This window comes from Rhodoferax sp. BLA1 (assembly GCF_013416775.1).
Taxonomy (GTDB): domain Bacteria; phylum Pseudomonadota; class Gammaproteobacteria; order Burkholderiales; family Burkholderiaceae_C; genus Rhodoferax.
In genome coordinates, this window is record NZ_SZVI01000001.1 from 230,687 (window position 1) to 287,292 (window position 56,606).

Here is a 56,606-nt window from a genome sequence, read left to right on the forward strand (position 1 = left end):
TAAGCCATGGCCAGCGCGCGTGCCGAATTTTCGCGAATGTCGGCCTGCCATTTTTCGGCCAGATCCAGCAACTGGGTCTCCGACTCCATACGCTCTGTTGCCAGAGACACTTGGTGTATCCGCCATGCAGCAAACGCAGACAACACCAAAAAAGCGAGTGTGATGACCGCGAAGCCTAGGGACAGCCGCGTGGAGATTTTCAGCTTGTTCATGGGATATCTCTCGAAAGGCGCTGACGCCATCAGGCGTTCAGGCCAATTGAAGCCGAGCTTGTCGGCGAACTGATCAGAAAGCCAAGCTGCAGCGCTGCTGTGCAGCGAACAGACTTGGCAGCCAGGGTCTCCCTTTGCCCATCTTGGGTATGGACAAAACCTTGATGCAGATGCTCAGGGCAAAAAGCACCGTTCAGCGCACCAGGCTCGGGCGTTTGTTGTCAAACTTCCAGCCGGGAATCAGGTACTGCATGGCAATGGCATCATCCCGCGCCCCCAGGCCATGCTGCAGGTACAGCTGGTGCGCTTTTTCAACCTCCACCATGTCCAGCTCAATGCCCAGCCCCGGCTTGACCGGCACGGTGATGTTGCCGTCCACAATCTGCAGCGGCGCCTTGGTCAGGCGCTGGCCGTCCTGCCAGATCCAGTGGGTGTCGATCGCGGTGACCTTGCCGGGCGCTGCGGCAGCCACATGGGTGAACATCGCCAGCGAGATGTCAAAGTGGTTGTTGGAATGTGAGCCCCAGGTCAACCCGTTCATCTGGCACAACTGCGCCACCCGTACCGAGCCCTGCATGGTCCAGAAGTGGGGATCGGCCAGCGGGATGTCCACGCTGTGCAAGGCCACCGAGTGCGCCATTTCGCGCCAGTCGGTGGCGATCATGTTGGTGGCGGTCAACAGACCGGTTTCGCGCCGGAACTCGGCCATCACTTCACGTCCCGAGAACACACCCTCGGCACCACATGGGTCTTCGGCATAGGCCAATGCATCGCGGTGGTCACGGCACAGGCGGATCGCGTCTTTGAGCAGCCAGCCACCGTTCGGGTCAAGTGTGATGCGCGCGTCAGGAAAACGTGCATGCAGCGCCTCGACCGCTTCCATTTCCTCCTCACCGCGCAGCACGCCGCCTTTGAGCTTGAAATCCTTGAAGCCATAACGGGCATAAGCCGCTTCGGCCAGCCGGACCACCGCTTGGGCATCCAGGGCTTTTTCGTGGCGCAGGCGCAGCCAGTCGTCGGCCTGGTCGGGCTCACTGCGGTAGGGCAAATCGGTTTGCTGGCGGTCAGCCACATAAAACAGATAGCCGAGTACGGCCACGCTGGTCCGTTGCTGCCCCTCACCCAGCAAGGCAGCCACCGGCACCCCCAGGTGTTGGCCCAGCAGATCCAATAAGGCACTTTCGACTGCGGTGACCGCATGGATGGCGATACGCAAGTCAAAGGTCTGTTGCCCACGGCCACCACTGTCGCGGTCAGCAAAAGCGACACGCAGGCTGTTGAGCACCTGGTTCCAGTGGCCAATCGACTGGCCAACAATCATGTCTTGCGCCGCTTCCAGCGTCTGACGGATTTTTTCACCACCAGGCACCTCGCCCACGCCGGTGTGGCCCGAGCTGTCGGTCAGGATGACCAGGTTGCGGGTGAAAAATGGCCCGTGTGCCCCGCTCAGGTTGAGCAGCATGCCGTCATGTCCGGCAACCGGGACAACACGCATGTGGGTAACAACGGGGGTGTGATGGGGGGCAACTGCTGGCATGACGACGCTCTTTCTCAATGGATGAAGGTTGATGGAAGGATCTACTTAGCAGACATCGTACAACTAAAGAGCTGTAATTGACAAGAGGACCAACCCTCACCCACGCGCCGCAGCCGCCAGCATGCACTCAGGCTCAAGCGCCCCTGGACCCAACACCATCACAGCTTGTGGACAAGCCGTTCACATATGAAAAAGGGGAAATTGGGTCGCGCCACCCCCATGGGCCACCATTCAGAAAAGTGGCTGTTTTTTGCCCGCAGCCCTTACACCAAAAGGGAAACATGCTATGGATACGATGGCAATCACTGCACTTGGCTGAGTTGCGCCCGGCGCAGGCGTTCGCGGCTGTTGCTCAGATGCGTGCGCATCGCGGCGCGCGCGCCATCCGAATCACGGTTGCGGATCGCGTTAAAAATGTTTTCGTGGTCACCATGTGCCTGCTGCAAATACTTCAGCCGCCCTTCTGGCGCACTGTTCGAGGTGTTGATCCGGGTGCGCGGGATGATCATGGTGCCCAGATAGGTCATCAGGTCGGCAAAGTGGCGGTTGCCCGTGGCGCGCGAAACCTCCATATGGAACGCAAAGTCTGAGGGCACAGCCTCGGAGTCGTGCTCAATGGCATCCGAAAACGCCTTGAGGGCCAGCTCCATGGCGGCCAGATTGGCATCGGTGCGGCGCTGAGCAGCCAGGCCAGCGGCCTCGGTCTCCAGGCTGATGCGCAGCTCCAGCAAGGCAATCACATCGGCCAGCGTCGAAAAATCGCAGCCGGTGATTCTGAAGTTACTGGTATCGGGCAGCGCCAGAGCAAAAGTGCCAATGCCGTGGCGGGTTTCCACCAAACCCGAGGCCTGCAAATTGGACAAGGCTTCACGCACCACCGTGCGGCTGACCTCAAACCGGGCCATGATTTCCGACTCCGTGGGCAGTTTGTCGCCCGGTTTGATGGCACCTTCGCGGATGCTGGCAGCCAGGCTGTTGACGATTTCTTGCACCAGCCCACGCGGCCGCCGTTGACGGCTCGCCGGGGTACTAGGGGTTTTCCATGATTCCATAAAAAAACGATTGACTCCCTGATTTCTGCGGATCACAATTTAACTCGTCAGACAACATACAACTGACAAGTTAAGCCGATATCGAACTGTAAAGCGTTAAACCATTTCCGTCCAGTGACCTGATGAATAACCTGCCACAAGAGGGCGATAGCCCCACACAGAGCAACACACCAGCGTCCATCTTCCAACCGAGCCATGCCAGGAGACAACCCATGCAAGAGACCTCGATCAACCCGCGCCGCCGCTTTTTGAAGCTGGCCGCCAGCACCAGTCTGGCAGCTGCCAGCACAAGCGCTTTGGCGCAAGCCTTCAGCTTCAGCCCCAACCAGCGCTACCCAGACCCCTCGGTGTTGATCCTGGACCCCAGCTTTGCCAAATACCGGCTCTACAGCAGCACGGTGGAGCAGGTTGGCACCGGCATGCGTTGGGCCGAAGGTCCTGCCTACTTCCCCAATGTGGTGGCGGGCCAACCAGGCTACTTGCTGTGCAGTGACATTCCCAACAACCGGCTGATGAAGTTTGATGAAGCCACCGGCAAATTTTCCGTGTACCAGCAAAACGTCAACTATGCCAATGGCAACACGCGGGACCGCCAAGGCCGTCTGATCACGTGTGAACACTCCGTCACACGGCGCGTGGTTCGTACCGAGAAAAACGGCAAGAAAACAGTGCTGGCCGACCGTTTTGAAGGCAAACGCCTCAACGCGCCCAACGATGTGGTGGTCAAGTCAGACGACAGCGTCTGGTTCACCGACCCACTGTTTGGCATCAACGGTGAATGGGAAGGCTCACGTGCCAAACCGGAGCAGGCGACCACCAATGTCTACCGCATCGCCAAAGGCGGCCAGATCACGGCGGTGATCACCGACCTGGTCAACCCCAATGGTCTGGCCTTCTCACCCGACGAGAGCAAGCTGTATGTGGTCGAGTGGAAAGGCACCCCCAACCGCAGCATCTGGAGCTTTGATGTCAATGCGGATGGCACGGTGAGCAACAAAACCAAACTGATCGACGCCAACGGCACCGGTTCCCTGGACGGCTTCCGGGTAGACCGCGACGGCAATCTGTGGTGTGGCTGGGGCCACAGCGGCGCGTTTGCTGCCGAAGCCACCGATGTCGGTGGTGGCCTGAAAGCCCATTTGCCCACCGGCAACTCCGAAGAAATGGATGGCGTGAAAGTCTTCAGCGCCCAAGGCAAAGCCATCGGCTTCATCAAGCTGCCCGAACGCTGTGCCAACCTCGAATTTGGCGGCCCCGAGCGCAACCGCTTGTACATGGCCAGCAGCCATTCTCTGTATGCGTTGTATGTGGAAACACACGGCGCTGTTTAGTCCAGTCACTTTCTTTTTTCTCACCTACCAACCGGAGATCATGATGACGTTTCGTAGAACTTTTCTGGCTGCAGCCGTGGCGGCTGTCGGCATCACAACCGCGCTCAGCAGCGCCTTTGCCGCTGACGCGACCAAATGGCCGACCCGCCCCGTGCAGGTGATCGTGCCCGCTGGCGCGGGTGGTGACACCGACTTCAACGCCCGCCAGATGGCGCGTTTTTTCGAGAAGATCACAGGCAAACCGATGGTCGTCACCAACGTCAACGGCGGTGGTGGCACGATTGGCATGTCCCAAGTGGAAAGCGCTGCACCCGATGGCAACACGCTGTTTTTTGCCCACACCGGCATGATGATCATCAACGAGGTGTCGGGCATGAGTGACCACAAGTTTGACACCAAGCTTGATGTGGCCTGCATTCCCGCCATCGACAAAGGGGTGGTTTTGATCGGCAGCAAAAAGTCCGGTTTGAAGACCGTGAAGGATGTGGTGGACAAAGCCAAGGCTGCGCCGGGCACGGTGATTTATGGCACAGAAATGGGCGGTTACTCACACCTACAAGGCCTGATCTTCCAGAAAAAGGCGGGGATTCAGTTGAAATTTGTCGATGTCGGTTCAGCTTCCGACAAGATCACCTCCCTGCTCGGCGGGCGCATTGATCTGTCCTCGATCTCTTTTGGTCCGGTCAAAGACTACGCAACCACCGGCGACATGACCATGCTTGCGCAATACAACGATGCGCCCAACCCGCTGTTGGGCAACATCAAAACCTTCAAAGACCAGGGTACGCCTTTGGATATGAGCAAGCCTTACATCATTGCCTTTCCGAAGGGAACCGACCCGGCCATCATCAAAAAAATGGCTGACGTGATGCAACAGATCACCAAAGACCCGGCCTACGCCAAGGCACTGGAAGATGGGTTCAAACAACCGGTGTCTTTCCTGCACACCAAGGAAGCCAACGACATGCTCAACAGGGTGCGTGACGACTTCCTGCAGTACAAAGACGTGCTGCGTCAGAAGAAGTAAGCCACGCAGACTCACTATCAGGGTGCAAGCGCGCAACAGCGCGCTTCACGCACCTGTCCTTTCTTCTCTCAAGGCTTCACCATGGACAACATCAAAAAACGGGAAATCGCCGTTGGGGCGATATTCCTCCTGGTTGGTATCGGTTATCTGTATCTGACAAGCGCCATTCCGCGCAAACAATTCATCGACGCAGCCTTCGTTCCCTATGTGCTGGCCATCACGATGTGCCTGCTGGGCGTTCTGCAAATCAGGGAAGCCTACAAGCTGGCGGGTGCCAAGCAGTCCGGCAAACAGGACGTGGCGGACTACCGCACGGTCTGGAAAACCCTGGGGCTGATCGTGGCCTACGCCGCTCTGCTGGAGTCTGTTGGTTTCCCCCTCATGACGGTGGTTTACCTGTTCGCGCAGTTCATTGTGCTGACCCCGGGTGACAAAAAGGTCAGCTACCCCCTGTACGGGGCCATCGCGGTGACAACGTCCATCGTTGTGTACCTGACCTTTCGCCATGCCTTCGACATGCTCTTGCCTGTCGGGCTGCTGAGCGCGTTCATCGAGTAACAGGAGCCATTGCATGTTTGACTTATTCCTTCAGGGTGCAGAAGCAGTCTTCACCTTCCAGATGCTCGGCCTGCTGTTCTTCGGCACCGTCGTGGGCATCATCTTCGGCGCCATTCCGGGCCTGACGGCCACCATGGCGGTGGCGCTGTTTCTGCCCATCACCTATTCCTTGAGCGCCAGCGCCGGCATTGCGCTGCTGGTCGGGCTGTACATCGGCGGCGTTTCGGGTGGTCTCATTTCAGCCATTTTGCTCAAAATTCCGGGGACACCGGCCTCTGTGGCCACGGTGTTTGACGGTGGCCCCATGATGGAACGGGGCGAAGGCGCCAAGGCGCTGGGTGTCGGCATCTTCTACTCGTTCATCGGCACACTGCTGAGCATTTTTGCGTTGATGTTCATTGCGCCATCGCTGGCCAAGATTGCCCTGGCGTTTGGACCGCATGAGTATTTTGCGATTGCAGTCTTCTCCCTCACGCTGATCGTCACCCTGTCCACCGGTTCGATGGTCAAGGGCCTGTTCTCCGGCTTGCTGGGTTTTGCGTTCTCGACCGTTGGTATTGCACCGGTGGACGCCACCACACGCTTCACCCTGGGTCTGACCGAACTCAATGGTGGCTTTGACATTCTGCCGGTGCTGATTGGTCTGTTTGCGATCTCCGAAATCATCAAGGTCGCAGAAGACGTCAAAACCGAGACCCATGCCAGCGTCACCGTCGTCAAGCTCAAGGGCTTCGGGTTTTCGGTGAAGGAGTTTTTTGAGCAGGGCTGGAACATGATCCGCTCCACCCTGATCGGCACCGGCATCGGCATCTTGCCCGGCATCGGCTCAGGCACCTCCAACATCGTGTCTTACATGGTGGCCAAGAAGCAGTCGAAATACCCCGAAAAATTCGGTACAGGTGTGATCGACGGCATTGTGGCCTCCGAGACAGCGGCCTGTTCTGCAGTGGGCGGTGCCATGATTCCGCTGCTGACCCTGGGCATCCCGGGTGACACCGTGACGGCCATGCTGCTGGGTGGCTTCATGATCCACGGTATCCAGCCTGGGCCGCTGCTGTTCGTCTCGCAAGGACCGCTGGTGTACACCATCTTTATCGCCATGATGGTGTCGGCCGTGATGATGTTATTTGCCGAGTTGTTTGGTGTACGCGTTTTTGTCAAGCTGCTGGCGATTCCAAAACACATCCTGCTGCCGATCATTCTGGTGCTGTGTTTTGTGGGCGCCTTCGGTCTGGGCAACCGGATCTTTGACGTAGGTGTCATCGTGTTCTTTGGCCTGATCGGTTATGGCTTTGTGAAGTTTGGCATCCCACAGACGCCCTTCATCATCGGCCTGATCCTCGGCCCCATGGCCGAGACCAACCTGCGCCGTGGCCTGATGCTGTCAGACAACAACTTCATGGACTTCCTGACCTCACCGATCTCAGGCAGTTTCATCGGCCTGGCGGCAGCCTCTGTGGTCTGGCATGTCTACAAGACACACAGCAGCAAAGCCACAAAAACCGTTGCAAGCACCTGAGTCGGCAACACACCGCCCCCAGTCCTCGAGCGGGGGCGGCCTGCACAAGCCCTGTTTCTCCCTTATTTTTATCTGAGTCATCGTCATGAAAATCACCGCCGTCCGTGTGACCCCGATTGCCATCAAAGACCCCGCCCTGCTCAATGCGGCGGGTGTACACGAGCCCTTTGGCCTGCGCTCCATCATCGAGGTGGTGGGTGCCAACGGTCTAGTGGGCCTGGGCGAAACCTATGGCGATGCGCCGGTGCTCGACCTGCTGACACGCAGCGCGCCCACCCTGGTCGGCCTGTCGGCCTTTGACCTCAATGGCATGCTGGCCCGTGTGGCCGCACTCGCGCCCAAAACCAACACCGGCCATGTCGAGATGGAACTGGCCCCGGGCTCGCTCGCCAGCAACCTGGTCACCAGCGCGTTCTCGGCGTTTGAGGTGGCCTTCATGGACCTGCAGGCGCGCACCATCGGTATCCCGCTGGTGGAGCTGCTGGGCGGTGCGGTGCGCGACAAGGTGTCGTACTCGGCCTACCTGTTCTACAAATGGGATGCGTCGGTCGACTCCGAATACGCACCCGACGTGTATGGCGAGGCGGTCAACGCCGAGCAGATCGTCAAACAGGCCAAACAGATGATCGACCAATACGGTTTTGAGAGCATCAAACTCAAGGCCGGTGTGTTCGAGCCTGATGAAGAAGCCGATGCCATCCTGGCCTTGCGCGCGGCTTTCCCGAAGCACCAGTTACGCATCGACCCCAACAGCAACTGGTCGATGGCGGCCAGCCTGCGGGTGGCCAAAAAGCTCGATGGTGTGCTGGAATATTACGAAGACCCAACCCCCACATTGGAGGGCATGGCCGAGCTGCACAAGCTGACCAATCTGCCCCTGGCCACCAACATGGTGGTGACCAACTGGGCTGAGTTGAAGCGTGCGATTGAGCTCAATTCGGTACAGATTCTGTTGTCTGACCACCATTTCTGGGGCGGTCTGCGCGCCACGCAAGCGCTGGCGCGCACCTGCCAGACCTTTGGTTTGGGGCTGTCGATGCACTCCAACTCGCATCTGGGCATCAGCCTGATGGCGATGACCCATCTGGCCGCCTCGGTGCACCACCTGAGTTACGCCTGCGACACCCATTACCCGTGGCAGCAGGACGAGGTGCTGGTCGGTGGCCGCGTGCCGATCGTCGGCGGCTGTGTGCACCTGAGCGACAAACCCGGCCTGGGTGTCGAGCTGGACCAGGACAAGCTGGCCGAGTTGCATGAAGCCTTCAAGGTCTGCCGCATTCGCACCCGCAACGACGTGGTGCAGATGCAGCGTTTCCGGCCCGACTGGACACAGATCAAACCACGCTTTTAAGTGCCAAATCACCTTCTAGCCCTTGAATACTATGCTTAAGCCGCTCTACATTTTGATGCACCCAAGCGACAATGTGGCCATCGTTGTGAATGACGGTGGCCTGCCTGCCGGTGCCACATTCGACAACGGCCTGCGCCTGGTGCAAGCCGTGCCACAAGGCCACAAGGTGGCGCTGGTTGACTTGCCCCAGGGCAGCACGGTGCGGCGTTACAACGTGAGCATTGGTCAGACGCTCAAAGACCTGCCCGCAGGCAGCTGGGTCAACGAGTCGGTGTTGCTGATGCCCGATGCACGTTCGCTCGACAACTTGCCGCTGGCCACCCAAGCCGCGCCAAACTTGCCGCTGCTAGAGGGTTATACCTTTGAGGGTTATCGCAATGCCGACGGCTCGGTCGGCACGCGCAACATTCTGGCCATCACCACCACCGTGCAATGTGTCTCGGGCGTGGTTGCGATGGCGGTGAAACGCATCAAGGCCGAGCTGTTGCCCAAGTACCCCAATGTGGACGATGTCGTGGGGCTGGAACATACCTACGGTTGTGGGGTGGCGATTGACGCGCCCGACGCCATCATCCCGATCCGCACGCTGCGCAACATTTCGCTCAACCCCAACTTTGGGGGTGAGCTGATGGTGGTCAGCCTGGGCTGCGAAAAACTGCAGCCCGAACGGCTGTTGCCAGCGGATGCCATTGCTATCAATAACGTATCTGTCAGCCCTTTGGAAACAAGGGCTAACGGTAGTTTTGATGCAAAAGCGAGCGAACCTGAGTCGCTGGATGTGGTCTGCCTGCAATCCGAGCAGCATGTGGGTTTGATGTCGATGATCGACGCGATCCTGCAAAGTGCCGACAAACACCTGGCCCGCCTGAACGTCCGCCAGCGCGAAACCGTGCCCGCCAGTGAACTGGTGGTGGGTGTGCAGTGTGGCGGCAGCGACGCCTTCTCGGGTGTCACCGCCAACCCCGCCGTTGGCTTTTGTGCCGACCTGCTGGTGCGCGCCGGAGCCACCGTGATGTTTTCCGAGGTGACCGAGGTGCGTGACGGCATCGACCAGCTCACCGCCCGCGCCAGCACGCCAGAGGTGGCGCAAGCCATGGTCCGCGAGATGGCCTGGTACGACGCCTACCTGGCCAAAGGCAGCGCCGACCGCAGTGCCAACACCACACCGGGCAATAAAAAAGGCGGCCTATCCAACATCGTGGAGAAAGCCATGGGCTCAATCATCAAGAGTGGCAGCGCGGCCATCAGTGGTGTGTTGTCACCGGGTGAGAGCCTGCGAAACAACGGCATCACCAGCGGCCTGGTGTATGCCGCCACCCCGGCCAGCGACTTTGTCTGCGGCACCTTACAACTGGCTGCGGGCATGAACATGCATGTGTTCACCACCGGGCGCGGCACGCCGTATGGCCTGGCCGAATGCCCGGTGATCAAGGTCGCCACCCGCTCCGACCTGGCGCGGCGCTGGCACGACCTGATGGACGTGAACGCCGGTCGTATTGCCGAGGGCAGCGCCAGCATCGAAGACGTGGGCTGGGAGCTGTTCCACCTGATGCTCGATGTGGCCAGCGGTCGCAAACAGACCTGGGCCGAGCAGTGGCAGCTGCACAACGCTTTGACCTTGTTCAACCCGGCCCCCATCACCTGAGCCTCGACCCTCGAGCGCTCAGCCCCCATTCAACCAACCAAGTATTGCCATGACCCAAGCCACCCCCTACCAACCGTTTCCCAACAGTTTCAAACGCGACCTGCTGGCCGGCAAAAAACTCATCGGCTGCTGGTCGGCGCTGGCCAGTGCTATCACCACCGAGGCACTCGGCGTTGCCGGATTTGACTGGATCCTGCTCGACGGCGAACACGCGCCCAACGACATGGGCACCCTCATCCCGCAGCTGATGGCGCTCAAGGACAGCCCCAGTGCGCCGGTGGTACGCCCCTCCTGGAACAACCCGGTGGAGATCAAACGCCTGCTCGACGCCGGGTTTTACAACTTCCTGATCCCGTTTGTGGAGAACATCGACGAAGCCCGCAAAGCGGTGGCCGCCACCCGTTACCCACCCCAAGGCATGCGTGGTGTGTCGGTGTCCCAACGCAGCAACCGCTACGGCACCGTGCCCGACTACTTCAAAGGCGCCAACGAGCAGATGTGTGTGATGGTGCAGATTGAAGGCCCGGCCGGTGTCGCCGCCGCACCCGAGATTGCCGCGTTGGACGGTATCGACTGTCTGTTTGTTGGCCCGTCCGACCTGGCCGCAGGCATGGGCCATTTGGGCAACGCCAACCATCCAGAGGTGCAAGCGGCCATCACCAGTGTGTTTGCCGCCGCCAAGGCAGCGGGCAAACCCTGCGGCATCCTGGCCCCGGTGGAGGCGGACGCCCGCCGCTACATGGCCATGGGCGCCACTTTTGTCGCCGTGGGCAGTGACCTGGGCGTGTTCCGTGCCGCCACCCAGGCGCTGCGCGACAAATACCGGGACTGAGCCGCCCCCTGGCTCACCCCTTTTTTAATTCGTCAATCTGTATTGGAGTTTCACAATGAGCAAATTAGGATTTATCGGCTTGGGCATCATGGGCACCCCCATGGCAGCGCACCTGATCAAGGCTGGCCACACGTTATTTGTCACCACGCTGGGCCCGGTGCCCGCCGAGCTGACTGCTGCCGGAGCCACCGCATGCGCCAGCGCGCAGGAAGTCACCCAACACGCCGACATCATCTTCCTGATGTTGCCCGACACCCCCGATGTCAACAAGGTGCTGTTTGGTGAGAACGGCGTGGCCTCTGGCCTGACTGCTGGCAAAACCGTGGTCGACATGAGCAGCATCTCGCCGATGGAAACCAAGGTGTTTGCACAAAAGATCAACGCCCTGGGCTGTGAGTACCTCGACGCACCGGTGTCCGGTGGTGAAGTCGGCGCCAAAGCCGCCAGCTTGACGATCATGGTCGGGGGTTCACAAGCCGCGTTTGACCTGGTCAAACCATTGTTTGAGCTGATGGGCAAAAACATCACCCTGGTCGGTGGCAACGGCGACGGCCAGACCACCAAGGTGGCCAACCAGATCATCGTGGCGCTCAACATCGCTGCGGTCGGTGAAGCCCTGCTGTTTGCCAGCAAGGCCGGTGCCGACCCGGCCAAGGTGCGCGCCGCACTGATGGGTGGGTTTGCCTCCAGCCGGATTCTCGAAGTGCATGGTGAACGCATGATCAACCGCACCTTCAACCCCGGCTTTCGCATCAAGCTGCACCAGAAGGACTTGGGCCTGGCGATGCAAGGCGCCCGTGAACTCGGCTTGGCCTTGCCCCAAACCGCCGGTGCGGTACAGCTGATGCAAGTGTGTGCCGCCAACGGCATGGCTGACCTGGACCACTCGGCACTCGTGAAGGCCCTCGAACTCATGGGCAACCATGAGGTCGCCAGCGCCAAATAAACCAAAGAGCCGGGCCACACAGCTGTTGGCCCGGCCTTTTTGCACTACTATTTCAATAGCTTTCTACCCTTGATGAATAAGGGTCACAAGCCATTTTGACGTATAAACGCAGTTTTTCTGCCAAAGCCCACCCCAACCGCCCATGACGCCAAGCCCAGTCACCCAGCAGCGCGCCCTGCTGCGCCAGATGTTCGATGCAGCCGTTGCCGCCGCGCAGCCCGCGTTGTGCCTGCCACCGCATCTGCCGCCGCCACCCAAGGGCCGCACCATCGTGATCGGTGCGGGCAAGGCCTCGGCTGCCATGGCGCGTGCGCTGGAGGACCATTGGCCTGGCCCCCTCGAGGGCCTGGTCATCACTCGCTACGGCTATGAGGTGCCCTGCCAGCGCATCGAGATTGTGCAGGCCGCCCACCCGGTGCCCGACGCTGCCGGACTGCAAGCCACACAACGTCTGCGCGGCCTCGTCACCGGCCTGAGCGCCGACGATCTGGTCATTGCCTTGATCTCGGGCGGTGGCTCGTCCCTGCTGGTGGCACCAGGCGCTGACCTCACGCTGCAGGACAAACAGGCGGTCAATGCCGCCCTGTTGGCCAGCGGCGCCAGCATTTCAGAGATGAACTGTGTGCGCCGCCACCTCTCAGACATCAAGGGTGGCCGCCTGGGCGCAGCCTGCCACCCGGCGCAGCTGCTCACGCTGCTGATCTCTGATGTGCCGGGCGACAACCCGATGGACATCGCCTCTGGCCCCACCGTGGGCGACACCACCAGCTGTGCCGACGCGCTGGCCATCATCACGCGTTACCAGATCAAGCTCCCCCCGGCCGCACGTGCATTGCTCGAGAGTGGCGCGGGTGAAACCGTCAAGCCGGGTGACCCGCGTCTGGCCCACAGTGTGGTCAAGCTGATCACTGCACCGCAGATCGCCCTGCAGTCGGCAGCCCAGGTGGCCCAGGCCGCCGGGTTCAGACCCCACATCCTGAGCGACAGCCTGGAGGGCGAGTCGCGCGATGTGGCCAAGGTGCTGGCGGGCATGACCCACCAAGTGGTCCGCCAGGGCCAGCCGTTCCCCGCGCCCTGTGTGTTGCTCAGCGGCGGCGAGACCACGGTGACCCTGCGCGGCACCGGACGGGGCGGGCGCAATGTGGAGTTTTTGCTGGCGCTGGGCATCGCACTGGCAGGCACCCCGGGGGTCTACGCGCTTGCGGCAGACACCGATGGCGTCGACGGTGCCGAGGAGATTGCCGGTGCCCTGCTCACCCCCGACACCCTGGCGCGTGCTTGGGCGCTGGGCATGAACCCGCGCAGCTATCTGGACAACAACGACGCCCACAGCTTTTTCCAGGCGCTGGGCGACTCGGTGGTCTGCGGGCCGACACTGACCAATGTGAACGATTTCCGCGCGATTCTGATCAACCCGCCCACGGCCTGAGCCGCTACAGGCCACGGTTTGCCGGGCACAATGGCACCTCCCTTTGATGCCACTTTGCCCCACATGAATCCTTCCGTCCCCGAGCACCAAGCCACTTGGCAAACCGTCGCCCCCCACCGCTGCCAATTGGGTGAATCCCCCTTCTGGCACCCGCAAGAGCAGATGTTGTATTGGCTCGACATCCCGGGCCGCCAGGTGTTACGCGCAAACACCTACATGGGTACGGTCGAGACCTGGGACTTGCCGAGTGATCCCGGCTGTATCGCCCCGGCAAGCAGCGGCGGGCTGGTGATCGCCCTGCGCCACGGCGTGTTCCGCGCCCGCGAGTGGGGCGGTGAGTTACAACTGCTGGCCACGCTGGACTACGACCCCACCCAGATGCGCGCCAACGACGGCAAATGTGACGCCCAGGGGCGCCTCTGGATCGGCACGCTTGACGAGACGCGCCAGCTCAAAAACGTGGGCCTTTACTGCCTGGACACCCAGCACCCCGAGCACCCGGGCCAGGTCCATATCAGTTGCAAGATCGCCCCCAACGGCAGCTTTACCACCGCCAACGCCCTGGCGTGGAGCCCCGACAACCGCACCCTGTACTGGGCCAACTCCCCCAGCCACACGGTCTGGGCCTGGGACTTTGAGACCAGCAGCGGCGCCATGTCAGCACAGCGGGTGTTTGCCAGCTTTGAGCCCAAACCCGAGGGCTGGCCAGGCACAGCCGCCGCACCCCTGGTCTACGGTGGCCGCCCGGATGGCGCCGCCGTCGACGTGGCGGGCAACTACTGGGTCGCCATGTATGAAGGCCAGCGCGTCTGCCAGTTTGCCCCGGACGGCCGCCTGCTGGCCGACATCCCGACCCCGCTGGTCTGCCCCACCATGCCCTGTTTTGGTGGCGAAGACCTCAAAACCCTGTACCTCACCAGCGCCAGCAAAAACCGCCCGGCCGACGAACTGGCCACCTACCCGCTCTCGGGCCAGGTGCTGTCGATGCGGGTGGACGTGGCCGGGCTGCCGGTGCAGTTTTTCCGCGACTGAGTCGGCTCGCCCGCACCAGCGGGCGGGGTGCCGGGCCGACAATTTTTCGAACACAGACGTTTCAAAAAATTCAAGCCTGCCGTCAGGACTTGGCCCTAACATGGGCCACCTTTTCCTGCCCGCACTGCCATGACCGACACCCTGCCCGCCCTGATCGACACCATCCGCGCCGCCGCCGCAGCCCACACACGACTGCGCATCCGGGGCCACGGCAGCAAGGACTTTTATGGCGAACTGCTGCAGGGTGAGTTGCTTGACACCAGCCTGCACACCGGCATCGTCAGTTACGAACCCACCGAACTGGTGGTCACCGCCCGCGCAGGCACCCCGCTGACAGAGCTGGAGGCCACGCTGGCACAGCAGGGCCAGAGCCTGGCGTTTGAGCCACCACGTTTTGGCGGGCGTGGCACTGTCGGTGGCATGGTGGCAACCGGGCTGAGTGGCCCGTCGCGCGCCAGCGTAGGCGGTGTGCGCGACTATGTGCTGGGTCTGCAAATGGTCAACGGCCGGGCTGAACACCTGATTTTTGGTGGCCAGGTCATGAAAAACGTGGCCGGTTACGACCTGAGCCGCCTGATGGTGGGCAGCCTGGGCATCCTGGGCCTGCTGACCGAGGTGTCGCTCAAGGTGATGCCGCTGCCTGCGGCCGAAGCCACCCTGGTGTTCGAGGTTGACCAGGCCCGTGCGCTGGAACAGCTGCACCGCTGGGGCGCGCAGCCGCTGCCACTCAACGCCAGCCGCTGGGAACAAGGTGATCACGAACCCGGCGAGGTCGGCCAACTCTTTGTGCGCCTGCGCGGCGCGGGCGCGGCGGTGGACTCGGCCATCACCAAAATGACGCAGGATCTGCCCGGCCAAACCGTGGACCCCGCCCAAGCCAGCGCCGACTGGACTGCCTGCCGCGACCAGACCCTGCCGTTTTTTGACGCCGCCGCCCACCCGGGCCTGGCCCTGTGGCGCCTGAGCCTGCCGCAGACCGCCCCGGGGCTGAACCTGCTCTGGCCGCAGCTGGTGGAATGGCACGGCGGCCTGCGCTGGGTCTGGGCACCCGAGTCGGCCGCCGCCAAGTTGCGCGACCTGAGCCAAGCCGTGGGCGGAACAACTATGCTTTTCAGAGCAAATGGCCCAGATACAACAAGGGCCAGCGACCGATTTGAACCATTGGAGCGGCCACTCGACCAGATCCACACGCGCCTCAAGGCCGAGTTTGACCCGGCCAACATCTTCAACCCCGGGCGCATGTTCCGTTCGCTCTGAGCCGCCGTATCCGCCATGCAAACCCAACTCAGCCCCCAATACCAAGGCACGCCCGACGGCTTGACCGCCGAGGCCATTTTGCGCAACTGTGTGCACTGCGGTTTTTGCACCGCCACCTGCCCGACCTACCAGCTGCTTGGTGACGAACTCGACAGCCCGCGTGGCCGCATTTACCTGATCAAACAGGTGCTCGAAGGCGCCAAACCCACACGAAAAACCCAGCTGCACCTGGACCGCTGCCTGACCTGCCGCAACTGCGAAACCACCTGCCCCAGCGGTGTGCAATACGGCCACCTGCTCGACATTGGCCGCAAACTGGTGGACGCACAGGTGCCGCGCCCGGCCAACGAAAAGGCGATGCGCTGGACACTCAAGGAAGGCCTCTCGTCCCCGCTGTTTGCACCGGCCATGGCTATGGGCCAACTGGCACGTGGCCTGCTGCCCCAGGCACTGCAGAAAAAAGTGCCTGCCAAACAAGCTGGCGGCACCTGGCCCACACGCCAGCACCCACGCCAGGTGCTGATGCTGGCTGGCTGTGTCCAACCCAGCATGAGCCCCAACATCAACAGCGCCACCGCCCGTGTGCTGGACGCCGCAGGCATCCAGACGGTGATCGCGCCCAAAGCGGGTTGCTGCGGTGCCCTCAAATTCCACCTGAACGACCAGGACGGTGGCAAGGCCGAAATGCGCGCCAACATCGACGCCTGGTGGCCCTACATCAACGGTGTGGCGGGCCGCCCCGGGGTCGAGGCCCTTGTGATGAACGCCTCAGGCTGCGGCGCCACCGTCAAAGACTACGGCCACATCCTGCGCGACGACCCGGCCTACGCGGCCAAGGCGCAACGCATCAGCGAGCTCACCCACGACATCAGCGAATGGCTGCCCGAACTGACCGAGAAGCTGCGCGAGCGCGTCAAACCACGCGCCAGCACCATCGTCTGGCACCCGCCGTGTTCACTGCAACACGGCATGAAATTGCGTGGCGGGGTGGACAAATACATGGCTGAGCTGGGTTTCAAACTCAAGATCACCGGCTGTGAGTCGCACCTGTGCTGCGGCTCGGCAGGCACCTACAGCGTGCTGCAGCCCGAGATCGCCACCCAGCTGCGCGACCGCAAACTGGGCCACATCAACCACACCTTCGAGAGCGGCCCACCTGACAGCATTGCCTCAGCCAACATCGGCTGCATCAACCATTTGCAAAGCGGTACCAAAACGCCGGTGCGGCATTGGATTGAGCTGCTGGATGAGGCGCTGCAGGCTGGGGGGTGAGGGCTGATTTGCGACGGGAGCCGAGACTCAACTCAATCCATCGGCCAATCGCATGCCATACAGCAGAAGAGCCAAAGTGCCTTCAATACCATCCATCAGCCCGAGCACCGACCGCACCCCTGCCATCGTCAGAACAACAGGAAAACGCGTGCGCTCGGGTGGTCGCCCAATGACTGCATCAATGTCAGATCCTGTCCGAGGACCTGCATTTGGAGATATAGCAAGGCGTTCAGCGCCTGACGATGGGTGGCAGGAGAGACAGGCCTTGCATTTGCCAGAGTCGTGAAAGAAGACTCAACCTCCGGCTTCCCCACATCCTTAAGGTATCGCATGATGCCGTTGCATCCATGCCAACGGATGAAAACCAAGCTCAATAGAGGTAGTCCTTCTCAGTTTGAAGGCTATAGTGCAGATAGCGAATGCGCTCGTGGAGCTGGGCAAGGAGGCGAACAATGCGCAAAGCGGGAGTGGCAACTTTGTCAGAAGCAAATTGCCTGTAAATAAAACAGCACATTGCTGTAAGCCTATGAAAAAAGGAGATTCTTTTGTGGCACATGAAATGGGCTATCTGACTGGCTGCCTTCTTATCCCGCAAGACTGCGGGATACATCAAAGTTAGCCCTAACGTGTCCTCCAAACCACAACACGAACCCTCCACTGAGACGCCCAGCCTTCTCAGGTCGGAAAGCTTGATGCTCGCGTTGATCCCTTTTCTCGGCTCTCTGCTTGCGCTGACCTACGAGGCGGGCTATCTATCCTTCTACGATGTTCCCATCACACTGGTGCAGCTGGACTTCGTTCGCATCGTCAGAGCGTCGGCGGTAGTTGGTTTCTTTGCACTGCTGTACCTCCTTTCTTTTGTACTCGTTGGGCTCTTCGTTCAGGGCAAACACCCTGTGCGCCGTGCGTTCGGACTGCCGTTCGCACAGGCTCTACTACTCGTTCCAATCTTCCTCGTCATCCCGGGACCAGTGACCCGTTGGTGGGTCTTGGCTGGTTTGATGATCTTGAGCGCGGCGGTTAATCTTGTCCCACCTCTGTTCCGCGGCATCCCAGGCACCACATATACCCAACGCTTGTCGTCCATGCTTGCAAAGGAGCGCGTCGCTAGCGATACCTACAAACAAGAACGCCCGATCGCCTATGCCGTTAACAATCGGCTTTTGGTGCCTCTTGGGGTTCTCTTCTTCGCGACGCTAATCGTCTTCGCCATGGGCCGTAACTCGGCAAGCGAAAAGACTGTGCACTGGCTAACAAAAGAGCAACCCCGATGGCTTCTTGTTGCCAACTACGGGGACACATTGGTTCTGCGCTCTTATGACGTCACCACACGTCAGGTGGGGCCAGAATTGCGTCTGGCAAAGGCAACTGAGGTACCTTCAATCGTTCTGGTTCGCGAGCGCACTGGTATCGTCCGGCCGCACACGGTGGAGCAGAGGTGAGGGCAAACTCCAACGCTGACTGACTGCTGTCTGAAAGTTTGACTTTCAACCTTAGACTGCCTTCGGCCGTATGGCAAAAGTGACGCTCATAGTCAGCCCAGCATCAGCCTGCTCAATCGCTCAATTGGGCAGTAAATGACAGAACGGGTGTTTGAGCGCACCGGTACACGTCAAGCCTCTGCCACCCCGCCACAACTACAGCATCTGTAGCTGCCACCCCTTGCGAAATAAGGGCCATTGTCAGTTTTGACACAAACCCCAGCAAACACCACACGCGGCATGGCCCGCAGACAACCCGCCTACGCCCGGTCCGGCGCGGTTGAGTGCTCGCGCTCCCAGTAGCTCGGGCGTTCGTAGTGGTGATAAAGCGCCTGCTCTTGCTCACGGGTCAGTGGGGTTGATCCATCAAAACGCGGGCTGGTCTGGATGGCCTGGCGGCTCAGGTTGACGCTGACGCGGGAATCGGCCCAGCGGATGTCGCTGACCCAGTCTGGCGGGATCAGCACCTGGTGCCCCAGCCACCAATTGCTGGTGTCGGCCACCAGGTAACGGATGGTCCAGCTGTCTTCATCCACCAGCATGCCTTGCACATGGCCGATGTCGCCGTCGCTGGCTTCCAAGTGATCCCCCAGCACCGCCTGGCAACTGCGCAGGTGCGGGTCGTCGTTCTGGCGCAGGGTCTGCTCGGCGCGGGCGTAGACACCAGCCACCTCGGACCGCACTTGGGCCAGCGCCTCAGGGTTCAGCCCAGCCGGTGGTGCCAGCACCGGGTTGTACAGGCCGTTGCCCCACAGGTCGTCGCTGCCCCAGTAGTAGGGGTAACCGTAGTAGTCGGCGTATTGCACCTCGTGCTGGCGTGACACCGGCTGGTTGGTGTCGATGTCGGGGCTGTTTTTGACCGACTCGCGGGTGATGCGCACCGGCAGGCGTTTGTGCTCCCAGTCGGCCTGCATCAGTGAAAACGGCGAGATCAGCACCTTGCGGCTCAGCAGCCAGGAGCCGGTCTCAACCACCAGAAAACGGATGGTCCAGCGCTGGTCGTCAAAGAAAAAGTCGGTGACGTGGCCAATTTCGCCATCGGTGGCGCCAATGGTGTAACCCTTGAGGTCGTTCATGCTTCGCAACATCGCACATCCTTCAGTGTGGTGAACAAGGCCCCACTGTGGACGGTTTGCTGGGTGGGCTCTGTGCGCCAGCGCGCTAAGGGCCACACCCGGCAAACACCTGCGCTACATGATCAGTAGCTACCCACCCTTATCATAAAACGGCTAAAGGCCGATTTGACTCATGCATCAAAGACTTTGGCACATGCCCAAACCCTTTAACCCAGGCCGGATGCAGCCAGCTGCTGGCCAATTGGTGTATCAACGCCAATGCCCATGACCGTGGCCATAGTTGCCACCCCAGTATCCCCAGCCCAGGTTCACGGACACCGGCGGGTAATAGGGCCGGGGCGCATACACCGGGTATGGTTGCGTCACGATCACGGTGGTGGGCTGCACCTGGTCGTAAGACAGCTGCGCCGTGGGGGCGGCAGCGGCTGGCGCAGCGCCCACGGGCGTGACCTGCAGCTGCAGTGTCGGCCCGGGGTCTTGGGGCATTTGCACGCTGTATTGTTTGCCCGCGTACTCGTAGACCACGTTGTAAGCCACGGTGCGGTTCTCGTAAAAGGTCTGGCTGCTGCAACGCTGCACGTTTTGCAGCTGGGTATCTCCCTGGCCTTCAATCCGGTCGCCCAGGATGGCGCCGCCCATAAGACCCAGCATGGTGGCAGCCGCCTGCCCACCACCGTGGCCAATGGCATTACCCATGGCGCCACCAGCGATGGCGCCCATGACCGCACCCGCACCTGACTTGGGCTGGGCCACCGCCACCTGTTCGGTGCTGCACACCTGGCGTGGCACCGCCACCTGCTGGATAACCGGTGTGCTCGAGACCACACGCCCCACTTCCTGGGCAAAACTGGTGCCGCAGACAAGCGCCAGGGCGGCCACAAGAATCTGTTGTTTCATGATGAGACCTTTCTCAAAGAGAGCCTTGATTGGATCACCGGCTGGCAGCTCAGTTCTGCAAAGTCTTGTAAAGAAAAATCGCCTGACTGATACTGAACGCCCGCCTTGTCTGCACCATGGCCGCCAGAGCACTATATTTAGCATAGCTGCCAGCCCACGTAAAATCAGGGCCAGAGCCACATTTTTCATCACACCATCATGACCTTCCCGAACGCCTTTGAAAACCTGAACGTGCTGTCGCAGCAAACCCTGCTGTCACCCACCGCGCTGCACGACGCGGTGCCCGCCAGTGACCGTGCCATGCGCACCGTCAGCCAGGCGCGCCAGACGGTGGCCAACATCCTACAGGGCAGCGACCCGCGCCTGCTGGTGGTGGTGGGGCCGTGCTCGATCCACGACATTCCCGCCGCCATGGACTACGCACAGCGCCTCAAGGCATTGGCGGCCGAAGTGCAAGACCAGCTGTTTGTGGTGATGCGGGTGTATTTTGAGAAACCACGCACCACGGTCGGCTGGAAGGGCCTGATCAACGACCCGCACATGGACGACTCCTTCCGCATCGAAGAAGGCCTGCAGATTGCCCGCAAACTGCTGGTGGACCTCAACGACATGGGCCTGCCCTGCGGCACCGAGGCGCTGGACCCGATCACGCCGCAGTACCTGGGCGACCTGATTGCCTGGAGCGCGATTGGCGCGCGCACCACCGAGAGCCAGACCCACCGCGAACTCGCCAGCGGCCTGTCGAGCCCGGTCGGCTTCAAAAACGGCACCGATGGCAGCCTGGACGTGGCGGTGAACGCGATGTTGTCAGCGGCCCAGCCCCATGCGTTTCTGGGCATCAACGAGTTTGGCCAGGTGGCACTGACCCACACCCGTGGCAATGCGTTTGGCCATTTGATCCTGCGCGGTGGCAGTGTGCCCAACTACGACTCGGTGTCGGTGGCCGAGGCGGCCGACGAGCTGGCTGCGGCCAAGCTGCCGGTCAACATCGTGGTCGACTGCAGCCACGCCAACTCGCGCAAAAACCACAACCTGCAAAGCCTGGTGCTCAAGGACGTGGTGGGCCAGCTGGTGGAGGGCAACCGCGCCATCAAGGGCGTGATGTTGGAGTCCAACATTCAGGAAGGCAACCAGAAACTGGGTAAACCAGAAGACCTGCGTTACGGCGTGTCGATCACCGACGCCTGCCTGGGCTGGACGGCCACCGAAGACGCCTTGCGCGACGCTGCCTTGCGGCTGGCAAGCCGTTCCATGTGAACATCGCGTAGCGACTGCTCTCCCCCTCTCACGCAACGGGAGAGGGTCGGGGTGAGGGAGGCTGAGGCGCCGGATCAGGCCGCTAACGCGGCCTCGATGTCCTTGGCCAGGCTGGCGGGAGTATCGGTGGGGGCGTAACGTTTGAGAACGGCGCCGTCTTTACCCACCAGGAACTTGGTGAAGTTCCATTTGATCGCCTTGCTGCCCAGCAGGCCAGGCGCTTCCTTGCACAGCCATTGGTAAAGCGGGTGGGCACCGCTGCCATTGACATCAATCTTGGCCATCATCGCAAAACTCACGCCGTAGTTGCGCTGGCAAAACTGAGCAATCTCACCATTGCTGCCCGAGTCCTGCGCGCCAAACTGGTTGCACGGAAAACCCAGCACCACCAGCCCTTTGGCGCCATAAGTTTCATGCAGCTTCTCCAGCCCGGCAAACTGCGGCGTGAAACCACAGGCACTCGCCGTGTTGACGATCAGCATCGCCTGGCCCTTGAACTGGTTCAGGCGCACCGGTTTGCCGTCAATTGACAGCGCCTCGAAGTCATACACAGTGGTCATGGGAGCCTTTCGAATCTACGTGAAAACACGCCGTGGCATCACCCGTGGGCTTTGTCGTTTCTGGCTATCGCTAGAAGCCGCTCCACCTCAGTCGCATGGTCGCGACAGTTGCGGGCATGCCAGCGTTTGATCAGCCACATGAAGCCGGCAATCACCAGGCCAAACATGGTGATGGCGCCAAAGGTGGGCAGCCCAAGGCCGGTGGACAGGCTGTAGAGCGCGCCCAGCACCAAAATACAGGCCTGTTCGTTGAAGTTTTGCACCGCAATCGAGCGCCCGGCGCCCATCAGGTTATGGCCCCGGTGCTGCAGCAGTGCGTTCATCGGCACCACCAAAAAGCCACCCAGCGCGCCCAACAAAATCAAAAACGGCGCCGCCACCCAGACATTGGTGATGAAGATCAGCATGATGATCAGCAACCCCATGCCGATGCCCAGGGTGATCACACGCGGGCCGTCTTCGAGCCGCATGCGCATCGAGGCCACCACCGCGCCCACCGCCATCCCAATCGCCACCACCCCTTGCAGGGCCGAGGCCTGGGTCACACCGTAGCCCAGCGCGGCAGCCGCCCAGGCCAACACAATAAACCGCAGGTTACCGGCCACACCCCAGATCAGGGTGGTGGCAGCCAGCGAGATCTGGCCCAGCTTGTCGCGCCACAGGCGGGCATTACACGACCAGAAATCGGGCAGCAGCGAGCTCATTTTTTTGGGCAGCGGGCGCATCAGCACCCCGGTCAGCGGGATGCGGGTGTTGAACCAGGCCGCCAGCAGGTAGACCAGGATCAGCACCGCAATGGCGGCCTCGGCCCGGGTGTTGATGCCCAGATAGGCAATGGGGAAATGCACCGCCAGAATCTTGTCGGCCACCATGGGCGCCACCAATTGGCCACCCAACAGCACCCCCAGGATAATTGAGCCGATGGTCAGGCCCTCGATCCAGCCATTGGCCTTGACCAGTTGGGAGGCCGGTAGCAGCTCGGTCAGGATGCCGTATTTGGCGGGTGAATAGGCCGCAGCACCCAGGCCGACAACCGCATAGGCCATCAGCGGATGGGTGCCAAATAACATAAATAAACAGCCCGCCACCTTGATGAAGTTGCTGATCAGCATGACCCGGCCCTTGGGCATGGAGTCGGCCAAGGCGCCCACAAAAGGCGCCAAAACCACATAAAACAGTGCAAACATCGGCACCAAAGCCGCTTGTTGCCATTGGGGAGAGTGGTTGGAGCGCAGCAATTGCACGGCAGCCACAAACAAGGCGTTGTCGGCCAGCGAGCTAAAAAACTGCGCCGCCATGATGGTGTAAAAACCGCGTTTCATCAGGGAAGGGACATGCCTGGCTTGCAGGCTCCAATCGAGGTAAGTTGTCTCCGAACAGGCCGGAGTTATAGCACGGTAGAGCGGTGTCAAAATCTGGCCTGTCGCTATTGTCCCCAAGCCCCCTCTGCCATGCCACGCCCTATCCTCGCCACCATCCATCCTGCTGCACTGCAACACAACCTGATGCGTGCCCGCCGCGCAGCACCCGACGCCAAAGCCTGGGCGGTGGTCAAAGCCAACGCCTACGGCCATGGCATCGAACGCGCTTATGAGGGCCTGCGCAGTGCCGACGGGTTTGCCCTGCTCGACCTGGAGGAGGCCCAGCGTGTGCGAACCCTGGGCTGGCGCGGGCCGATTCTGCTGCTCGAAGGTGTGTTCGAGGCGCGTGACCTGGAGCTGTGCTCGCGCCTGGACCTGTGGCATGCGGTGCATTGCGACGAGCAGATCGACATGCTGGCGGCGCACAAGACCAATGTGCCACACCGGGTGTTCCTCAAAATGAACTCGGGCATGAACCGCCTGGGCTTCACGCCCGAGCGTTTTCGTTCGGCCTGGAGCCGCCTCAACGCCCTGCCCCAGGTGGACGAGATCTCGTTCATGACCCACTTCAGCGACGCCGATGGCCCGCGTGGCATCCAACACCAGATCAAGGTTTTCAACCAGTTCACGCGTGATTTGCCGGGCGAGCGCTCGGTGAGCAACAGCGCGGCCACGCTGCGCCACACCCGAGCCGACGACGAAACCAGCCCAGACAACGACGAGGCCCTGGCCTCGGACTGGATCCGGCCCGGCATCGTGCTGTATGGCAGCTCGCCCGACTTTCCAGAGCACAACATCAGCGACTGGGATTTGTTGCCGACCATGACGCTGTCCTCAAAGATCATAGCTACCCAATCAATAGATACGGGGGCTAGCATCGGATATGGCTCCAATTTTGTGGCGGAACACCCAACCGTTGTGGGCGTGGTGGCCTGCGGTTATGCCGACGGATATCCGCGCATCTGCCCGACCGGCACACCGGTGCTGGTGGCCGGCGTGCGCACCCGCACCCTCGGGCGCGTCAGCATGGACATGCTCGCGGTGGACCTCACACCGCTGGTGGCGGCAGGCCAGGCGGTTGGTTTTGGCACCGAGGTCACGCTGTGGGGCCGTGCCAGCAATGGGGCCGTGCTCAGCATTGACGAGGTGGCCCAACATGCGGGCACCCTGGGGTACGAGCTGATGTGTGCACTGGCGCCACGGGTGCCGGTGCAAGTCCAGGTCCAGGACTGATGTCCAGCTATCGGCCAGTGCCTCTGGAGCGGGTGCAGCTGGGCAAACCGCTGCCGGTGGACATCTGGAGCCCGAGCGGGCGGCTGTTGCTGCGCCGCCAGCAGGTCTTGCAGTCTGAGGCGCACCGCGAGATGTTGCGCAGCCACCAGGCCTGCATGACCGAAACCGACGCCCAGGCCTGGCAAAAGAGCCTGGAGCGCCAGATGCGCGCCTTCTACAACGAGGGCGCCGACATGTTGCTGATTGCCCAGTTGCCACTGCCCTGGGTGATTGAGGAAGAAGACTTTTTGTCCGGCCACGAGCTCAACGGCGGCTGGATGGATGTGCAGGACGTGTTGCGTGGCCTGCTTTACCAGGGTGAGCTGGCGGTTTGCCCGCTGCCCCGGCTGCAGGCGCTGGAAGACCGGGCGCTGGCCTTGCTGACCCAGGACCCCGACGAGGGCCTGTTTGTGCTGTTCCAGGCGCTGCCCGAGCTGCAGCTGGGCTACTGCGCCAGCCATGCGCTGCTGACCGGTGTGGTGGCGGTGCTCACCGCCGACAAGCTGGCGCTGCCTCTGGCGGCACGTTTCACGTTGTTGCGCGCGGCGCTGGTGATGAACATCGGTATGGCGCGTCTGCAGGACACACTGACCCACCAAAAAACCAGCCCGACCCCGGCACAACGGCAAGACATCAACCAGCACGCGGGCCTGAGTGTGAGCATGTTGAGCGCGCTGGGTGTCAAGGACAGCAGCCTGCTGGACCTGGTGCGCTGGCACCACACGCCTGACCTGCTGACGGATGACCCCAACGCCTTGATGCTGGTGCGCCTGCTGCATCTGGCCGACACGCTGACCGCCAAAATGGCACCGCGCCGGGTGCGCCAAGCCATGTTGCCGCTGGACGCCACCAAGATCCTGGTCAAAAACAGCTCACCCGACACCACCTTGCTGCGCCACGCCATGGCAGCGGCGCTGGGCTTTTACCCACCCGGCAGTTATGTGCAACTGGCCAACGGTGAGACGGCGGTGGTGATCGCCCGTGGCAGCAAGGCCAACAGCCCGCATGTGGCCAGCATCATCAATGCCGCCGACATGCCGGTCAGCGCCTATGCTTACCGCGACACCAGCCAAGCCAGACTGGCGGTGAAAGCACCGGTGGCCGCCCACACGGTGCAGGTCAAGGTCAACCTGGACAAGGTGCAACGCCTGCGCCAGCTGCACGGGGTTTAGCAGCCAAGGCCTCAGCCTCCCCCGGCTGCACGGAAGCGCCCGGCAGTTTTGACCGCCTCAAACACCCCCACCAGCAGGCCACCGAGCCCCAGCGCGACGGCCAGCCAGGGCAGCGGCAACACTTCAAACATGAACAGGCCTGCCAGCCATGGCAGGTACAGGGCCAGCGCCATCAGGGCCAGCGCAGCCGCACACACCCACCACAAGCTGCGGTTGGGCACCCGCAAACTCTTCACCAGGGAGCCACTGCGTGAACGGTTGACCAGGATCAGCGCCAGGTTACCCGCCACCAGGGTGGCAAAAGCAAAGGCCCGCGCCGCACCTTCGCCCAAATGGGCAAATCCCCACCAGGTGGCCAACAGCACCACAGCCAGCGCGCCCAGGCCCTGCAGCAGCGCCCACAGCAGGGTCACACCACCAAACAGCGGCGTCGTCACATCACGGGGTGGGCGCTGCATCAGGTCGGGCTCGGGCGGTTCGTTCTCAAACACCATCGAGCAGGCCGGGTCAATCACCAGTTCCAGAAAGGCAATGTGCAAAGGAAACAACACCGTGGGCCAGCCCAGCAGCACCGGCAAGAGCGCCATGCCGGCAATTGGCACATGCACGGCCAGGATGTAACACATGGACTTGCGCAGGTTGTCAAAAATGCGCCGCCCCAGGCGCACTGCCTGCACCAGCCCGGCAAAGTTGTCATCCAGCAGCACCATCGACGCTGCCTCTCGCGCCACGTCGGTGCCGCGCTCGCCCATGGCCACCCCCACATGGGCGGCTTTCAGGGCTGGTGCGTCGTTGACGCCGTCACCGGTCATCGCCACCACCTCACCGTTGGCTTTGAGCGCCTGCACAATGCGCAGCTTTTGGGTCGGGGCAATACGGGCGCAAACACTCACCGTGTCCATGCGCTGCTGCAAAGCAGCATCGTCCAGCTGCGCCAAGACATCCCCGGTCAACAGCCAGCTTGGGTTTGCCTCGGCCACCGCAGGCACTGGCAAACCCGCCTCCAAGGCAATCGCTTGCGCGGTGGCCGGGTAGTCACCGGTGATCATCACGACCCGGATGCCCGCACCGCGCGCCTGTGCCACCGCCTCGGGAATCTCCGGGCGCAACGGGTCGGCCAGGCCCAGCAGACCGATAAATTCAAAAGCGAAGTCGTGCTCAATGGCAGGCCAGTCCATGCCCTCAAAACGGGACCGTGCCACACCCAACACCCGCAGGCCCTGCGCCGCCATCACCTCCACCGCGGCCGCCACGCGTGCCTGGGCGGCGCTGTCCATGTGGCACAAATCCACAATCGCCTCGGGTGCACCTTTGGCAGCCACCACATGGGCCTGGCCTTCGACCGCTTTCCAGACGTGCGACATGGCGCGCAACTCGGGCGTCAGGCCGTAGTGCTGCATCAGGGTCCAGTCGCGGTGCAGGTGTTCGGTGTCTTTCAAAAAATGTTGGCCCAGGCGGTGAAAGGCTTTCTCCATCGGGTCAAACGGGTCGCTCATGCTGGCCAGGATCGAGTACTCCACCAGCGTGTGGAAGGCTTCCGGCAGCTCGGTGCTGCGGGCGTAGTCCACACCCAGGCTCTCCCCCTGGACCCCACCACCCGCAGGTCCGGTGGCCGACTCGGCATACAGCTGGGCCACGGTCATGCGGTTTTCGGTCAGGGTGCCGGTTTTATCGACACACAACACACTGGTGGCGCCCAGGGTCTCAATCGCGGCAATACGTCGGGTCAGCACCTTGTGTTTGGACAAACGCCAGGCGCCCAGCGCCGGGATCACCGTGAGCACCACGCTGAACTCCTGCGGCAACAGCGCCATCGCCAGCGCAATACCCGCCAGCAGCGCACCCAGCCAGTCGCCCTTGAGCAAGCCATAGGCCAGCACCAGGCACAGGCTAGCCACCACCGCGATCAGCGCCAGTGTTTTGACCAGTTGCGCGGTTTGCTGGCGCAGCGGTGAGGCCTCAGCGCTCAGGCCTTCGAGCGCGCTGCCAATGTGACCAATCTCGCTGCGTGCGCCGGTGGCCGTGACCCGCGCCCGGCCATGGCCACGCACCAGCAAGCTGCCAGAAAACAGCTGCGAGGACGGTGCTGCTGGCAACACACCTGCGTCCACCGCCGCCTGCTTGTCCACCGGCAAGGGCTCCCCGGTGAGCAGCGACTCATCCACCTGCACCTCCTCGCCCTGCACCAGCAACGCGTCGGCGGCAATGCGGTCACCCTCGGCCAGGATCAGCAGGTCGCCCTGCACCACCTCACGCCCGGCAATACGGCGCGGTTCACCGTCGCGCAACACCAGCGCACGCGGGCTGGTCAAATCACGCAGGCTGGCCAGCGCGTGTTCGGTCTTGCCTTCCTGGTACAGGGTCAGCGCCAGCACCACAAGCACCAAGCCCAACAGGATCAGCCCTTCCTGCAAGTCACCGAGCACCAGGTACAAGACAGCGGCGCCGAGCAACAGGGCAAACATCGGGTCGGAGAGGGTCTCGCGCACGATGGCCCACAGGCCACGCGGTTGGTCGGTCGGCAGGCTGTTGGGGCCGTCCTGCTGCAAACGCTCGGCTGCCTGCGCGGCAGTCAGACCGGGCGCTGCCAGCGTGTCATCTGACGGCGATCCACCCGGTATGTGTTTATCAGTCATTTTGGCTCCTAGCCCTTATATATATTGGCCTAGTAGCTATCAAAAAACATCAGATACCCACCCGGTCATCCCAGCAACAGCAGGTCGCTACAGCCCCTCTGTCCACGCACCCATTATTGGACAAAAGTGGCGCACCAAGCGGGCTCTAGCGCACCGACAGACACTCAGCGGATGGTAAAGGCCAGGCTCAGCGCCACCACCACCAGCAAACCCAGCCCCACCAGAAACACCACGTCAGCCCAGCGCTCATAACGCCGCCCACCCACACGGGCACGCATGGCAGCAAACGACAAAAAGGCGCTGGTCAGAAAAATCAGCGCGTCCACCGCCAGCGCCTTGTCGATCAGCATGTGCCAGCTGGCGCCCGCACCCACGCGCCCGATGGACAGCACCGTCATACACACCCCAATCATCGTGGCCGAGGTGGGCAGGATGTGGGCCGACAAACCCGCCGCATCGGGTGCTGCGGGCTCTGCCGCGCCACGTGGGCGCGGTGTCAATGAAGACCGGTGCCACATCAGCCCAGCCGCACCGGTACAAAGATCCGGCTGCCGTCACGCGCAATCAGCAGGGCCACCGACTTGTTCGACTTGGCCACCTGGCTGCGCACCTGCTCCAGGCTTTGCACCGGCGCACCATTCACCGCGAGCAACACATCCCCGGCCTGGACACCGGCCAATGCGGCGGGACCAGTGGTGTCTTCAACCAACAAACCAGCCGCAACACCGGCCGCGCGTTTTTCCTGCGGTGTCAAGGCACGCAAGGCCAGGCCCAGACGGCCTTGACCGGCAGCGCCGGGCGCTGCCGCTACGTTCTCCGTCTTGTCACTGGCATCGCTCACCTTGGCACTGAGGTGCTCGGGCTTGCCCTGGCGCCAAATGTCGAGCTCCAGCTTGTCGCCCGGTGCGGCGGCGCCAATCAGCGCAGGCAAGTCGCTGGAAGCCACAATCGGCTGGCCATTGACCTTGAGGATCACGTCACCACTCTGCAACCCGGCTTTGTCAGCGGGGCCACCGGCGTCCACACTCGACACCAGCGCACCCTCGGGGCGAGCCAGGTGGAACGAGTCGGCCAGCGCCTGGTTGACCTCCTGGATCGCCACCCCCAAACGGGCATGGCTGGCATGGCCGGTGGCCACAATCTGGTCCTTGATCTTGCTGGCCAGCTCGATCGGGATGGCAAACGACAGGCCCTGGTAACCGCCGGACTGGCTGTAGATCTGCGAGTTGATGCCCACCACCTCACCGCGTGTGTTGAACAGCGGCCCGCCCGAGTTGCCCGGGTTCACCGCCACATCGGTCTGGATGAAGGGCACCAGGCTGTCGTCGGGCAGGGAGCGGCCCTTGGCACTGACCACCCCGGCGGTGACACTGTTTTCAAAACCAAACGGTGAACCAATCGCCAGCACCCATTCCCCCACCTTGAGGTCCTTGGCCTGGCCCAGCGGCACGGTCGTCAGGTTTTTTGCATCGATCTTGATCACCGCCACATCGGTCTTGGGGTCGGAGCCCAGCACCTTGGCGGCAAACTCGCGCCGGTCGGTCAGTTTGACCATGACCTCGGTCGCATCACGTACCACATGGGCGTTGGTCATGATCAGGCCATCGGCGCTGACGATGAAGCCCGAGCCCTCACCACGTGTGGGTGTGGGGGAGGCATCGGGCCCGGCCAAACCACCGGGGCCTTGAAAACGCCGGAAAAACTCGTAAAACGGGTCATCCGGGTCCAGCCCCGGAAAACCACGCTGGCGCAGCGCCGCGCCGCTGCCCTGGTTGGATACCTTCTTCAGGGAGGTGACGGTGATGTTGACCACCGCCGGGCCATGCTGCTGGGCAATCTGCGAGAAGTCCGGCAAGCCCATCGGAGTGTTAGGCACAGAGTTTGACACGGCGGGCGCAGAAGACACCAGCGAGGCGGCCTGGGCGTGGGTCAGGCTGAAGGTGGTGACAGCAGCGCCACCCAGAACACCCCCGAGCACCAACGACAACACCACACGGCTGGCAACAAACGGTTTTTTCATAGCGGTTTCTCCACACTTTGTTGAACACCCGTTCAGTGTGTGAACCCCAGCTTAGAGCGGGCTTAAAGCCGCTTAAACCAGGCTTAAGAGGCTTGGGTCGACCCGTTGGGTGCCAGGGGCAACACCGAAGTGGGCCATTCAACCCTGACCCGCAAACCACCCAGCAGCTCGGAGGTGTCGAGTGTGATCTGTGCCTGCTGGGCATCGGCGATGGTTTTGACAATGGCCAGCCCCAGGCCGCTGCCACCCACCTCGGAACCGGCCACGCGGTAAAAGCGGTCCAGCACCCGGCTGCGGTCGGCGGGCGCAATCCCCGGACCGCTGTCATGCACCTCCAGCCGGGGTGGACCGTCTTCGGTCAACACCGCCACCAGGATGCGGCCCGTGGTCGGGGTGTATTTGATGGCGTTGTCGACCAAGTTGCGCACCAGAATCTGCAGGGCATCCACCTGCCCAGACACCCAGGTCGCCGGGCTGATCTGGCTGTCGATGTGGATCTGCCGGGCCTGGGCCGCTGGCGCCAGCTCGGCCAGCACCAGTCCCAGCGTGGCGCCCAGATCCGCGGGGGTGCTCTGGGTCTGCGTGCCGGACTGCTGGCGTGCCAGCACCAGCAGTTGCTCGATGAGCCGGCTGGCACGGTCAATGCCGGCGTTGAGCCGGTTGATCGCGATGTCGCGGCTGCGCTCGTCTGCCGCGCGGCGCAACATCTGCACCTGTAACTTGAGCGCGGCCAGCGGGGTGCGCAACTCGTGCGCCGCATCGGCCACAAAGTTTTTCTGTGCCTCAAACGCCTGCGTGACCCGGCCAAACAAGAGGTTGAGCTCGTGCACCAGCGGACGGATCTCGTCGGGCAACTGGTCTTCGGCAAGTTCACCGAGTTCATCGGCCTCACGTGCCGCCACCTGCTGGCGCACCCTTGTCACCGGAGCCAGTGAGGAACTCACAACCCACCAGACCAGCAGCATCAGCAGCGGCACCAGCGCCACGGTGGGCAACACGGTGCGTAACGCCAGCTTGGCCGCCATGGCCTGGCGCACCTGTTCATCCTGCGCCACCTGGATCACCTGCGAGCCAGTGTCAAAAGAGTACAGCCGGTAGGTGGTGCCACGCGCCTGGATGGTGGAGTAACCCAGCACCGCACGCTGGGGCAGGGTTGCATGCGTGGTGGACTGAAACAGGCTCAGCCCGTCAGAAGTCCAGACCTGGATCAAAAAATCATACTGATCACCACTGCCGTCGCTGGGCACCAGTTGCCCCCCCTCGGGCATGCCGGGGCTGAGCGACAAAGCCATTTGCCGCATCTGGATGTCAAACAAGGCGTCGGCTTCGGCCAGCGCGGCACGGTAGGCCACAGCAGCCTGGAGCAAGGCCGTGGCCACCACCGCCACCAACAAAAACAATAACAACCGGGCCCGCAAAGAATGGGTATGTGGCAGCTTCACGGCACACCCTTGGGCATCATGTAGCCGACACCCCGCACGTTCTGGATCAGCTCGGCCCCCAGCTTTTTGCGCAGCCCGTGGATGTACACCTCGACCGCATTGCTGCTGACCTCGTCGCGCCAGCTGTAGAGTTTGTCTTCGAGTTGTTTGCGCGAGAGCACCATACCCGGACGCGCCAGCAACAGCTCCAGCACCGACCATTCACGCGCCGACAGCGACACGGCCTGCCCACGCACCAACACCTCCCTTGTGGCGGGGTCGATGCTGACACCCAGGTGTTCATACACCGGCTCGGCACGCCCGGCGGCCCGGCGCAGCAGCGCCCGGATGCGCGCCAGCAGTTCGTCGAATTCGTAGGGTTTGATGATGTAGTCGTCGGCACCTTTGTCCAGCCCGGCCACACGCTGGTTTAGCGCGTCCCGAGCGGTGGCGATCAACACCGGCACCCGGTCCTTGCGTGCACGCAGGCGCTCCAGCACCGTGAGGCCGTCGCAGGTGGGCAAACCCAGGTCCAGCAGCAGCAGGTCATAACCGTGCTCACGCAACACCTCATCGGCGTGGGCGCCGTCCTTGACCCAGTCGACCGCGTAGCCCTCGGCGCGCAGCAGGTCCAGCACGGCCTCACCAATCATCACATCGTCTTCAACCAGAAGTAATCGCATGGGTTTGAGAAAAGCAGAACCAAGATTTTGCCAAGCCCGACCGTCTGGCGGGCGCTTGGCGCAGTCACACACATGTGCGTCACCCGGATACTGCCAGCCCTGGCTTAGATCAAGCTTAAAACCAGGCCGGTGACACCGCCGGGCAAACCCAACGGCGGAAAAAATCTGGTGATTTATACAGTAATATCCCGGCATGGCCAAAGACAAAACCGTTTTCGTGTGTTCAGAATGTGGTGGCATCAGCCCCAAATGGCTGGGCAAATGCCCGCATTGCCACGCCTGGAACACTCTGGTGGAGTCTGCCCCCGAGAGCACAGCACCCACCAAAAACCGCTTCGCCTCGCTGGCCAAAACGGCTGAACTGGCGATCCTGGGTGACATCGACGCGGTCGACATGGCGCGTATACCCACCGGGCATGATGAGTTGGACCGGGTGCTGGGTGGCGGCATGGTCGAAGGCGGTGTGGTGCTGATCGGTGGCGACCCCGGCATTGGCAAATCCACCCTGCTGCTGCAGGCGCTCGACTCGCTGCAGCGCAGCGGTCAAAACACGCTTTATGTCACCGGAGAAGAAAGTGGCGCCCAGGTGGCGCTGCGGGCCCGGCGCCTGGGGCTGGACAACTCGCAGGTTCGGGTGCTGGCCGAGATCGGGCTGGAAAAAATCCTCGCCACGCTGGAATCGACCCGGCCCGACATCGCGGTGATCGACTCGATCCAGACGGTGTACTCCGAGCAACTCACCTCGGCGCCGGGTTCGGTGGCCCAGGTGCGGGAATGTGCTGCGCACCTGACGCGTGCCGCCAAGGCCAGCGGTGTCTGCATCGTGCTGGTCGGCCACGTCACCAAAGAAGGCGCACTGGCCGGGCCACGAGTGCTGGAGCACATGGTCGACACCGTGCTGTATTTCGAGGGTGACACGCATTCGAGCTTTAGGCTGGTGCGCGCGATCAAGAACCGCTTTGGTGCGGTCAACGAGATTGGTGTGTTTGCCATGACCGAGAAAGGCCTCAAAGGCGTGAGCAACCCAAGCGCCATCTTTTTGAGCCAACATGCTGAGCCGGTGCCTGGCAGCTGTGTCATGGTCACGCTCGAAGGCACCCGGCCGATGCTGGTGGAAATTCAGGCGCTGGTGGACAGCGGCGGCCCGAGCCCGCGGCGCCTGAGTGTCGGGCTGGACAAAGATCGGCTGGCCATGCTGCTGGCGGTGTTGCACCGCCACGCCGGGGTGGCGTGTATGGATCAGGATGTGTTTGTCAACGCGGTTGGGGGCGTCAGGATATCGGAGCCCGCAGCGGATCTGGCGGTGTTGCTATCAATTACCTCAAGCCTGCGTGGCAAACCTCTGCCCAAGGGCTTTTTTGCATTTGGTGAGGTGGGCTTGGCCGGGGAGGTGCGCCCTGCCCCGCGTGGTCAGGAGCGCCTCAAAGAGGCCGCCAAACTGGGCTTCAGTGTGGCGGTGGTGCCCAAGGCCAACCTGCCCAAAAACCTCCAGTCCAAAGACTTTGAGGGCCTGACGATCCACGCGGTGGAGCGGGTCGAACAGGCCATGGAGATCGTTCGGGACCTGGCTTATTGAGCGCCAGCGGTCTCCAGCAGCTTCAGCACCCGGTCGGTCACATCGTTTTTCGGGTCGACAAAAATCGCGCTCTGCAAAACAAAGTCCAGCTTTTCGGTGGCTGCGATCTGCTTGACGACTTTGTTGACGCTGGCGATGAGTTTTTGCAATTCTTCGCTCTTGCGTTTGTTCAGATCTTCCTGAAAGCTGCGCTGGGTGCTCTGCAGGTCACGTTCCTGCTCCAGCAACTTCTTTTGTTGTTCAAGACGCTGTGCTTCGGCGAGCACCGGAGAATCGGTCTGGTACTTGGTCACGGCGGCCTTGAAAGCGGCGTCCTTGGCGGCGCCATCTTTCTGGCGTGTTGAAAACTCTTTTTCCAGTTTGCCCTGGCTGACTTTGGCCGGGCTGGATTCTTTCAGCACCCGCTCCATGTTGACAAAAGCAATGCGCCCAGCCGAGAAGTCGGCTGCCTGGGCCAGACCCACGCCCATGGCACACACACAGCCGAGCAACAGGCTGGTGCCCCAGCGGCGAAACGTACGGGGCGAGTCAAGAAGTGAAGGGCTGCGTTGGGTCATGATGTGTGGAGGTGAAGTGAGTGAAAGAGTGGGATTGTGCGACGAAAGTCTCACTGACGAACCAAGGTGTTGCCCGATTTCCTGACGGCATCACCCACTTTGAAGCCCGGGTCCTGCGCAAAGTCAAATTTGGCGCTGCCACCCTGGGTGTAGCTCACACTGACTTGCCAGACCTGGGTGGTGTTGATGTGTTCCTGGATTTTTTTGCCCGCATACGCACCACCGGCGGCACCGGCCACGGTGGCCAGATCTTTGCCAAAACCGCCCCCGATCTGACGCCCCAACACCGCACCCGCCACGCCACCGGCGATCAGGCCGACGGCATTGCTGTCACCCTCTCTTTCCACCACCTGCACAGCAGTGACGCGGGCGCATTCGGCGCAGGCTGTCGCCGTCGATTTGGTGCTGTACGTGCCCTTGGCACGCAGGCTGGCCAAGGCCTTGTCATATTCCGACTGGGCATCACGACGGCACTGCAGACGCGCCTGGGACGAGGACTCGTCGGCGCAGAGTTTTTTGTCGGCTTCAAAACGTGCCTTGGCAGCCTTCGGGCTCTCGACTGCTGCGGGCTCGGACGACCAGTTGGTTTGTGCAACGGCAAGCCCGCCGGCCAGGGCCAGCAAAGCGCCCGCCAAATAACAGACAAAACGGACAGAGCGGGCGGGGTGTGACATGAGAAGCTCCAGATCAGAAAGGTGGCAAACCACCGGGGAAACAATAAGGATACTCCGAACCGCCGACTTTACCGGGTTGGACTTGTGAGCAAATGTCAGCGGACAGCCTCCACAAGTGGGGAATCCAGCCCCTTAAAATGACCGATTTGACCTTCAGCGGTGCGCTGACTTTTAAGGAATACACCATGAGCCCCCTTCCCCCCTCGATGTCTGACCGCGACGGCAAAATCTGGATGGACGGTCAGATGGTCGACTGGCGTGACGCCAAGATCCATGTGCTGACCCACACCCTGCATTACGGTTGCGGCGCATTTGAAGGGGTGCGGGCTTACAACACGGTCAACGGCCCGGCGATCTTCCGGCTGGCAGAACACACCGAGCGCCTGTTCAACAGCGCCAAGATCCTGCGCATGAAGATTCCGTTCACCCCGGAGCAGGTCAACGAAGCCCAGTGCGCTGTGATCCGCGAGAACAAACTCGACTCTGGCTACCTGCGCCCGCTGACCTGGATCGGTGACAAAAAACTGGGGGTCTCGCCCAAAGGCAACACCATTCACCTGATGGTCGCCGCCTGGCCCTGGGGCGCCTACCTCGGTGAAGAAGGCATGAAACGCGGCATCCGCGTCAAGATATCTAGCTACACCCGCCACCACGTCAACATCACCATGACGCAGGCCAAGGCGGTCAGCAACTACACCAACTCGATCCTGGCCAATATGGAAGCCACCGACGACGGCTACGACGAAGCGATGCTGCTCGACGCCAGCGGTTTTGTCTCGGAAGGCGCGGGGGAAAACCTGTTCATCGTCAAGGGCGGCGGGGTCTATACCCCTGACCTGTCGGCTGGTGCCCTGAACGGCATCACCCGCAACACCATCCTGCACATCTGCAAGGACCTGGGTCTGGAGGTGGTACAAAAACGCATCACCCGCGACGAGGTCTACATCAGCGACGAAGCTTTCTTCACCGGCACCGCTGCCGAAGTCACCCCGATCCGCGAAGTCGACCGTCTAGAAATTGGTTGTGGCAGCCGCGGCCCGATCACCGAGAAAATCCAGAGCGCGTTTTTTGACATCGTCAACGGCCGCAACCCCAAATACGCCCACTGGCTCACGAAAGTCTGATCACCATGAGCAAACCTGTTGTCGAACTCCTGGCCAAAGATCTCAACCATGCAGGCGGTGTCTACTGCCCCAGCCCGCTGGCCGACATGAAGCAGTGGGACACCCATCCCAAGGTGTACCTGGATGTGGCGCACACCGGCCAAGCCAAGTGCCCGTACTGCGGCACCGTGTACCAGCTCAAGCCCGGCGAACACGTTCACGGCCACTAAATGCCACTCAACGTGGCAGGCGCCACCCCCTTGACGCCTGACTTGGCAAGGGGCCAGTTGGTGTGCGGATCGAAGCCGCTGAGCACAGCCTTTGAGGTGCTGCCGTGAAACCGTCTTCGTCCCCGGTCAAACGCGCCCTGGTCATTGCCCCGCAATGGATTGGTGACGCGGTCATGACTGAGCCGCTGCTGCGCCGCCTGCAGGCGCGTGGTGAGCGCCTGACTGTGGGTGCCCTGCCCTGGGTGGCACCGGTGTACCGGGCCATGCCACAGGTGGCCGAGGTGATCGAGTTCCCGTTTGCCCACGGCGGGCTGCAACTGCGTGAGCGGCGGCGGCTGGCTAAACAGATGGATGGCCAGTTTGATGTGGCCTACATCTGCCCCAACTCATTAAAAAGTGCGTTGCTGCCCTTTCTGGCGGGTATCCCAGAGCGTGTCGGTTACCTCGGTGAAGCGCGTGTGGGCCTGCTCACGCACCGCATGAAAAACCCGGCCAAGGGCCAGCGCCCGCCGATGGTGGCGTTTTACTCGGCACTCAGCGGTGAGGGTGATGTGGCCAGCGACCAACCCCGCCTACACCTGGATACCACCGAGGCCGATGCCTGCTTGTCTGCGTTGGGGCTGCAACGCAATGGCTATTACGTGATGGCCCCTGGCGCCGAATACGGCCCGGCCAAACGCTGGCCAACCTCGCACTTTGCCGAGCTGGCACGCCAGCTCAAAAAACCGGTGGTGCTTCTGGGCTCGGGTAAAGAAGCGGACTTGTGTGCCGAGATCGCGCAAGCCTGCCAAGCTGCTGACGGCAGCAGCCAAGCCACGATCCTGAACTTGGCAGGCAAAACCTCGCTGGCCCAGGCGTTGTGCCTGATCAGCGCCACCCAGGGCCTGATCAGCAACGACTCGGGTCTGATGCATGTGGGCGCCGGGTTTGGCGTGCCACAGGTGGCGATTTTTGGCTCCAGCAGCCCCTTGCACACGCCCCCGCTCAATGCGGCAGCGCATGTTTTGTGGCTCAAGAATGACCCCGCGTACCAACCACCGCTGGACTGCGCGCCGTGTTTTGAGCGCGTCTGCCCGCTGGGCCACACCCGCTGCCTGAACGACATCGACGCAGCCAGGGCACTTGCTTTTTTATAGCTGCTAGCCCTTTTCTCAAAAGGGCTAGAGGCCATTTTGATGTCAATCCGGCAGATCAAGCTGGGTGACAGCGCCCGCGTTGAGGCAAAAAAAAGCCACCCGAAGGTGGCTTGTAAAGTTCCCCCGAGAGGGAACGTCGTTGGAAACCTTGCAAAACTGAAAACACCAAACGATCTTTCCAGGAGTTTTGCTTCAAGACTGTGACAGCAGTGGGGTGAACTTTACAGACTTGACACAGTCTTGGGTATCCCCCATTTGGGGGATATTGCGCGTTTTTCTGCAGAAAAATTGACTATTTTGCAAGCAAACGTTAATTTTTTGGGGTTTGCAAGGGCAACTCAATGACAAAACAGGCGCCGCCCTCGGGTCGCGCTTCGCAAAACACGCGGCCACCGTGGCGCTCAGCGATGGATTTCACCAGTGCCAGACCCAAGCCCACCCCACCGTCACGTTCGGTGGCGCCGGGCAGGCGGTAAAACGGCTCAAAAATGCGCTCACGTAACTCAGGCGGCACGCCCGGCCCCTGGTCACACACCCGGATCTGCGCCAGGGTGCTGGTTTGCAACAGGCTCAGACTGACCTCCCCTGCGGCATGGCGGCGCGCATTCTCCAGCAGGTTGCGCACCGCACGGCGCAGCAGCTTGGCCACCCCCTGCACCGGCAACTCCTGAAACGCGGGGCCACCACCGTCTGCGGCATCCTTCTCGGGCAACAGCAGCTCAGCGTTGACGCGGGCACACTCCTCGGCCGCCAGGCCCACCAGATCCACCGACTCCACCGTCCCCATGTCACTTTGGCGCGCATCGAGTCGGCTGGCCAGCAAAATCTCTTCAATCAGCTGGTCCAGCTCGTTGATGTTGCGGGCAATTTCGCTCTTGAAGGCAGCCGAGGCGCTGGGGCCCAGCAGCTCCAGGCCCATGCGGATACGGGTCAAGGGGGAGCGCAGCTCATGCGAGGCATTGGCCAACAGGGATTTTTGTGAGGCCAGCAAAGCCTCGTGCGACTTCACCAGGGTTTCGACCCGCTCGGCAGCCTGGTTAAAACGTTTGGCGAGAAAAGCCACCTCATCCGAACCCGCCTCAGGCACACGGGTCGACAGGTTGCCCTCACCCCACTGCTGCACTCCGTCTTGCAGGCGCTCCAGCCGTCGTGTCAGGGTGCGCACAATCGGGTAAGTGGCCAGAGCCACCGCAATGCCCACCCAGACCAGCATCCAGGCAAAACCGAAGGGCGGGCGGCTCCAGACAGAAGGTGGTGGGCGCGTAAGACGCATGCGCATGGTTTGCCCGTCGCGCATGCGCACGACAAATTCGGGGCTTGCCGGGCGATCAGGCTCAGCTTCCGAGGACGCCGCAGCCTCCTCCGGGGCCAGAGCGCGGGGCTCAGCGCCGGACTCATCGCTGGCAGGTCCGACGGCCGCAACAGCCTGGTCAGACGGCTCGGCTTGCTGCCGCGCCTCACGAGCGGCACGGCGCTGCTCACGCCACTCGCGACTGGACAGATCATCCGGCAGGTGGTGTGGCCGCCCCCGACCAATGATCAGCCCAGCCTCGTCACTCACCACCACCTCGCGCGGTGGCGGGTCAGCTGACATGCGCCAGATCCAGCCCACCAGCAAGATCAGCACCGCCACGGCCAACACCACCGCGAGCCAGATGCGAACGTAGAGCTTCTGGAACATCAGTCTTGCTGCCGGGCAAAGACGTAACCCACCCCACGCACCGTCAGGATGCGTTTGGGGTCTTTGGCGTCGAGTTCAATGGCGGCGCGGATGCGGCCCATGTGCACGTCGATCGAGCGGTCAAACGCGTCAAGCTCGCGCCCGCGTACCGCCTCCATGATCTGGTCGCGGGTCAACACCCGCCCGGCCCGCTCGGCCAGGGCCACCAGCAGGTCAAACTGGTAGGAAGTCAACTCGCAGGGCTCACCGCTGACGCTCACCACACGCGCGTCGCGGTCAATTTCCAGCGAGCCAAAACGCAGCAGACTGGTGGCCACCGGCTGGGCGCCTTCGACATGACGGCGCAACACCGCGCGGATACGCGCCAGCAGTTCGCGCGGCTCAAAGGGTTTGGGCAGGTAGTCGTCGGCGCCCATTTCCAGGCCAATGATGCGGTCCATCGGGTCGCCCTTGGCGGTGAGCATCAGCACCGGTGTGGTCGCCAGCGCGCCGGGCAAGGCACGGATGCGGCGGCACACTTCGAGGCCGTCCATGTCGGGCAGCATCAGGTCCAGAATCACCAGGTGCGGCGGCTTGCCTTGCAACGCGGTCAACCCGCTTTGGCCATCTCCCGCATGGGCCACGGTGTAGCCGGACTGGCCCAGATACTCGCAGACCATGTTGGCCAGGCGGGCATCGTCTTCAATCATCAAAAGGTGTTGGTTCATCATGGCAGTCTAGTTAGCCAGCGCTTCGCAGGCTTGAAGTGTGCGTAAAGATAGGTAAACACGCCGACATAAATATTTCAAAATAAATAGCTATAAACCCTTTATTCATAAGGGCTAGAGGCCACTTTGAGCCTTGAGGCCAGCCACACCAGCAGCAACACCGGCACACCCAGCAAAGCGGTTGCGACAAAAAAGCTCGGGTAACCAAAGCTGTCCACATAACGCCCCGAATAACCCGCCAGAAACTTCGGCAGCAAGAGCATCATGGAGCTGAACAACGCGTACTGGGTGGCCGAATACGCCACATTGGTCAGACTCGACAGGTAGGCAATGAACGCCGCCGACGCCATGCCACCGGCCAGGTTATCGGCCGAAATCACCACAATCAACCAGCTCAGGTCGTGCCCCAGGGTGCTCAGATACGCAAACAGCAGGTTGCTGGCGGCACTGAGCACCGCGCCCAGCATCAGCACCCGCATCACCCCCAGCCTCATGGACAAGACACCACCAACAAACGCGCCCACCAGGGTCATGATCACACCAAACACTTTGGTCACCGCAGCCACCTCGTCCTTGCTGTAACCCATGTCCACATAAAACGGGTTGGCCATGATGCCCATCACCACGTCGCTGATGCGGTAGGTGGCGATCAGCGCCAAAATCAGCGCAGCCTGCCAGCCAAAACGGCTCAAGAAATCGGCAAACGGCGCCACCAGCGCGCCGTGCAGCCAATCGGTCAGGTTTTTGCTGGGCGGCAAAACTCGGCGCAGGGGTTCGTCCGACAGCAGCACCGTCAACACCCCCAGCAACATGCTGGCCGCCATCACCAGGTAGGCGGTCTGCCAGGCGCTTTGCTGGTAACCCAGCACACCGTCAGGCTGGGCCCGTGCCGCCACCCACAAGACACCGGCACCGGCCCAGATCATGGCCAGGCGGTAACCGGTCTGGTAGGACGCAGCGAGTGCGGCCTGCCGGTCCACATCGGCCGACTCGATGCGAAACGCATCCAGCGCAATGTCCTGCGTGGCCGAGCCAAAAGCCACCGCCAGCGCACCCCACACCACCGGCGCCAGCGCCACTTGCGGGTCGTTGAAACTCATGGCCACCAGCCCGGTCAGGATCGCCAGCTGTGACAGCAGCAGCCAGCTGCGCCTGCGCCCAAGCCAACGCGTCAGCAACGGGATCGGTAGCCTATCCACCAGCGGCGCCCAGACCCATTTAAAGGCATAGGCCAGGCCGACCCAGCTCAGGTAACCGATGGTGGTGCGGTCGATGCCCGCCTCACGCAACCAGAAACTCAGCGTGCCCAACACCAGCAACAGCGGCAGGCCTGCCGAAAATCCCAGCAGCAGCATACGCAGCGAAGCCGGTTCCAGATACACCTTCAGGGTGGCCAGCCAGCCCACAGGCTTGGGTGTGGCGCTTGAGTCGTTCAAAGTCATCGCGGCATGATAGCGGGGCGACAACAGCACCCTATGCACCTCGGGTGTCTAAAATTTCCGCATGTCACTCCACACAATGCGTCTGTTTTTCCTCGGTGACGGAAGACAGGTCTCGCAACCCATCGTCTGGCTGATCGGTTTTTTTGCCTTCTTGAACGTTTATGCCATCCAGGCCGTGCTGCCGATGGTGATGAGCGACTTTGCCGCCTCGCCGTTGCAAGCCGGCCTGACCGTGGGCGCCACGGTGCTGGCGGTGGGGCTGATCTCACCCTTCATCGGCATGCTCTCAGACGCGGTGGGGCGCAGGAATGTGATCTGTGTCTCGCTGTTTGCGCTGACGCTGCCCACCGCACTGATTCCGCTGACACAGGGGCTGAACGCCTTGATCACCCTGCGCTTTTTGCAGGGGCTGGCCATTCCCGGCATTGTGGTGGTGCTGATTGCCTACATTGGCGAAGAGTTTCGCGGTGGTGGTTTGGCACGCATGATGTCGATTTATGTCGGCGGCACGGTGATGGGCGGTTTTTGCGGGCGGTTTATCACCGGGCACGCGGGGCATTGGCTGGGCTGGCGCGGCGCCTTTGTGGTGCTAGCCGCCATGACCTTGTTGGGTGCGCTGCTGGTGTGGTGGCGTCTGCCTGCCTCGCGCCACTTTGTGCCCAACCGACAGGTCAAGGGCGCGTTCACCACCCTGTGGCGGCATCTGCATAACCAGCGCCTGATGGCCTCTTGCGCCGTGGGTTTTTGTGTGTTGTTCTCGCTGGTGGGCACCTTCACCTACGTCAACCTGCATCTGGCGGCGGCACCGTTTCACCTGTCGTCGGCCGGGCTGGCCAATGTGTTTGCGGTCTATCTGGTGGGGGTGCTGGTGACGCCGATGACCAGCCGCCATCTGGAGCGGCTGGGTTTCATGAAAGCGCTGCTGTGGGCTTTGGCCACCTCCGCCAGCGGTCTGCTGATGACGCTGGTGCCATCGCTGCCGGTGATTGTGATCGGCTTGGCGGTGTGTTCCAGCGGTGTCTTTTTGTGCCAGTCAGCCACCATCAGCACCCTGGCCAAAGACGTGACCGAGGGGCGATCCCTGGCCACCGGCATTTACTACATGAGCTACTACGCGGGTGGTGCGGTCGGCACCTGGGGTGCGGGTCTGGCTTATGAAGCCTGGGGCTGGAGCGGCTCGGTGTTGACCATCGCGGCCGTTCAGGCACTGGCGGCTGCCATCGTGCTCGGGATGTGGCGCAGAGCCAGCTGAGGCCCTCAAGGTGTTTGGCCTTTGGGTCAGGCTTTGGCAGGCGCCAAGGCCGCGCCACTTTTGCGCAAAGCCAGGGCCAGCAGCAACATCACGGCCATCAACACCGCCACCACCTCATAAGCCACACTAAAGCCCTCTGCCCCCTGGCCACTGAAGTCGGCCAGAGCCCCAATCGCGGCAGCCGACAACAAGGTGCCAATGCTGGTACAGATGTTGATCAAGCCCTGGGCGGTGCCGCGAAAGGCCAGCGGCGCCTCTTCAATGGCGATGGTGCGCAGCGCCCCACTCACCACCACCCCCACACCCAAGCCCACCGGCATGGTGGCCAACAGGAAACCCCACAAGCCAAAGCCGGTGTAGGCACACGCACCGTACCCCAGACTGAGCAGGGCAAAACCAGCCACGATCAACACGCGCGCGCCCAGGCGATTGAGCAAACGCCCGGCGCCCATGGAGCCGATGATCGAACACAGCACCATCGGCAGCAGCACAAAACCGGCGTTCTGCCGCGCCACCGCATACGCCAAGGTGGCGATGGAGGTCAAGAAGACCACGCTGCCCATGCCAAAACCGGCCCCCAGCGTCAAAAAATAGGTCAGTGACAGCTGCCGGTTGGCAAACATCGAGATCGGAATCAGCGGCTGCTCGGCACGCTTTTCCACCCACAGGAACAAGGGCAACAAGACGACCAGGGCGGCCAGGGTGAAGGGCCAGACACGCAGCCCGGTCATGTCGTCCAGCACCCGTGTGACACTGAGCACCAAGGCCGACAACAACAGGAACAGCACCACAATGCCACGCCAGTCCAGCGCAGGCAACACACCTGCCGGGCGCTGGGTGGGCAAGGCACGCGCGCCCAGAAACAGCACATAGGCCGCAATCGGCAGGTTGGCCAGGAAAATCCAGTGCCAGTCCAGCGCCACCATCACCAGACCGGCCAGCGGCGGGCCCAGCACAAAGGCCATGCCATAGGTGGCACCAATCAGCCCCAGCGCGCGGCCACGCTCCTTGGGCGGCAAGGCGTCGGCAATCACCGCACTGGCGGTGGGAATGATGCCGCCACCACCGACGCCCTGGATCACTCGGCCCAGCACCACCGCCCAGAAGGTGGGCGCCAGCGCAATCACCAGGGAGCCCAGGGCAAACAGCGAGATGCTGATCAGGTAGATGGGGCGACGGCCATAGCGGTCACCCAGGCTGGCCAGCGGCGCGGTGCTGCACAGCGAGGCCAGGATGAACGCAATCATCACCAGGCCCACACGCCGGTTGTCGATCTGGAAAGCCTCCCGAAGCGCGGGGATGGCGGGTGCAATGATGGCGGTGTCCAAGGCCGACATGAAAACACCAATAAACAGCACCGTCATCAGTCGCCGGTACGCTGGTGTACCGGCCGGGATGGAAACAGACGACATCAAAACCCCACTCATTACAAACAAGCCATTCGAAAAGCTGGCAGTGTATAGTTTTTGGGCGTTTTGATTCCTCAGCACCCGCTGTGCCCTGTTGGCGCGAAGATGCCGTGCAGACTCAGAGACTGGCTTGCGCGTGGCTGTAACACTTCTTGGGGCAGATCTTGGAGCAGGCGGTGCAGCCGATACACAGCTCCTGGTGCGCGAGGGTCATCACCTTCTTCTCGTATTCCCCATCGTCGTCATCGTCGTCATCGTCGTCCATATCTACCGCAATGCGCTCGCCGTCTTCGGTCAGGCCGACCAGTTCCATCACGCCGCGCGGGCACACTTTGAAACAGCGGCCGCAGCCGATGCACTTCTCGTCATCGATGGCCGTGACAAAGGCCGGGATCCAGGTTTCGCCACTGGGCAGGGTGACGCTGAAGGGGGTGCTCATGGTGGGTTCTCTTTCTAGTGATGTACTCAGGCCTCGGCCGCCGCCAGGGCTTTGCGCGCGTCCATCAGCAAGACGTGGGCGTCAAAACAGCGCTGCGCCACCTCGGGAATTTTTTCCCAGTGGGTAGGCAATTCTTCAGACAGGTCATGCAGGTCCATCTTGGCCTGGGTGGCGCGGGCATTGAGTTTCTTCAGCTGCGCCTTGTGTTCTTCAATGTCCATGGTCAGGCTCCGTATTGCGCCACATCGGGGTAGGTGCGGATCATGGTGACCGCTTCGTTCAGGAACTTGGTGCCCGCCTCGGACAGTTTGGCAAGCGAAGCAAAACCGAAGCGGTGCACATCGCGCAGCTGTTTGTTGACCACCACCAGACGGCCCGCCAGCAAAACCATCCGGCCAAAACCTTCATGGCTCATCTTCATCATGGGCGATACCATCTGTCCGGTTTCACGCTCGATGGCCACCGCAATCGCGTTATAGAACAGCTCCAGGCGCCACAAGGTCTCAGGGTCAGGGTCCCCCAGGATCGGCAGCGCACGGCGCTCCTCTGCGGTGTGGATATAGGGTTTGAGCAGCTGCAGGTCGCTCTTGTTGTCCCAGGTGCCATTCATGTCCTGCGCACGCAACTGCTTGATCAGTTGCTGCACAAAAGGCGTGCCCACATAGACCTCGTCGCTGCTTGGCTCGGTGGGGATGTCCAGGGTGCTCTGTTCGTTCATGGGGTCACCTCGTCTTCTTCAAAGTCAAAGCTGCGCACGCCGTCCTTGGCCAGCGCCTTGCGCAACCAGGGTGGTGGTGTGCCCTGCAGCACCACCTGAAGTTTGTCCAGAATACCGGTGATGGACTCGGGTTGCGGCACCTTGATCGGGTGGATCTTCATGGCCACCACACGCGCGGCGCCCGAGCCACCAATGGCGGCCACATACACGATGGCGCAGTCCTTGATGGCTTCGAGTTTGGGTGCGAGTTTGTCCTCGTCGCCGTCCTCTTCGAGCTTGTCACCAAACTCAAAACTCTCGACAAAATGGTGCCCGGTGGGCGAGACCTCATACACCACGATGCTTTTGGCCCAGCCAAAATGGGCGTCAACACGTTCCTTGTCCTGGGTGGCGAAGGCAATTTTCATAGAACCTCCCGCAAAAATGCCTGAGGGCTGAGACCCACCCCATCCGGGGCAGGCAAATACATCACACGGTGATCAAGGGGGCTCATGGTTCCTCCTGGGTGGTTCAGGCGCTGGCGACAGCCAGACCGGTTGGGGTGGGTGTGGCAACAGGTGCGGCGGCGCGCAGCGCTTCGGGGCTCAGCGGCCAGTCATCGGCGTGGTGGTGTTTGATCTGATCGATCATGAGGTTGGCCACCTCAAAAATCAGTGCCATCGTGCCGCGGTAACCCACCAAACAGCGGTGGGCGTTGCCAACACGGTCAAACACCGGGAAGCCAATACGCAGCAGCGGTTTGTCCAGCCGCTCGGCGGCCTGGCGGCCATGGGAATGGGTCACGATGAGGTCGCAATCCACCGCACCGCGCTCCAGGTCTTCTAGGTCACCCAAGATCACTGTTAGCGCGGGCAACAACGCATGTGAGGCCGATTTGGTGGTGCTGACGCAGCAACGCAGTTCTGCGCCCATCTCGTGTAACAGGCTGCCCACTGCCAGCAGCAAGTCGGGCTCGGCGGCGATCGCCACCTTGACACCACCGGTGTAAAAATGGCCGTCGAGCATGGCGTCGAGCAGCTGGCTGCGTTGGCGGCGGTATTTGGCGGGGACGGGGCGTCCAGAAAGTTGGGCCAGACACTGCAGAAAGCGGTCGTTGACTTCCAGGCCGGTGAGCCGGTCAAACATCTCGAATGGTGTCCCGGCAATGTCTTGCAAGGACAAGGCCGCTTCACGCGTCTGTTCGCCAACACCCAAGGTCAACGCCGAGGCACCGGCTGCCCGGATGTCCTGCAGCGAGGTGCCGCCCAGGGTGGTGCCGCGCCAGTCCGGCGGAATATGGCCGTCCAGCGAACCCGACACATCGGGCAACACAATTACTGACAGGCCAAAGGCTTCGATGATCTCGCGCAGCTCAAAAATATCACCGGGCGACAGGTGGCTGCCCGGCAACAGGGTCACCTGGTCGGTTTGGCGCGGCAGGGGCTTGACCAGCGTGCGCGCGATGGCCGTCACCGCAACACGGTAACCATCCTCAAAACCACCCACATAGTCGGGCGTCGAGGCATACACGATCTCGGTGTCGGCCAGTTCGGGGTGGCGCTTGCGGATGGTGACGAGGTAACCCTCCACATCGTCACCCTTGGTCTCGGTCAAACCGGTGGAACAGATGGCAATGATTTTGGGGGCGGCGCGTTTGCGGATATTCAGCAGGGCGGCCTCGATGTTGTCGTAACCGCCCAGAATCGAAGTCACCTCGTTCATCGCAGTGGTTTGTAAGGGGATGGCTTCCTTAAAGTGACGCACCAACAACACCAGGCCAAACGAGGTGCAGCCCTGCGAACCGTGCATCACCGGCATACACGCGTCCAAGCCCAGAAAGGCCAGACTCGCCCCGAGCGGCTGACTCATCTTGAGCGGATTGACCGCACAGGCTTTTTTGGATTCAACAACTAGGGCCATGGCAGAGGGGTCTCGTTGCGCATGTGGTTTATGCAGGCACTTCTTCGGGCGCCAAACCCAGTGCATGCGCCGCGACCTCCGTCAGGAACCGATTGGCTTGCAGGTCAGTGGCTGGGGCCGCAAGCACCGGCACCGCACCCAGGGTCTCGCCATCGTCCCCCCAAGGGGCGGGTAGACGCACCTGTTGCCACACCGGATTGGACAAAGCTCGGTCAATCTCACTCACCAGCTCGACCATGCCTTCGTAACCGGCATAGGGGTGGTAACGCTCCTGGTTGATGTCGAGCCAAGGCATGCGGGCCTTGAGTGCCACAAACTGGCTGCGACCACCAGAGAGCATGATGTCGGCGCGGGCGTCGCGCAGCATGTTGTACATCTCGCGCGGGGTCATGTTGTCGATCATGTGGGCATCGTCCCCCATGATCTCCTTGATCTTCTGTTTGTCTTCCTTGGTCGACTTCTTGACGCTGGTGCCCACAATCTCGAGCCCGGCCTCTTGCAGCGCGGCCACCACCGACCAGGACTTGACCCCGCCGGTGATCAACAGCACCCGTTTGCCACTCAGGCGCTGTTTGTATTGCTCGATGCGTTGGTAAGCGCGGGCTTCTTCCACCGCAATCAGCCGTTCGGTGCGGCCAATCAATTCATCGGGTGCACCCTGCTGCACCAGCAGTTTGGCGATCTGGCGCAAACTGTCACTCATGTCACCAATGCCGTAGAAAGAACCTTCAAAGTACGGGATGCCCCAGCGCTTCTCCATCTTGGTGGCGATGTTGATCATCGACTTGGAGCACACCATCATGTTCACCTTGGCCCGGTGGGCGCTGGCGATGTCCTTGTACCGCCCATCCCCGGCCATACAACACAGGATACGGATACCCAGCGCATCGAGCAGCGGCTTGACCTGCCACAACTCCCCCACCAGGTTGTATTCACCAATGATGTTGATGTCGTAGGCGGTAGTGAACTCGGGCTCCACCGTGCCAATCACATAGTCCAGCAAAGCCTCGGCGCCAAGTTTGTTGCCCAAGTTTTTGATGCCCGCAAAACCCGGCGCGTTGACCGGGATGATGGGTTTGCCGAACTTTTCGGTGGCACGTTGGCATACCGCTTCAATGTCGTCACCGACCAGGGCGGTGACACAGGTTTGGTAAACAAACACCGCAGGCGGGTCGTACTTCTCCAGAATCTCGCGGATCGACTTGAACAGGCGTTTCTCGCCGCCGTAGATCACATCGAGTTCGTTGATGTCGGTGGTGAATCCAGTGCGGTAAATCTGCGGACCGCTGGATGCACTGTGCCGGTTGTCCCAGGAGTTGCCTTCACAAGCAATGGGGCCATGCACCAGATGCGCCACATCCGCAATCGGCTGCAAGGCGATCTTGGCACCATCAAAGGCGCAGCCACCCGCTGCAGCACCGGGTGCCAGTTGGGCTGAACAGCCCTTTTTGCGGTCTTTCTCACTTTTGCCCTGGTTCTTGTCGCAACCAGGTTCTTCAAACACGTCGGCAATCCTGGCTTTGAGCGAAGTCGACATGGCATGCTCCTGATGGGGTGAATACAGGAGTCATCGCATTTTTGGTGCCAGGGTCAAAAAGCCTCTAAATGCAGCTTATTGGCCGGGTCCGTCCTCTTTGCGGTCTGAATTTGGCAGGTTTGAAGGAATTGCGACAAAAAAAAGCCCCTTTGCTTGAGACAAGGCTCAAGCAAAGGGGCAGTTGACGGGTGAAAACTGATCAGGCTTTAATTCACACCAAACACCAGATTGGGCAGGTACAACACACTGGTGGGCCACACAATCATGAGGATCACCAAACCAATGACCGCAGCCAGCAGCGGCATGGCTTCTTTGATGTACTCGTCCATCGGGCATTTGAGAATGCCGCAGACGGTGAACATCGCCACACCCACGGGCGGTGTCATGCCACCCAGCGTGACGCAGGTCATCATCACCAACCCAAAATGCACCGGATCAATCCCCACACGCATGATGATGGGCATCAGGATCGGGGTCACCAACAGCACAATCACCGTGGCCTCCAGGAACATGCCCAGCACAATGATGAAGGTGATCAACAGCAGCATCAGGGCGATCCTGTTCTCGGTGATGCTCACCAGGAAGGAGGCCGCATCCTGTGGCACACCTTCGAGCGTGATCATGTAGCCAATCATCGAGGAGAACATGATGATCAGCATGATCATGCCGATGTCAGACACCGCATGGCGCAGCGCGTTGAGCAAGGCTTCCAACGACAGTTCCCGATAGATGACCATACCCACAAAGATCGCATAAGCCACCGCAAAAGCACCCGCTTCCGAGGGGGTGAAGATCCCGTAACGAATCCCCACAATCAGCAGAATCGGGAACATCAGCGCCCATTTGCATTCCCACATGCGTTTCGCGATCTCTTTGAACGTCGGGGGTTTTGCGAGCTCGGCGGTGTAACCACGGCGCCGTGCCACGATGTAAGCCACACTCATCAGCACAATGGTCATCAACACACCTGGCACGATGCCGCCGACAAACAGGCGACCGATCGACACATTGCCCATGAAACCGTAGAGGATCAGCCCGATGCTGGGCGGAATGGTGGCGGTGATCAGTGAGCCCACCGCGATCACCGCACTGGTGTAACCACGGGTGTAGCCCCGTTTGATCATGTCCGGACCCAAAATGCGGGCTTCCATCGCGGCGTCGGCCACGGCCGAGCCCGACACACCCCCCATCAAGGCGCTGAGCATGATGGCGACCTGTGCCAGACCACCACGCATCCAGCCGGTGAGCACGGTTGACAAGGAGATCAAGCGGCTGGTGATGCCCGATGCATTCATCAGATGCCCGGCGAACACAAACAGCGGCACCGCCAGCAGCGGAAAGGACTGCGTTGCAGTGGCAATCTTCTGGATCGCAATCTCAGGTGGAACCGGGCCAAAAATGTAGAACATCACGGCCGAGATGCCAATCGCAAACGCCACCGGCATGCCGAGGAACATCAGCACCAAAAATAGAAGAGTAAGGATGCCGCTCATATCGCCGTCCCGTCATGACCTTCAAGTGAAAGAACCTCGCGCCCGGTCAGACCGCGCCACAAACGTGTGACAGCGGTGGCCAGCATCAGGAATGAACCTACCGGGATACACGCGGTGACCCAGCTGTAGCTGATACCCACGTCACCCAGCACACGCTCCATGTTTTGCAGCGTGAGCTTGGTGCCGTACCAGACCAGGAAGCTCAAGAAACAGATGATGGCAACCAACCAGATCACGGCCAGCACCTTGCGAACTTCACGCGGAAATTTCCGGATCAAGATATCGATTTCGATGTGTGTGTTTTTCTTGAGCGCCAGATCGGCGCCCAGCACACACGCCCAGGCAAAACTGAGTTGGGCCAAGTCCACCGCCCAGATGACGGGCACACCCGCCGTCCGGGTGGCTGCCCCGATCAGTACAAAGATAGAGGTGGCTGCAAAGAACGCCATGGCCAGGCGTTCCTCCAGCTTAAATAGCAGATGTGCCACAAAACGTCCTTACTTGGCCAGTACAGCATTCACCTGCTTGCGCAGATCGGTGTAACCCAGCTTCTCGTAGACCACGCTGGTTGAGGCGACGAAAGGTTTGGTGTCAATGTCCACAATCTGCACGCCTTTTTCACGCATCAGCTTTTCATAGTTGCCAATGGAGTCGATGGTGGCTTTGGAGGCGGTATCACCGGCCTTGAGGGCTTCATCGCTCACCACTTTTTGCAGGTTGGGTGGCAGCTTGTCGAACCAGATCTTGGAGCCGACCAAGCCGGTGATCAGGCTGATGTGGCCGGTCTTGGTGATGTACTTCACCACCTCAAACAGACGCTGGCCGTAGGTGGCAGGTGCTTGTGCTTCGGCGGCGTCGATGGCCTTCATTTGCAGGGCCGAGTAGACCTCTGCCCATGGCATCGGGGTGGGGGTCGCACCCAGGCCACGAACGGTTTCCAGCCAGACCGGCGCACCAGGGGTACGCATACGCACACCAGCCAGATCGGCAGGTACTTTGACCGGCTTCATGGTCAGCAACTGGCGGTCACCCTGGTACCAGTTGAAGGACAGAATCTGGTGGCCACTGGCAGCACGCAGCTTGTTGTTCCAGTCATCCATCAACGGCGAGGTCACCACCTTGCGCATTTCGGTGTAACCGTGGGTCAGGTAGGGCGCGCCAAGCACACCAAACTCCTTGACAAACGGTGCCAGACGGCCACCATCCACCAGCACCGCCACACCGGCACCGGAACGGGCTTGTTCAAGCACGTCTTCGTCTGAACCCAGCTGAGAGCTCGGGAACAAACGAACGGAGATCTTGCCACCCGAGTTCTTTTCAACACTGTCCTTGAACTGCTGCAGACCCTTGAACATCGGGTCATCCACTGTCAGGGACGAGCTCACATTCAGGTTGAAATCTGCCGCGTGGGCCGCAGCGGCCAGCAAAACGCAGGCGGCTGTCAATGACAACAATTTGATCTTCTTCATAGTTGCTTCCTCGATCGTTGGGTGTTTAAAACTTGCTGCCCTGCGGTTACCCCGCTGGCACTTGTATGGTAGTATACTTTTCGAGAGCTTGCAACATATTTGCACTTTTTTGATGGGAAAGTTAGGTGGTGGTCGCAGTGGTTTTGAGGCTCCGGATTCACGTGCCAGCGTGAGCGGCTGAACCAGCTTTTCCCTCTGTCTGAATTGATCTGAACAGGAGTGATGTGATGAAAATTATTGATGCCGAAGTGATTGTTTGCTGCCCAGGCCGCAACTTTGTGACCTTGAAAATCACGACCGATGAGGGTGTGACCGGTCTTGGTGATGGCACGCTGAACGGACGCGAGTTGTCGGTTGCGTCCTATTTGAAGGACCATGTCTGCCCCTTGCTGATCGGCCGTGATCCGCAAAAGATCGAAGACATCTGGCAATACCTTTACAGAGGTGCCTACTGGCGCCGCGGTCCGGTCACCATGTCGGCCATCGCTGCGGTGGACATGGCCTTGTGGGACATCAAGGGCAAGCTGGCCAACATGCCGGTCTACCAGTTGCTGGGTGGTGCTTCCCGCGAACACGTGATGGTCTACAGCCACGCCACCGGCCGCGACATCCCTGAAACGCTGGACGCCTTTGCCAAATACCAGGAAAAAGGCTTCAAGGCGATTCGCGCCCAGTGTGGTGTGCCGGGCATGAAATCGGTCTACGGCGTGTCCAAAGGCGGCGCTTATGAGCCTGCCACCAAAGGCTGGCCTGAAGAACAGGTCTGGAACACTGAAAAGTACCTGAATTTTGTGCCCAAGCTGTTTGAAGCGATCCGCGAGAAATTTGGCTTTGACACCCACCTGCTGCATGACGCCCACCACCGCCTGACACCGATTGAAGCGGCACGCCTGGGCAAGGCGGTGGAAGACTCGCGCCTGTTCTGGCTGGAAGACCCGACACCGGCAGAAAACCAGGAAGCCTTCCGCCTGATCCGTCAGCACACCACCACCCCGATTGCGGTGGGTGAGGTGTTCAACAGCATCTGGGACTGCAAACAGCTGATCGAAGAGCAACTGATCGACTACATCCGCATGACGATCACCCACTCGGGCGGCATCACCCACATGCGCCGTATTGCGGACTTTGCCGCGATGTACCAGGTGCGCACCGGCAGCCACGGCCCGTCCGATCTGTCACCCGTGTGTATGGGCGCAGCCCTGCACTTTGACCTGTGGGCTCCCAACTTCGGCATGCAGGAGTACATGGGTTACCACGAGCAGACCATGGAAGTCTTCCAATGCGGCTGGAGCTACAAGGATGGCTTCATGCACCCGGGTGACAAACCAGGGTTGGGTGTGGAAATCGACGAGGAACTGGCCAAGAAATACCCGTACGAGCCAGCCTACCTGCCGGTGGCCCGCCTGGAAGACGGCACCTTGTGGAATTGGTAAAGGTCTGATTCGGCCGCTGCTGACACCGGGTCAGCAGTGTGCCGCAGCCGCCATCAGGCGGACTCGAACAGATCCGGGAACTGCGCTGCGATATCGGGCAGCGACACAATGATTTCGCGCAGATGGGCGCGCGTGGCTGCCGCCGCAGCCACCGGGTCACGCGCCTCGATGCCATCGACAATGCGGCTGTGCTGCTCGATGATCAGGTGGATGGGCGTGGCGTCATCCAGGCTCAGGTAACGGATGCGGTCCATCTGTGCCTTGATGCTCTCCACCATCCGCCAGGCGTAGGTGCGACGCACCGAAAGCGCAATGGTGCGGTGAAACTCCTCGTCAAGCACCAGAAACTCCTGGTTCAACCCGGGCGCCACCTTGGATTGCTGCGCAATCAAATCACGCAGGTCCTGAATGGCACTGGGCGGCGCCGAGGTGGCGGCCTCTTCGGCCACGGCGACCTCGATGGCTTCACGCACAAAGCGGGCATCCAGCACATCAGCCACAGAAATCTTGACCACAAAAGTGCCACGCTGGGGCAGGATGACCACCAGCCGCTCTTCGGCCAATTTGATGAACGCTTCGCGCACCGGCTGGCGGCTGGTCTCATACTGTTTGGCGATTTCAGATTCGGACAGGGCCTGGCCTGGGCGCAACTCACCACGGATGATGGCGCCGCGCAGGTGCCGATGCAGCTGGGTGCCAATGGAGACAGGTTCAACGTGCTGGAAAGCGCGAACGGATTTGGTTTTCGAACGCATGGGCTCGAGTATCGCACCTAGCTTGCCAAAACAGGCCGTCACAAGGCCGCAAGTTGGCTCTTGTATGGCAGGTGTTGGCTCCATACCACCGTCTGCCGTTCCTGTGCCATGCGGGGAAAGCCACAACGCACCAGCCAAGCGCGGCGCGTGGCCAACGCAGTAGTCACAGAACGCTATGAAATCAATTGCCACCTGCCCTTATAGATTAACGGCTAGAGGCACTTTTTTCATATAAGACAGGGCAGATCCAACTGGCCTGCCCTTTGCGTTTTTGAGACCGTGGTGAGAGCGCCAAGCGGGGCACCCTTCACCTGGCGTTTTGGGTTCAAAACTTGACCAGAATATCCTCGTCGCGCACCACCATCTGGCAGGCCAGCCGCCAAGGGGGTGGCAGGTCTTTGGTCTCGGCATCGGCGATCTGCTGGGCGGTGATCTTGCCCGCGAGCTTGAGCACCAGTTTTTCCTTTTCGGTCAGCGCCACACCAATCGGTGTTTTGCCCGACAGCACCGACACCTGCACTTGGCAGGAGCCACATTCGCCGTTTTCACACTCGGACTGCAGCGGCACGTCGTTGGCCTTGGCCACGGCGAGCAAGGTCTTGGTATCGCCCGCCACGGCATACACCGTCAGGTCTTTTTTCATGCGAGGGGAACTGAAAGTTACATTGGCCATGATGTTCTCAATTGGTTGTCGGGACCCTCTGAGGGGATGCAATTCCCGTCGCGAGCCGATTGAGCTTGCGTTGAGCAGCACAGCCGTACTCCCGTACGGCGAGCAGCGCAGACGCAAGATCAACCGGCGCAGCAGGGAAGTGCGCCCCTCAGCGGACGATGTCGTAGCTGTAGTCGGTCTTACCGATACCCATGGTGTTGGCATCCAGCGCTTCGAAGAACTCGTCGAGCAGCATCACCAGCACCCGCATGCCGCCCTCATAACCCCAGGTGGGGTAACGGTGGTGGTGGTGGCGGTCGTGGATCGGGAACACCAGGCGCACCAGCGGCACCTTGGTGTCGCGCTCAAGGAACTTGCCATAGGTGTTGCCAATCAGGAAGTCCACCGGTTCGGTGAACAGCAGCGAACGCAGATGCCACAGATCGCGCTTCGGATACACCTTGCAGCCCTTGCCGTAAGGCGTCGAGTCAAACAACGCCTGCACCTTGGCCGCCCATTCGTTGGTGCCGTTGGTGGACAACACATGGGTCGGCTCGGCACCCAGCTCCAGCAGGAAGGCGGCGTAACCCAGCAACTGGTCCGGGTCACCGTAGAGCGCAAAACGCTTGCCATGCAAATGCGCCTGGCTGTCGGCCAGCGCATCCACCAGCTGGCCACGTTCTTTTTCCAGCTCGGCCGGAATCGGTTTGCCGGTCAGGCGCGAGATTTCCATCAGGAACTTGTCGGTACCCGCCACACCCACCGGGGCATTGAGGGTGACCACTTCCTGGCCGTGTTCAGCGATGAATTTGCTGGTTTTTTCGCAGCAGAATTCCTGGAACACGATGGTGGCCTTGGCGTGCAGGGCGGCCACGACTTCTTCTTTGGTGGTGCCACCGGCGTACATGCGGAACTCGCCATCAGTGGGCGTGTTCCAGCTCTCGGACGGGTCACAAATGATGTTCACCTGGACACCGAACAGGTCAAAAATGCGGCGAATTTCCTTCATGTTGCCAACAACAAAGCCATCAAAACCACCGATGAAGTTGATGCTGTCGTTGGGCACACGCACCAGCGGTTCGGTGGTTTTGGCCTTGCCGTCCCAGAAGTGGCGCAACACACCCAGCAGGGCGTTGTCGTAACCGGTGATGTGGCTGCCGACAAACGCCGGGGTGTGGGCAAACGGCACGTCAAACTCTTCGGGAATGCTGCCCTTTTGTTTGCTGGTCTTGATGAAGGCGTCGACGTCATCCCCAATCACCTCGGCCATGCAGGTGGTGGACACCGCGATCATGTCGGGCTTGTACAGGCTGTAGGCGTTGGCCAGGCCGTCGACCATGTTGTTCAGGCCACCAAACACCGCCGCGTCTTCGGTCATGGAAGATGACACACAGCTGGTGGGCTCCTTGAAATGGCGCGAGAAGTGGGCGCGGTAGTAGGCCACACAACCCTGGCTGCCATGCACAAAACTCAGGGTCTTGGCAAAACCATTGGCAGCAAACACCGCACCCAGCGGCTGGCAGGCCTTGGCCGGGTTGACCACGAGGGAATCGCGGGCGAAGTTTTTGAGTTTGTAGTCTTCGGTCTTGGTCCACTCCACGGTCTGGC

53 protein-coding genes (2 of these 53 running past the window's edge) are annotated in these 56,606 nt (G+C 61.3%); 22 read left to right on the forward strand and 31 right to left on the reverse strand.

The genetic code is table 11. The features are described from left to right. The 3 genes from FDG13_RS01105 to FDG13_RS01115 form a co-directional block, all read right to left on the reverse strand. Positions 1 to 212 carry the beginning of a methyl-accepting chemotaxis protein gene (locus FDG13_RS01105; protein ID WP_180124911.1) on the reverse strand. 1,474 nt of this gene lie to the left of the window's left edge, so 212 of the gene's 1,686 nt are visible here — the first part of the coding sequence; its start codon is at positions 210 to 212; the stop codon falls past the left edge of the window. Between the two features lie 193 nt (positions 213 to 405). Further along, entirely contained in the window at positions 406 to 1,749 is a 1,344-nt protein-coding gene (gudD, locus tag FDG13_RS01110; protein WP_180124913.1) for a glucarate dehydratase, read from the reverse strand. A gap of 302 nt (positions 1,750 to 2,051) precedes the next feature. Then, a complete protein-coding gene (locus FDG13_RS01115) occupies positions 2,052 to 2,801 on the reverse strand; it encodes a FadR/GntR family transcriptional regulator (protein ID WP_180124915.1) in 750 nt (249 codons plus the stop codon). 212 nt (positions 2,802 to 3,013) lie between these two features. Between FDG13_RS01115 and FDG13_RS01120 the strand changes: the two genes are divergently transcribed. The 12 genes from FDG13_RS01120 (at position 3,014) to glcF (ending at position 17,000) form a co-directional block, all read left to right on the forward strand. Continuing rightward, positions 3,014 to 4,132: an SMP-30/gluconolactonase/LRE family protein gene (locus tag FDG13_RS01120; RefSeq protein ID WP_180124918.1), complete on the forward strand. Its 1,119-nt coding sequence runs from the start codon at positions 3,014 to 3,016 to the stop codon at positions 4,130 to 4,132. 43 nt (positions 4,133 to 4,175) lie between these two features. Beyond that, the gene (locus FDG13_RS01125) at positions 4,176 to 5,159 is read left to right on the forward strand and encodes a tripartite tricarboxylate transporter substrate binding protein (RefSeq protein ID WP_218942570.1); all 984 of its coding nucleotides are present in this window, start codon (positions 4,176 to 4,178) and stop codon (positions 5,157 to 5,159) included. A gap of 81 nt (positions 5,160 to 5,240) precedes the next feature. Then, positions 5,241 to 5,717, forward strand: coding sequence for a tripartite tricarboxylate transporter TctB family protein (locus FDG13_RS01130; RefSeq protein WP_180124921.1), 477 nt, complete (start codon positions 5,241 to 5,243; stop codon positions 5,715 to 5,717). Positions 5,718 to 5,730: 13 nt separating this feature from the next. Further along, complete coding sequence (locus tag FDG13_RS01135) at positions 5,731 to 7,236, forward strand: tripartite tricarboxylate transporter permease (protein ID WP_180124922.1); 1,506 nt, start codon at positions 5,731 to 5,733, stop codon at positions 7,234 to 7,236. Positions 7,237 to 7,321: 85 nt separating this feature from the next. Continuing rightward, positions 7,322 to 8,587, forward strand: coding sequence for a glucarate dehydratase family protein (locus FDG13_RS01140; protein ID WP_180124925.1), 1,266 nt, complete (start codon positions 7,322 to 7,324; stop codon positions 8,585 to 8,587). A gap of 31 nt (positions 8,588 to 8,618) precedes the next feature. Continuing rightward, positions 8,619 to 10,232: a galactarate dehydratase gene (garD, locus tag FDG13_RS01145; RefSeq protein WP_180125342.1), complete on the forward strand. Its 1,614-nt coding sequence runs from the start codon at positions 8,619 to 8,621 to the stop codon at positions 10,230 to 10,232. A 49-nt stretch (positions 10,233 to 10,281) separates the two neighbouring features. Then, positions 10,282 to 11,064 carry a 2-dehydro-3-deoxyglucarate aldolase gene (gene garL, locus FDG13_RS01150; RefSeq protein ID WP_180124926.1) on the forward strand — a complete coding sequence of 261 codons (783 nt, stop codon included), beginning with the start codon at positions 10,282 to 10,284 and terminating at the stop codon, positions 11,062 to 11,064. A 55-nt stretch (positions 11,065 to 11,119) separates the two neighbouring features. After that, positions 11,120 to 12,010 (forward strand): 2-hydroxy-3-oxopropionate reductase, encoded by an 891-nt coding sequence (gene glxR / locus FDG13_RS01155; RefSeq protein WP_180124928.1) that lies wholly within the window; start codon positions 11,120 to 11,122, stop codon positions 12,008 to 12,010. 142 nt (positions 12,011 to 12,152) lie between these two features. Beyond that, positions 12,153 to 13,439, forward strand: a complete 1,287-nt coding sequence (locus FDG13_RS01160) for a glycerate kinase (protein WP_180124931.1) — start codon at positions 12,153 to 12,155, stop codon at positions 13,437 to 13,439. Between the two features lie 63 nt (positions 13,440 to 13,502). Then, the gene (locus FDG13_RS01165; RefSeq protein WP_180124933.1) at positions 13,503 to 14,471 is read left to right on the forward strand and encodes an SMP-30/gluconolactonase/LRE family protein; all 969 of its coding nucleotides are present in this window, start codon (positions 13,503 to 13,505) and stop codon (positions 14,469 to 14,471) included. Positions 14,472 to 14,600: 129 nt separating this feature from the next. After that, positions 14,601 to 15,728, forward strand: coding sequence for a glycolate oxidase subunit GlcE (gene glcE, locus FDG13_RS01170; RefSeq protein ID WP_180124935.1), 1,128 nt, complete (start codon positions 14,601 to 14,603; stop codon positions 15,726 to 15,728). Positions 15,729 to 15,743: 15 nt separating this feature from the next. Continuing rightward, the gene (glcF, locus tag FDG13_RS01175; protein ID WP_180124937.1) at positions 15,744 to 17,000 is read left to right on the forward strand and encodes a glycolate oxidase subunit GlcF; all 1,257 of its coding nucleotides are present in this window, start codon (positions 15,744 to 15,746) and stop codon (positions 16,998 to 17,000) included. A gap of 128 nt (positions 17,001 to 17,128) precedes the next feature. On the opposite strand, the gene FDG13_RS21340 is transcribed toward glcF, so the two are convergent. Continuing rightward, complete coding sequence (locus tag FDG13_RS21340; protein WP_370528147.1) at positions 17,129 to 17,332, reverse strand: hypothetical protein; 204 nt, start codon at positions 17,330 to 17,332, stop codon at positions 17,129 to 17,131. 360 nt (positions 17,333 to 17,692) lie between these two features. Between FDG13_RS21340 and FDG13_RS01180 the strand changes: the two genes are divergently transcribed. Next, positions 17,693 to 18,442, forward strand: coding sequence for a hypothetical protein (locus tag FDG13_RS01180; RefSeq protein ID WP_180124939.1), 750 nt, complete (start codon positions 17,693 to 17,695; stop codon positions 18,440 to 18,442). Between the two features lie 299 nt (positions 18,443 to 18,741). Here the strand turns inward: FDG13_RS01180 and FDG13_RS01185 are convergent, their stop codons facing one another. Further along, positions 18,742 to 19,569, reverse strand: a complete 828-nt coding sequence (locus FDG13_RS01185) for a PRC-barrel domain-containing protein (protein ID WP_180124941.1) — start codon at positions 19,567 to 19,569, stop codon at positions 18,742 to 18,744. Between the two features lie 237 nt (positions 19,570 to 19,806). Continuing rightward, complete coding sequence (locus FDG13_RS01190; protein ID WP_180124943.1) at positions 19,807 to 20,454, reverse strand: glycine zipper 2TM domain-containing protein; 648 nt, start codon at positions 20,452 to 20,454, stop codon at positions 19,807 to 19,809. Positions 20,455 to 20,652: 198 nt separating this feature from the next. On the opposite strand from FDG13_RS01190, the gene FDG13_RS01195 reads away from it, so the two are divergent. Further along, complete coding sequence (locus tag FDG13_RS01195; RefSeq protein WP_078365441.1) at positions 20,653 to 21,711, forward strand: 3-deoxy-7-phosphoheptulonate synthase; 1,059 nt, start codon at positions 20,653 to 20,655, stop codon at positions 21,709 to 21,711. 74 nt (positions 21,712 to 21,785) lie between these two features. Here FDG13_RS01195 and FDG13_RS01200 read toward each other — a convergent pair whose 3' ends face one another. Together FDG13_RS01200 and lplT are read right to left on the reverse strand one after the other, a co-directional pair. Next, on the reverse strand, positions 21,786 to 22,271 hold the full coding sequence (locus FDG13_RS01200; RefSeq protein WP_180124945.1) for a glutathione peroxidase: 486 nt from the start codon (positions 22,269 to 22,271) through the stop codon (positions 21,786 to 21,788). A 38-nt stretch (positions 22,272 to 22,309) separates the two neighbouring features. After that, positions 22,310 to 23,593 carry a lysophospholipid transporter LplT gene (lplT, locus tag FDG13_RS01205; protein WP_078365439.1) on the reverse strand — a complete coding sequence of 428 codons (1,284 nt, stop codon included), beginning with the start codon at positions 23,591 to 23,593 and terminating at the stop codon, positions 22,310 to 22,312. 129 nt (positions 23,594 to 23,722) lie between these two features. Here lplT and alr point away from each other — a divergent pair, with 129 nt between their 5' ends. Further along, complete coding sequence (alr, locus tag FDG13_RS01210) at positions 23,723 to 24,865, forward strand: alanine racemase (protein WP_180124947.1); 1,143 nt, start codon at positions 23,723 to 23,725, stop codon at positions 24,863 to 24,865. Then, positions 24,865 to 26,076 carry an HD-GYP domain-containing protein gene (locus FDG13_RS01215; RefSeq protein WP_180124949.1) on the forward strand — a complete coding sequence of 404 codons (1,212 nt, stop codon included), beginning with the start codon at positions 24,865 to 24,867 and terminating at the stop codon, positions 26,074 to 26,076. The genes alr and FDG13_RS01215 overlap by 1 nt, the downstream gene beginning before the upstream one ends. Positions 26,077 to 26,087: 11 nt before the next feature. Here FDG13_RS01215 and FDG13_RS01220 read toward each other — a convergent pair whose 3' ends face one another. From FDG13_RS01220 to FDG13_RS01240, 5 genes are all read right to left on the reverse strand, one after another. Then, positions 26,088 to 28,712 (reverse strand): cation-translocating P-type ATPase, encoded by a 2,625-nt coding sequence (locus FDG13_RS01220; protein WP_180124951.1) that lies wholly within the window; start codon positions 28,710 to 28,712, stop codon positions 26,088 to 26,090. A 164-nt stretch (positions 28,713 to 28,876) separates the two neighbouring features. Beyond that, positions 28,877 to 29,230, reverse strand: coding sequence for a hypothetical protein (locus FDG13_RS01225; protein ID WP_255435020.1), 354 nt, complete (start codon positions 29,228 to 29,230; stop codon positions 28,877 to 28,879). Further along, complete coding sequence (locus tag FDG13_RS01230; RefSeq protein ID WP_180124953.1) at positions 29,230 to 30,732, reverse strand: Do family serine endopeptidase; 1,503 nt, start codon at positions 30,730 to 30,732, stop codon at positions 29,230 to 29,232. Before FDG13_RS01230 ends, FDG13_RS01225 begins: the two co-directional genes overlap by 1 nt. 83 nt (positions 30,733 to 30,815) lie before the next feature. Next, positions 30,816 to 32,174, reverse strand: coding sequence for an ATP-binding protein (locus tag FDG13_RS01235; RefSeq protein WP_180124955.1), 1,359 nt, complete (start codon positions 32,172 to 32,174; stop codon positions 30,816 to 30,818). Further along, the gene (locus FDG13_RS01240; protein WP_180124957.1) at positions 32,171 to 32,836 is read right to left on the reverse strand and encodes a response regulator; all 666 of its coding nucleotides are present in this window, start codon (positions 32,834 to 32,836) and stop codon (positions 32,171 to 32,173) included. The genes FDG13_RS01235 and FDG13_RS01240 overlap by 4 nt, the downstream gene beginning before the upstream one ends. A gap of 193 nt (positions 32,837 to 33,029) precedes the next feature. On the opposite strand from FDG13_RS01240, the gene radA reads away from it, so the two are divergent. Further along, entirely contained in the window at positions 33,030 to 34,412 is a 1,383-nt protein-coding gene (gene radA / locus FDG13_RS01245) for a DNA repair protein RadA (protein WP_180124959.1), read from the forward strand. Here the strand turns inward: radA and FDG13_RS01250 are convergent. Further along, a complete protein-coding gene (locus FDG13_RS01250; protein WP_180124961.1) occupies positions 34,406 to 34,969 on the reverse strand; it encodes an OmpH family outer membrane protein in 564 nt (187 codons plus the stop codon). The genes radA and FDG13_RS01250 overlap by 7 nt on opposite strands. A gap of 50 nt (positions 34,970 to 35,019) precedes the next feature. After that, positions 35,020 to 35,643, reverse strand: a complete 624-nt coding sequence (locus tag FDG13_RS01255; RefSeq protein WP_180124963.1) for a glycine zipper 2TM domain-containing protein — start codon at positions 35,641 to 35,643, stop codon at positions 35,020 to 35,022. Positions 35,644 to 35,828: 185 nt separating this feature from the next. On the opposite strand from FDG13_RS01255, the gene FDG13_RS01260 reads away from it, so the two are divergent. From FDG13_RS01260 to waaF, 3 genes are all read left to right on the forward strand, one after another. Next, on the forward strand, positions 35,829 to 36,767 hold the full coding sequence (locus FDG13_RS01260) for a branched-chain amino acid transaminase (protein ID WP_180124965.1): 939 nt from the start codon (positions 35,829 to 35,831) through the stop codon (positions 36,765 to 36,767). 5 nt (positions 36,768 to 36,772) lie between these two features. After that, positions 36,773 to 36,976: a zinc-finger domain-containing protein gene (locus FDG13_RS01265; RefSeq protein WP_180124967.1), complete on the forward strand. Its 204-nt coding sequence runs from the start codon at positions 36,773 to 36,775 to the stop codon at positions 36,974 to 36,976. 104 nt (positions 36,977 to 37,080) lie between these two features. Beyond that, complete coding sequence (gene waaF, locus FDG13_RS01270) at positions 37,081 to 38,112, forward strand: lipopolysaccharide heptosyltransferase II (RefSeq protein ID WP_370528134.1); 1,032 nt, start codon at positions 37,081 to 37,083, stop codon at positions 38,110 to 38,112. Between the two features lie 310 nt (positions 38,113 to 38,422). Here the strand turns inward: waaF and FDG13_RS01275 are convergent, their stop codons facing one another. The 3 genes from FDG13_RS01275 to FDG13_RS01285 form a co-directional block, all read right to left on the reverse strand. Next, the gene (locus FDG13_RS01275; RefSeq protein WP_180124969.1) at positions 38,423 to 39,793 is read right to left on the reverse strand and encodes an ATP-binding protein; all 1,371 of its coding nucleotides are present in this window, start codon (positions 39,791 to 39,793) and stop codon (positions 38,423 to 38,425) included. Next, positions 39,793 to 40,500 carry a response regulator gene (locus FDG13_RS01280; protein WP_180124971.1) on the reverse strand — a complete coding sequence of 236 codons (708 nt, stop codon included), beginning with the start codon at positions 40,498 to 40,500 and terminating at the stop codon, positions 39,793 to 39,795. The genes FDG13_RS01275 and FDG13_RS01280 overlap by 1 nt, the downstream gene beginning before the upstream one ends. A gap of 101 nt (positions 40,501 to 40,601) precedes the next feature. Next, positions 40,602 to 41,942, reverse strand: a complete 1,341-nt coding sequence (locus tag FDG13_RS01285) for an MFS transporter (protein ID WP_180124973.1) — start codon at positions 41,940 to 41,942, stop codon at positions 40,602 to 40,604. A 61-nt stretch (positions 41,943 to 42,003) separates the two neighbouring features. On the opposite strand from FDG13_RS01285, the gene FDG13_RS01290 reads away from it, so the two are divergent. Further along, positions 42,004 to 43,194 carry an MFS transporter gene (locus FDG13_RS01290; RefSeq protein ID WP_255435021.1) on the forward strand — a complete coding sequence of 397 codons (1,191 nt, stop codon included), beginning with the start codon at positions 42,004 to 42,006 and terminating at the stop codon, positions 43,192 to 43,194. A 26-nt stretch (positions 43,195 to 43,220) separates the two neighbouring features. On the opposite strand, the gene FDG13_RS01295 is transcribed toward FDG13_RS01290, so the two are convergent. The 10 genes from FDG13_RS01295 to FDG13_RS01340 form a co-directional block, all read right to left on the reverse strand. Beyond that, complete coding sequence (locus FDG13_RS01295) at positions 43,221 to 44,606, reverse strand: MFS transporter (RefSeq protein ID WP_218942571.1); 1,386 nt, start codon at positions 44,604 to 44,606, stop codon at positions 43,221 to 43,223. Between the two features lie 115 nt (positions 44,607 to 44,721). Further along, positions 44,722 to 45,042 (reverse strand): ferredoxin III, nif-specific, encoded by a 321-nt coding sequence (gene fdxB, locus FDG13_RS01300; protein ID WP_180124977.1) that lies wholly within the window; start codon positions 45,040 to 45,042, stop codon positions 44,722 to 44,724. 26 nt (positions 45,043 to 45,068) lie between these two features. Further along, on the reverse strand, positions 45,069 to 45,263 hold the full coding sequence (locus FDG13_RS01305; RefSeq protein ID WP_180124979.1) for a CCE_0567 family metalloprotein: 195 nt from the start codon (positions 45,261 to 45,263) through the stop codon (positions 45,069 to 45,071). A gap of 2 nt (positions 45,264 to 45,265) precedes the next feature. Beyond that, positions 45,266 to 45,760 (reverse strand): NifX-associated nitrogen fixation protein, encoded by a 495-nt coding sequence (locus tag FDG13_RS01310; RefSeq protein ID WP_180124982.1) that lies wholly within the window; start codon positions 45,758 to 45,760, stop codon positions 45,266 to 45,268. Continuing rightward, the gene (gene nifX, locus FDG13_RS01315) at positions 45,757 to 46,167 is read right to left on the reverse strand and encodes a nitrogen fixation protein NifX (RefSeq protein ID WP_180124984.1); all 411 of its coding nucleotides are present in this window, start codon (positions 46,165 to 46,167) and stop codon (positions 45,757 to 45,759) included. The genes FDG13_RS01310 and nifX overlap by 4 nt, the downstream gene beginning before the upstream one ends. 103 nt (positions 46,168 to 46,270) lie before the next feature. Beyond that, positions 46,271 to 47,659, reverse strand: a complete 1,389-nt coding sequence (gene nifN, locus FDG13_RS01320; protein WP_180124986.1) for a nitrogenase iron-molybdenum cofactor biosynthesis protein NifN — start codon at positions 47,657 to 47,659, stop codon at positions 46,271 to 46,273. A 28-nt stretch (positions 47,660 to 47,687) separates the two neighbouring features. Further along, entirely contained in the window at positions 47,688 to 49,196 is a 1,509-nt protein-coding gene (gene nifE / locus FDG13_RS01325) for a nitrogenase iron-molybdenum cofactor biosynthesis protein NifE (RefSeq protein ID WP_180124988.1), read from the reverse strand. Positions 49,197 to 49,402: 206 nt separating this feature from the next. Then, positions 49,403 to 50,689, reverse strand: coding sequence for a TRAP transporter large permease (locus tag FDG13_RS01330; protein WP_180124990.1), 1,287 nt, complete (start codon positions 50,687 to 50,689; stop codon positions 49,403 to 49,405). Further along, a complete protein-coding gene (locus FDG13_RS01335) occupies positions 50,686 to 51,177 on the reverse strand; it encodes a TRAP transporter small permease (RefSeq protein WP_180124992.1) in 492 nt (163 codons plus the stop codon). Before FDG13_RS01335 ends, FDG13_RS01330 begins: the two co-directional genes overlap by 4 nt. Before the next feature lie 9 nt (positions 51,178 to 51,186). Beyond that, on the reverse strand, positions 51,187 to 52,158 hold the full coding sequence (locus FDG13_RS01340; protein ID WP_180124994.1) for a C4-dicarboxylate TRAP transporter substrate-binding protein: 972 nt from the start codon (positions 52,156 to 52,158) through the stop codon (positions 51,187 to 51,189). Between the two features lie 227 nt (positions 52,159 to 52,385). On the opposite strand from FDG13_RS01340, the gene manD reads away from it, so the two are divergent. After that, entirely contained in the window at positions 52,386 to 53,591 is a 1,206-nt protein-coding gene (manD, locus tag FDG13_RS01345; RefSeq protein ID WP_180124996.1) for a D-mannonate dehydratase ManD, read from the forward strand. Positions 53,592 to 53,644: 53 nt separating this feature from the next. Here the strand turns inward: manD and FDG13_RS01350 are convergent, their stop codons facing one another. The 3 genes from FDG13_RS01350 to nifK form a co-directional block, all read right to left on the reverse strand. Next, positions 53,645 to 54,346 carry a GntR family transcriptional regulator gene (locus FDG13_RS01350; protein ID WP_180124998.1) on the reverse strand — a complete coding sequence of 234 codons (702 nt, stop codon included), beginning with the start codon at positions 54,344 to 54,346 and terminating at the stop codon, positions 53,645 to 53,647. 325 nt (positions 54,347 to 54,671) lie between these two features. Beyond that, a complete protein-coding gene (locus tag FDG13_RS01355; RefSeq protein ID WP_180125000.1) occupies positions 54,672 to 55,019 on the reverse strand; it encodes a 2Fe-2S iron-sulfur cluster-binding protein in 348 nt (115 codons plus the stop codon). Between the two features lie 148 nt (positions 55,020 to 55,167). Further along, positions 55,168 to 56,606: the 3' portion of a nitrogenase molybdenum-iron protein subunit beta gene (nifK, locus tag FDG13_RS01360; RefSeq protein WP_180125001.1), read on the reverse strand. Its footprint extends 118 nt past the window's final position; 1,439 of the gene's 1,557 nt are visible here — the last part of the coding sequence; its start codon lies beyond the right edge, outside the window — the gene reads right to left on this strand; its stop codon occupies positions 55,168 to 55,170.

Excerpts from the sequence above, each read along its gene's own strand:
- gudD (WP_180124913.1), bottom strand. The coding sequence starts at position 1,749 with ATGCCAGCAGTTGCCCCCCATCACACCCCCGTTGTTACCCACATGCGT.
- FDG13_RS01115 (WP_180124915.1), bottom strand. The coding sequence starts at position 2,801 with ATGGAATCATGGAAAACCCCTAGTACCCCGGCGAGCCGTCAACGGCGG.
- FDG13_RS01120 (WP_180124918.1), top strand. The coding sequence starts at position 3,014 with ATGCAAGAGACCTCGATCAACCCGCGCCGCCGCTTTTTGAAGCTGGCC.
- FDG13_RS01125 (WP_218942570.1), top strand. The coding sequence starts at position 4,176 with ATGACGTTTCGTAGAACTTTTCTGGCTGCAGCCGTGGCGGCTGTCGGC.
- FDG13_RS01130 (WP_180124921.1), top strand. The coding sequence starts at position 5,241 with ATGGACAACATCAAAAAACGGGAAATCGCCGTTGGGGCGATATTCCTC.
- FDG13_RS01135 (WP_180124922.1), top strand. The coding sequence starts at position 5,731 with ATGTTTGACTTATTCCTTCAGGGTGCAGAAGCAGTCTTCACCTTCCAG.
- FDG13_RS01140 (WP_180124925.1), top strand. The coding sequence starts at position 7,322 with ATGAAAATCACCGCCGTCCGTGTGACCCCGATTGCCATCAAAGACCCC.
- garD (WP_180125342.1), top strand. The coding sequence starts at position 8,619 with ATGCTTAAGCCGCTCTACATTTTGATGCACCCAAGCGACAATGTGGCC.
- garL (WP_180124926.1), top strand. The coding sequence starts at position 10,282 with ATGACCCAAGCCACCCCCTACCAACCGTTTCCCAACAGTTTCAAACGC.
- glxR (WP_180124928.1), top strand. The coding sequence starts at position 11,120 with ATGAGCAAATTAGGATTTATCGGCTTGGGCATCATGGGCACCCCCATG.
- FDG13_RS01160 (WP_180124931.1), top strand. The coding sequence starts at position 12,153 with ATGACGCCAAGCCCAGTCACCCAGCAGCGCGCCCTGCTGCGCCAGATG.
- FDG13_RS01165 (WP_180124933.1), top strand. The coding sequence starts at position 13,503 with ATGAATCCTTCCGTCCCCGAGCACCAAGCCACTTGGCAAACCGTCGCC.
- glcE (WP_180124935.1), top strand. The coding sequence starts at position 14,601 with ATGACCGACACCCTGCCCGCCCTGATCGACACCATCCGCGCCGCCGCC.
- glcF (WP_180124937.1), top strand. The coding sequence starts at position 15,744 with ATGCAAACCCAACTCAGCCCCCAATACCAAGGCACGCCCGACGGCTTG.
- FDG13_RS21340 (WP_370528147.1), bottom strand. The coding sequence starts at position 17,332 with ATGCGATACCTTAAGGATGTGGGGAAGCCGGAGGTTGAGTCTTCTTTC.
- FDG13_RS01180 (WP_180124939.1), top strand. The coding sequence starts at position 17,693 with ATGCTCGCGTTGATCCCTTTTCTCGGCTCTCTGCTTGCGCTGACCTAC.
- FDG13_RS01185 (WP_180124941.1), bottom strand. The coding sequence starts at position 19,569 with ATGTTGCGAAGCATGAACGACCTCAAGGGTTACACCATTGGCGCCACC.
- FDG13_RS01190 (WP_180124943.1), bottom strand. The coding sequence starts at position 20,454 with ATGAAACAACAGATTCTTGTGGCCGCCCTGGCGCTTGTCTGCGGCACC.
- FDG13_RS01195 (WP_078365441.1), top strand. The coding sequence starts at position 20,653 with ATGACCTTCCCGAACGCCTTTGAAAACCTGAACGTGCTGTCGCAGCAA.
- FDG13_RS01200 (WP_180124945.1), bottom strand. The coding sequence starts at position 22,271 with ATGACCACTGTGTATGACTTCGAGGCGCTGTCAATTGACGGCAAACCG.
- lplT (WP_078365439.1), bottom strand. The coding sequence starts at position 23,593 with ATGAAACGCGGTTTTTACACCATCATGGCGGCGCAGTTTTTTAGCTCG.
- alr (WP_180124947.1), top strand. The coding sequence starts at position 23,723 with ATGCCACGCCCTATCCTCGCCACCATCCATCCTGCTGCACTGCAACAC.
- FDG13_RS01215 (WP_180124949.1), top strand. The coding sequence starts at position 24,865 with ATGTCCAGCTATCGGCCAGTGCCTCTGGAGCGGGTGCAGCTGGGCAAA.
- FDG13_RS01220 (WP_180124951.1), bottom strand. The coding sequence starts at position 28,712 with ATGACTGATAAACACATACCGGGTGGATCGCCGTCAGATGACACGCTG.
- FDG13_RS01225 (WP_255435020.1), bottom strand. The coding sequence starts at position 29,230 with ATGTGGCACCGGTCTTCATTGACACCGCGCCCACGTGGCGCGGCAGAG.
- FDG13_RS01230 (WP_180124953.1), bottom strand. The coding sequence starts at position 30,732 with ATGAAAAAACCGTTTGTTGCCAGCCGTGTGGTGTTGTCGTTGGTGCTC.
- FDG13_RS01240 (WP_180124957.1), bottom strand. The coding sequence starts at position 32,836 with ATGCGATTACTTCTGGTTGAAGACGATGTGATGATTGGTGAGGCCGTG.
- radA (WP_180124959.1), top strand. The coding sequence starts at position 33,030 with ATGGCCAAAGACAAAACCGTTTTCGTGTGTTCAGAATGTGGTGGCATC.
- FDG13_RS01250 (WP_180124961.1), bottom strand. The coding sequence starts at position 34,969 with ATGACCCAACGCAGCCCTTCACTTCTTGACTCGCCCCGTACGTTTCGC.
- FDG13_RS01255 (WP_180124963.1), bottom strand. The coding sequence starts at position 35,643 with ATGTCACACCCCGCCCGCTCTGTCCGTTTTGTCTGTTATTTGGCGGGC.
- FDG13_RS01260 (WP_180124965.1), top strand. The coding sequence starts at position 35,829 with ATGAGCCCCCTTCCCCCCTCGATGTCTGACCGCGACGGCAAAATCTGG.
- FDG13_RS01265 (WP_180124967.1), top strand. The coding sequence starts at position 36,773 with ATGAGCAAACCTGTTGTCGAACTCCTGGCCAAAGATCTCAACCATGCA.
- FDG13_RS01275 (WP_180124969.1), bottom strand. The coding sequence starts at position 39,793 with ATGTTCCAGAAGCTCTACGTTCGCATCTGGCTCGCGGTGGTGTTGGCC.
- FDG13_RS01280 (WP_180124971.1), bottom strand. The coding sequence starts at position 40,500 with ATGAACCAACACCTTTTGATGATTGAAGACGATGCCCGCCTGGCCAAC.
- FDG13_RS01285 (WP_180124973.1), bottom strand. The coding sequence starts at position 41,942 with ATGACTTTGAACGACTCAAGCGCCACACCCAAGCCTGTGGGCTGGCTG.
- FDG13_RS01290 (WP_255435021.1), top strand. The coding sequence starts at position 42,004 with ATGTCACTCCACACAATGCGTCTGTTTTTCCTCGGTGACGGAAGACAG.
- FDG13_RS01295 (WP_218942571.1), bottom strand. The coding sequence starts at position 44,606 with ATGTCGTCTGTTTCCATCCCGGCCGGTACACCAGCGTACCGGCGACTG.
- fdxB (WP_180124977.1), bottom strand. The coding sequence starts at position 45,042 with ATGAGCACCCCCTTCAGCGTCACCCTGCCCAGTGGCGAAACCTGGATC.
- FDG13_RS01305 (WP_180124979.1), bottom strand. The coding sequence starts at position 45,263 with ATGGACATTGAAGAACACAAGGCGCAGCTGAAGAAACTCAATGCCCGC.
- FDG13_RS01310 (WP_180124982.1), bottom strand. The coding sequence starts at position 45,760 with ATGAACGAACAGAGCACCCTGGACATCCCCACCGAGCCAAGCAGCGAC.
- nifX (WP_180124984.1), bottom strand. The coding sequence starts at position 46,167 with ATGAAAATTGCCTTCGCCACCCAGGACAAGGAACGTGTTGACGCCCAT.
- nifN (WP_180124986.1), bottom strand. The coding sequence starts at position 47,659 with ATGGCCCTAGTTGTTGAATCCAAAAAAGCCTGTGCGGTCAATCCGCTC.
- nifE (WP_180124988.1), bottom strand. The coding sequence starts at position 49,196 with ATGTCGACTTCGCTCAAAGCCAGGATTGCCGACGTGTTTGAAGAACCT.
- FDG13_RS01330 (WP_180124990.1), bottom strand. The coding sequence starts at position 50,689 with ATGAGCGGCATCCTTACTCTTCTATTTTTGGTGCTGATGTTCCTCGGC.
- FDG13_RS01340 (WP_180124994.1), bottom strand. The coding sequence starts at position 52,158 with ATGAAGAAGATCAAATTGTTGTCATTGACAGCCGCCTGCGTTTTGCTG.
- manD (WP_180124996.1), top strand. The coding sequence starts at position 52,386 with ATGAAAATTATTGATGCCGAAGTGATTGTTTGCTGCCCAGGCCGCAAC.
- FDG13_RS01350 (WP_180124998.1), bottom strand. The coding sequence starts at position 54,346 with ATGCGTTCGAAAACCAAATCCGTTCGCGCTTTCCAGCACGTTGAACCT.
- FDG13_RS01355 (WP_180125000.1), bottom strand. The coding sequence starts at position 55,019 with ATGGCCAATGTAACTTTCAGTTCCCCTCGCATGAAAAAAGACCTGACG.